The sequence below is a fragment of the Frankia sp. CcMO1 genome (assembly GCF_977945845.1).
The window spans coordinates 1-48,769 of record NZ_CDWTMG010000009.1; the positions used below are offsets into that span (position 1 = coordinate 1).

Genomic DNA, 48,769 nt, shown 5'->3' on the forward strand with positions numbered 1-48,769 from the left:
TAATGCGGTTGCTGTCTACGCACTGGACGGCGAGAAGCCAGCGGCGTACTTCAACAAGCAGAAGGCGAAGAAGATCTCGGGCCTCCTGGACGCGGGAGTCGTCCTGGACGCCGTAAGCATCAGAGGGACTCACGCCGGCGAGACGTGCGAAGCCATCACGGTCGTGGCCGCCGCGCCCGACCTGATGGAGCACCTGCTGTCTCCCCGACCTCGAGGACTGCCCCGACCGCGACAACTCGTGTGACCAGCGGCAATGCGAGCATCAGTCGCCAGGCGGCGACCTGAACCCGCGGATTCTGGTTCAGTAGTTCTCGGCGTAAATGGTGCCGCGCCGTCTTCCTGTCGGCCCGCCAAGCCGTCACGCTCTGACGGCCACCCGGTCGGCCGGAAGCCTGGTCTCTTCAACGGCGAGCGCGCGGTCCTGGGGGTCGAGGGTGAGATGGGTGTGGATCAGTAGGGGGATGCCTTCGGGGATGTCGAGGGTGGCTGCGTCGTCGGGGGTGGGCATGCTGGCGGTGATGGTGCCGGTCCATCGCAGGTCGTGGCCGGCGTCGGCCAACGCCTGGTAGAGGTCGGCGGGTGCGCGGAACGGGTTGTCCTGGAGGTCGGGGACGGTTTCGGCGGTGGCGAACGGGATGTAGACGCCGTGCATGACTTGGGTGCCGGAGCTGTGGAGGAGCTGGCGTTCGAGGACGAAGACTGGTTCGTCGGGGGCGAGCCCGAGCGTGGTGGCGTGGTGTCCGGCGGTGGTCCGGTAGCGCGATGCGGTCTCGACCTCGGCCCATCCGTTCTCGTCCCAGGTGTGGAAGCCGTCGGCGTCCTGCGTGACCGCGGGATCGAACCTGAGCATCCCGCCGTCCGCGTCGCTGCGCATGGTTGCTGGGGTGGCGCGGACGCGGGTCGGTCGGCCGTGTTCGGTGATGACCAGGCCTGAGGCGCGCAAGGCTGCGATGGCGTGGCGGACGGTGATGCGGGAGACGCCGTAGGTGGCGATCATCTCGGTTTCGCTGGGGACCGGGTCGCCGGGGGCGAGTTCGCCGGAGTCGATGCGGGCGCGGATGTCCATGGCGATCTGCTGGTAGCGCGGGAGCTGCTTGAGCAGGGTGCGCGTGGTGCGGTCCGGCGGTCCATCGACGCCGCGAGGCGCGGCCTCCGCTGAGCGGGCGCGTGTCGCGGTCTTGGTCGTGGTCTTGGTGGTGGTCTTGCGGGGTTTGCTGGTCTTGCGGGGTGCGGGGTCGGTCACGGGTCCGTCCCACCTCTCGTGTGGTGCTGGCCCCGGTCGCTGTCGGGGCTGGGGGAAGCGGTCGGCTGGTTGTCCTGCCGGCCTGTGGCGTTGTCTGCACGCTGAGGCTCGGCCTCAGGTTCTCGTGCACTCGTCATAATAAGTCCTTGACGGTGGTTCGTCCACCTGCTCTACTCCTCTCACGTACTCGTCATGACGAGTTGATGAGGCGTCGATGGAGGGAGAATCGGATGAGAGCTATCCCGGTTGATGTGGCGGCGTTCACGGGTTTCGCGTGCGTGATGCTGCCGGAGCCGAAGCTGGTGGACCTGGACACCGGGGAGGTCCGCAAGGACCGCCGGACCGGAGTGACGGTGTTCGTGGTCGGGGTCTGCGCGATGCGTGGGCGTGACTCCTCGGTGATTCAGGTGTCGGTGGTGGGCGAGCCGACGGGCCTGGTGCTCGGTGCGCCGGTCGAGCTCGCGGAGCTGGAGGCTGCGCCGTGGGAGCGCGATGGCCGCTCGGGCGTGGCTTGGCGGGCGGCGGCAGTCACGTCCCTCGGTGTGACCGCGTCAGGTCGACGAGGCGCGTCGGTGAGCCCTCCCGGCTCCGGTAGCACCGGTGGCACGGGCGGTTCGGGTGGGGCGGCGTCGACTCGGACGGGTGATGCCAGTTGAGGCCCCAGGTCGTCGTGCTGTGGCTCGTGGCCGCGTGGGTCGCGATCAAGGCCGCCGTGAGAATGGGCGGTTCGTTCTCCGACGGTGTCCGGGGTTGGGCGCTGAACCCGGCGGCCGGCGGGCTCGCCCTGGTCGTGCTGCTGGCGCTGCTCGGGGCGGTGGTCGTGGTGCCGGTGGTGGAGCGGCGGCTGCGCAGGTCGAGGCCGTGGACGTGGTGGCCGTGGTTCGGTGCGCCGATCACGCTGTGGTGGCTGCTGCTGACGTGGCGGGCCACATGTGAGGGGCTGAGCCTGTCGGTCCCGGCGCGCCGGTACAGCCGCTACGCGATCGTCCCGGGCTCGTCCGGACGCCGGGGCGGCAGACGTGGCGGTAGTGGTGGTGGTGGGCTGGTGGTGAAGGGCGAGCCGCTAAAGCTGCTCACCCCGCGGCGGGTCGGGCTGCGGTTCCACCGTGCGGGGCTGGCGGTGACGGTGCGGATGCACCCCTCGCAGGTGCCGGGTGACTACGAGCGGCGGGCGGAGGCGTTCGCTCACGCCTGGCGGGTGCATCGGGTCCGGGTGACCACACCGGAGCCCGGGTTCGTGACCCTGACCGCGATGGGCTTCGACCCCCTGCGCAACGCCCCACCCGCCCCGGACCCGAGTTCCGCGCCGGACGTCCCGGCCGGTGAAGGCGGAGCTCCGACCGCAGGCCCGACACCGGTGCCGACTCCTGTGCCGATGCTTGGGCGAGCGGTCGTGCCGGCGCTGGTGCCGACGCGGGATGTGCTGGTGGTGCCGGTCGGGGTTCGGGAGGACGGGCAGCCGTGGGTGGTGGATCTGCGGCGGCGTCCGCATCACCTGGTGACGGGGGCGACGCAGTCGGGTAAGTCGACGCTGACGGTCCGGCTGGTCGCGGAGCTGTCGGCGCGGCCGGTGGCGCTGGTCGGGATCGACGCCAAGGGCGGGATGGAGCTGTCCCCGTTCGGACCACGGCTCTCGGCCCTGGCGACCGACCGTGCCGAGGCTGCCGCCGCGCTGGAAGCTCTGTGCGCGGTGCTGAAGCTGCGGATGGTCACCTGCCGCGCGGCGGGTGCCCGGTCGATCTGGGAGCTTCCCGACGCGGCGCGGTTCGAGCCGGTGATCGTGATCGTGGACGAGATCGCGGAGCTGTTCCTCGCCGTGGACAAGGCGAGCAAGGAAGAGGCGACGCGGTGCGTCACGGCACTGGTGCGGCTCGGGCAGCTCGGCGCCGCGGTCGGGGTCCACCTGTGGGTGGCCGGCCAACGGTTCGGATCGGACCTGGGCACCGGAGCGACCCTCCTGCGGGCGCAACTGGCCGGGCGGATCTGCCACCGCGTCGCGGACAACCAAACCGCCGCCATGACCCTGGACGGGCTACCACCCGAAGCGGTCACCGAAGCCCAGCGGATCGCGACCGACCTGCCCGGGGTCGCGGTCGTCGGCGACGACTCCGGCGACTGGTTCCTGGCCCGATCCCGGCCCGAGTCCATGGCCCACGCCGCAGAGGCCGCCACCCGGCACCAGGCCCTGACCGTGCCCCTGCCAGAGGTCATCGCGGCCATCGACGCCGTCCGAGCCGGTCAGCACGGCGGCAACGGCGGACAGGGCGAGGACGGGCAGACCGGGACCGACGGCACGAGCGGTCCGGGAGGGGGTTGGTGATGGGGCTCTCCACCCTCGCGGTCCTGGTGTTCGGTGCCGCGACCTGGGTTGCCTGGCGGGTTGGGGCACTGCGGCTGCTGCCCGGCATGTGCGCGGCGCTGCTCGGGTTCTTTCTCGCCGATTCCGGTATGGCGCCTGCGATCCGGGACGCCGTCGGTGCGGTGTTCGCCTGGATCGCCACCTGGAACTTCTAAGCCAGAGAGGGGAGGGAAGATGCGCGGCTTTCAAGACGTGGACTGCCCGGCCTGCCGGGGATTCGGCGAGCGGACCGCTCGGCGCGACCGGCCTTGCGGTGAGCAGACAGCTCGCCGGCTGCGGTGCCGACGCTGCCGAGGCACCGGACTGCTCTAGACCGGCACTCGGCCAGTGAAGCAGCACGCAGGACGACTCGTGATCGGAGAGGCACATGCGGACGGCAGCAACACGAGAGGCAGCAATCCCAGTGGCAGCAACGGAATCGATGCCCGGTGAGAGCCGGGGGAACGGAGGGACCAGATGGCAGGTAACCGACGATCAGAGGGCGGGAAGAGCGCGCGGTCCGCCGCGAAGCGGGTCGCTGGCGGCCCGGCGCAACTGGTGCTGTGGCCGGGCACCGATCAGGTGATGGCGAGCCTGATCGAGGAAGTCAACGCACCCGACTTCGGCCGGCGCGAAGCGCAGCTCCGTCACGTCGGCGGCTGCACCCACCCGCTGCACCTGCGAGGCGCGACACGAGGGATCAACCCGGCGACCGGCGTCGTGGACTGGGAGTTCAGCAGCCGCGAAGCGCCCGGCGGGGTCCTGATGGTCCGCTGCGGCAACCGACGCGCACGAGTCTGCCCCTCCTGCGCCCGGCTCTACCAGGGCGACACGTTCCAGCTCGTACGCGCCGGGCTCGCGGGCGGCAAGGGCATCCCGGCCACGGTCAGCACCCACCCGCGCGTGTTCGCCACCCTCACCGCGCCCGGCTTCGGCGCCGTCCACACCCATATCCCCTGGACAGCCGGCCACAGCCCGAGCAGCAAGGGCGGAAGCGGGCAGGCGGCGGGTGGGCTGTGCGAGCCGAGGCAGACGCCGCCGTGCCCGCACGGTCGCCGGACGGCATGCTGGCTGCGGCACACGGAGGACGACCGCAGGCTCGGGTCGCCGCTGTGCGCCGACTGCTACGACTATCGCGGCGCCGTGGTCTGGCAGGCGTCGGTCGGGCCGCTGTGGTCACGGTTCCGGACCTACCTCCCCCGGAAGCTGGGCACCCTGGCCGGACGCAGCCGGGCAGAAGTGCAAGCCACGGTGCGGCTCTCGTTCGTCAAGATCGTGGAGTACCAGAAGCGCGGCCTGGTCCACCTCCACGCCGTCATCCGCGCCGACGGGATCGATAGCAATCCGAGCGGATCGGGCTCAGCGGTGCCCCCGCCGTCGTGGGTAACTCCGGAACTGCTGTGTGAGGCGGCGCTCTCGGCGGCGGATGCGGTGAGCGTCTGCGTAGAGGGCGGCGAGGCGGGATCGTGGGTGCTGGGCTGGGGAGTTCAGAAGGACGTGCACCCCATCGCGGGCGGGAACCCGGCAGACCAGGTGGCCGGGTACGTCGCGAAGTACGCCACCAAGGGGACCGAGGCCACCGGCTGGGACAGCCGCAGCGCCCGGACCGCTCCGCCCGAGGTCGCCGGCCCACAGGCCGCCCACGCGGTGGCGATGGTGCTGACCGCGATCGAACTGAGCGAGGTCCCGGAACTGGCTCATCTGCGGCTCGGGCGCTGGGCGAAAGAGCTGGCCTACCGGGGACACGTCTCCAGCAAGTCCCGCCGCTACTCCACCACCCTCGGCGCACTACGCCAAGCCCGCGCCAGACACCACGACCGCCCGGAGTGCGACTCATCCGGGGCTGGTTCCGGGGTTGAAAGCGGACGCGGTGAGCTGCGGGTGGAGTCGTCCTGGCGTGTGGTGGGCCACGGATTATCGCCGGGGGCGTCGATCCTGGCTCGCGGGATCGCTCGTGATGCTGAGATCAACAGCGCGGCGGCCCGCGAGGCGGGCGCCGCGCGCCCCCGGGCGGGCGGGTGGGACAGCGCGCGGCGAGATCCGGACGAAAGTGAGCGCGGCGACCGCCGGGAATCACACGTCTCGAACCACGATGGCGTCCGCGATCGATAGCGGGGCGACGGGAGCGGCCGGCACCGATCGCCTGCTGACGCTCGCGGAGCTGTGCGACTGGCTGAACATCACCGAACGCCACGCGCGGAAGCTGGTCGAGCGCGACGCCATCCCGTACCGCAAGGTCGGCCACCTGCTGCGCTTCTCACGACGCGAGGTAGAGACCTGGACACGACCCGTCCCTCGGCCGGTGGCAAAGGAGAATTACAGGATCGAAGCTGATTACAAAGCAGTGAATGACAATTTGGCGCATCGGTCGGCATCACCAAGAACTTCGGGGATTACAAAGCTTCCGAAATCTCTATTAGATTGACTGTCATTAATTGTGGCATTGGAGCGCTACCTTGGGTAAAATTTGACTTGAGGGATCGTCATTGGCCGGCGATCTCTGGAAATGGAGATGTCATGGGAACCAAAGCTGTGGACCTTCCACGTGGAATCACACGGAAGACTCGCAACGTCAACGGCACGCAGGAACCCGTCGTCACGACGGACGGCATGCCGGTGTACCGCGTGCGGGTGTGGGACCCCGTGCTGAAGCGACAGGTAGAGCGCACGATCGCGGGCCTGGAGGCGGCAGAGGAGCTGCTCGCGGAGTACACCGAGACCAAGCGCACCCGGCCCGGCCGGCTCCACGCGGAGCGCATCCGGTTCGTGGATGTCGCGGCGCGGTATGTCGTCGCCTACAAGACCAAGCGCGACGGCACGCCGCGTCCGAAGTCGTCGGTTGCGAAAGAGCGCAACGTGCTCAACGCATACCTGCTCCCGACACTCGGTCAGGCGTGGATCGGGGACCTTGACCTGCCCGATCTGAACGCCACGGTCCGGGACCTGAAACTACAGAACGGGAAGGCTGCGTCAGGAAACACCAAGAGCACGTCGGCGGCCGTTCTGCGACGACTCTTCGCCTGGGCGCGAGAGGAACGCATCATCACGACGAATCCTGCCTTGGAGCTGCGGACGGGATGGGGTGCCTCCACGCGTCGGCGCGTAGTCATCCCGAGCATCCCCCAGGTTCTCCGGCTCGCGGGTGCGCTCGACCAGTTCAAGCCCGGTCTCGGGGACGTCGCGATCGTGCTCGCGTTCACCGGCCTGCGCTGGGAAGAGGTCGTGGCCGTGCCCGTTGCGAACGTCGACCTTGACTCTCAGACCATGCGGATCGACCGAACGGCCAGCGAGTCCGGCGGCCGGCGAGACATCCGGGACGATCTCAAGACGCGCGCGGCTGAGAGAACCGTCGCCATCCCCGACATCGCAATGCCGGCCGTCCGGCACCTGGTCGACAAGGGCGCCACGGGGAGAGAGCACACGGACGGTCGAGCATACGGAAGGCTCGTGAACGGAGACAGGGGCGGCTACCTGGGGTATGCGACCTGGCGGAAGTACCTGGCGTTGGCCCACGGGCTCACGGCCGGCCACCCGGACGGCATGGTCCGCTACACGGCTCACGAGCTGCGGCACGTCTGTGCCTCACTCCTCATCGCGTCGGGTGCCTCCGACGTTCAGGTCGCGGCTCAGATGGGCCACAGCCGGATCGAGACCACGAAGAACATCTACGGCCACCTGTTCGCCGAGGACCGTGCCGCACTGCTGGACGCGCTGAACGCTGCCGTGAGCCGGTTGCACGTGGTCGAGGAGGAGGGCGAACCAGGAAGCGGCGTAAGGTCCAGACACAGCGGGAGCCCCGGAGATTGGCCCTCCGGGGCTCCCAGTCCGTTTGGCCCTACGGACTCTAGGGCCAGTTCTAGGGTCAAGATCCGCAAGGAACGGTGTTCTTGCAGGTCAGGTGGTGTGGGCCTAGGAGGACTTGAACCTCCGACCTCTTCCTTATCAGGGAAGCGCTCTAACCGACTGAGCTATAGGCCCGTGCGCTGCGCGCCGGTCGAGGGTACCCCAGCCCGTGTGGGCGCCCCAAACCGGATAGGGCGCCGTCCCAGCGTCCGGAGACCGCCGGGACGGAACCCCCTCGTCAGTCGTCGGAGAGGGTGATGTGCAACCCACCGACGAGGCCGGCGCTGAGGTTGTACAGGAATGCCCCCACCGTCGAGAGAGCGGTGATCAGCACGACGTTCACCACGCCGACCACGGTGCTCAGCGAGACGACGCGCCCGAATCCGGCGTACGCGTAGATGTCGAACCCGGCCTCCGACCCGCCGATGTCACCCAGCACGTCGTTGATCGAGTCGAACACACCCATGCCGTTGAGCACAGACCACAGCACGATGCTCGCCGTGACCATCGCGATCCCGAGCGCCACGGAGAGCAGGAACGACAGCTTAAGCACCGACCAGGGGTCGACGTTCGCCACCGTCAGGCGCGCCGTCCGCGGACCCGCAGCCTGACCACCCCCGCCCGGGGCGGACGCCGGACCCGCCGGACCCGCCGGCTGCGACATCGGCGCCTGCTGCGGTGGGACCGACGCCGTCGCGGCGTACGCCCCCGCGGGCGCTGAGGAGGACGCCTGCGCCGTGAACGCCGCCTGCTCCCTGCCGCCCGTGTGGACAGGGCCGCTCGCTGTCGGATATCCGGTCGTCACCGTTCCCCCCGGTGGATTCGTGACAAGAGGCTTCGCGACGGGCCGGTCGGCCGGCGACGCCTGCTTGGCCGTCGGCGCAGTCAGCGGCGGACCGGGCCTCGTCGATGAGCTCGACGAACTCGATGCCGTCGGATTCGGGGTGGTCGCCGGGATCGAGGCCGTGGGCGGGCTCGAAGAACTCGAAGACGGCGGGGGAGCCGAGGGAACGGTCGGTTTCGTGCTCGCGCCGCCCGCCGCGACCGCTCTAGCGGCTGCTGCCTCCGCCGCACCCACCGGAGCCTTTCCACCGCTTCTCGCCGCGCCGGCCGATGCCGGCGCAGAGCCCGCCGGCGCAGAGCCCGCCGGCGCAGAGCCCGCCGGCGCAGAGCCCGCCGGCGCAGAGCCCGCCGGCGCAGAGCTCGCAGGCGCGGAGCCCGTTCCGCGCGCATTCGCCGGCGACCCGTTCGCAGTACCACCCACGCCGGCCGTTCCCCCTGTCGGACTTCCTGTCGAACTACCCTTCGAACTACCTGTCGAACCTCGTGCCGATGCCGGATCCTCGTCGGGCCCGGCCGCCGAGGTGTCCGATTCAGCCGCCGATGTCGTCGCCGGCCCCGATCCAGCTTCGGGACTCGCCACGGCGGGTGGCCGCTCCGTCGTCACCGCGGGCGCCGAAACACCACGGCCGGGCTCAGCACCTGAGTCCCCGGAGCGCTCCTGGGCGCGCGAGGACTCCGGACGGGCCTGGTCGTCGGACGAGCTCACGCATCACCTCCGCGGTCGTGCGTCCCTGACGACGGTATGTCATTCGGACCGGTCCCGCCGCCGCTCCCGGCGGGCGGCCTCGAGTCCCCCTCTTGGTTGCCGGGCATGGTATCGCCAGGGGCGTCGCCCGCGGACGCGGACTCGTCACCGTCACTCTCCGCCATCGGACCGTTGCTGGGTTCGACGTCGGGCTCCTCGACCTCGAGGGTTCGCTCGGAGTTCCGCGCCACCGCGATGATCCGGTCGCCTCCGTCGGGCTTGGCGAAGACGACGCCCATGGTGTCCCGGCCCTTCGCGGGGACGCCGGTGACCTTGGACCGCACGACCTTCCCGCGCTCCAGGACGACGAGCACCTCGTCGTCCTCGCCCACGATCATCGCGCCGACGAGGTCACCTCGCTGGTCCGTGATCTTCGCGACCTTGATGCCGAGGCCGCCGCGACCCTGCACCCGGTATTGGGTGACCGGCGTCCGCTTGGCGTAGCCCGCCTCGGTGACCACGAACACGAACGCGTCGTCGACGTCCCGGACGACGTCCATCGAGAGGAGCTCGTCGCCCTCCCGGAACTTCATCCCGGTGACGCCGGACGTCGCGCGGCCCATCGGCCGCAGCGCCGTGTCGTCCGCCTTGAACCGCACCGACATCCCCTTGCGGGACACCAGGAGCAGGTCGTCGTCCTCACCCACCAGGCGGGCCGCGACGAGCTCGTCACCCTCGCGCAGGTTGATGGCGATGACGCCGCCGGCCCGGTTGGAGTCGTACTCCGACAGGCGGGTCTTCTTCACCAGCCCGTCCCTCGTGGCGAGGACCAGGAACGGCGCGTCCTCGTACGTGCGCAGGTACACGACCTGCGCGATCTCCTCACCCGGTTGGAAGGCGAGCAGGTTCGCGACGTGCTGGCCCTTCGCGTCACGCGTCCCCTCGGGCAGCTCGTACGCCTTGGCCCGGTACACGCGCCCCAGGTTCGTGAAGAACAGGACCCAGTTGTGCGTCGACGTCACGAAGAAGTGCTCGACGACGTCGTCGCTCCGCAGCTGGGCACCCCGGACGCCCTTGCCGCCGCGCCGCTGCGCGCGGTAAGCGTCGGAGCGGGTCCGCTTGGCGTACCCGTCCCGCGTGATCGTGACGACGACCTCTTCCTCGGGGATGAGATCCTCGATGTTCATGTCGCCGTCGAACGGCAGGATCCGGGTGCGGCGCTCGTCGCCGTACCGGTCCACGATCTCCGCGAGCTCGTCGGAGATGATCTGCCGCTGCCGCTCGGGGGAGGCGAGGATGTCCTTCAGGTCGGCGATGACCTCCTCGAGCCGCGCCAGCTCATCGATGATCTTCTGCCGCTCGAGGGCCGCGAGCCGGCGCAACTGCATCGCGAGAATCGCGTCGGCCTGGACCTCGTCGATGTCGAGCAGCCCGATCAGGCCTTCGCGCGCGTCCTCCACCGTCGGGGACCGGCGGATCAGCGCGATCACCTCGTCGAGCGCGTCGAGCGCCTTCACGTACCCGCGGTAGATGTGTGCCTGCCGCTCGGCCTCACGCAGGAGGTACTGCGTGCGCCGCACGACGACGTCGACCTGGTGGTCCACCCAGTAGCGGGCGAACTTGTCCAGGCTCAGGGTGCGCGGGACGCCGTCGACGAGCGCCAGCATGTTGGCGCCGAACGTGTCCTGGAGCTGCGTGTGCTTGTACAGGTTGTTGAGCACGACCTTTGCGACGGCGTCCCGGCGCAGCACGATGACGATCCGCAGGCCCGTCTTCCCGGACGTGTCGTCCTTCAGGTCCGCGATTCCCTGCACCCGCCCGCTGTCCACCAGCTCGGCGATCTTCACCTTCAGGTTGTCCGGGTTCACCTGGTAGGGCAGCTCGGTGATGACCAGGCAGGTGCGCCCCTGGACCTCCTCCACCTCGACGACGGCGCGCATGATGATCGCACCGCGGCCGGTGCGGTAGGCGTCCTCGATCGCCCGCGTCCCCATGATCAGGCCGCGGGTGGGGAAGTCGGGACCCTTGACCCGCCGCATCATCTCGGCGAGCAGTTCCTCGTCCTCGGCCTCCGGGTTGGCCAGCAGCCACTGCACGCCCTCGGCGACCTCGCGCAGGTTGTGCGGCGGGATGTTCGTGGCCATGCCGACGGCAATCCCGGCCGACCCGTTGACGAGCAGGTTCGGGAACCTGCTCGGCAGGATCACCGGCTCCTGCGACCGGCCGTCGTAGTTGGGCGCGAAGTCGACGGTCTCCTTGTCGATGTCGCGGACCATCTCCATGGCCAGCGGCGCGAGCCGTGATTCCGTGTTGTGACTGACGAAACCATCCGTCACGAATGAGTGATCGTCGGATTCGACCCTCACCGACCATACGGGCCGGACGCCGGCATCCTCGATCGACGTCACCGTGGCGTAGTAGAACCGCCCATCCACCAGAGGCAGTACGACGTCCGCCACCTCGGGATCGAGCCTGTCGAGAATTCCCTCGCCATCACGCTCCCACCGCTCGATGCGGTCCACGTCGTGGCGCTGGAGCCAGTCTCGGTCGCTCCACGTGCCACCACGTTGGCCACGCAAGTAGTCCGCGACGAAGGGCACCAGATCTCGTGACATCGCCGTGGAGCGGGCCGGCATGCGCGCCAGGAGCGCCGCTAGCTTCCCGGCCTTGTCGCCAATGAAGCCGACGCGAGCCGCGAATCGCCGAGCCTCCCGGCGATTGCTCAACACGACTTTGAACTCTCCGGAAGCGTGACGCGTGATCGTGGCGACGACACCGAGGTCAAGGAGCAACTGCTGAACCTCGCGTGCGAGGGTGAAGCTCCGGCTCGAGTAGCTCACCTGGATCGAGTTGCGAGGGAGGCCGCTGACGCTTCCGTCGCCGGTGAAGAGGGCGCGCAGGAACTGCGCTTTGATGGCCGGAACTCCACGCCAGACGAATTCCGGCACGCGCTTGCCGGCACTGCGCTGGCCACACGTCTCACCGATGCCGGACGCGAGCAAGGCCGTGACGTCCTGAACGTCGATCTCGTGCAGTACGGAACCTGACTTGATCCGGCGCCTCGAGACGGAGCGAGGTCCGCCGACGACGCTAGAGAACCAGCCCTCGCTCACCCAAGCCCCCGCGAGCAGGGCAGCGTCCAACTCCCGACGGGTGGGCACCTCCCAACACACCGGACCGGGCCGGGACATGACGACCGTCGTCCCGGCCTGGACCTCGCTGAGCAACTGCCACAGCAAGGTCGGGACCCCGCCCAACGACACCAGCGTGAGCACCGGATGGTTCTCGGTGCCCGTGAGCTCGAAGCCCTCGCGCGTCGCCATCCGGAGAGTGCGGTGTTCTCCGGAGTGGAAGACCTTGGACGCCGTCACCGGGTGGCCACTGCGGTCCAGAAGCTTCAGGTCTACGTCGGTCGTGGTGTTTTCGGTGGCGCCCGGGACCAGGTCCGCGATGCGCGGTGAGCTCCCATCGGCGAGACGGACACGCGTCTCACCCACGACGCAGTACCTCATCGCGGCCGGCGGGTCGTTTCCGGGGGAGCCGAAGTTCCCCTGCCCATCGACGAGGGGGTAACGCAGCGCCCAGGGCTGCGCCAGCCGCACGAGGGTGTCGTAGATCGACGAGTCACCGTGCGGGTGGTACTGGCCCATCACGTCGCCGACGACTCGGCTGCACTTCGAGAACCCGCGGTCGGGCCGGTACCCGCCGTCGTACATCGCGTACAGCACGCGCCGGTGGACTGGCTTCAGCCCGTCCCGGACGTCGGGCAGCGCGCGACCGACGATCACGCTCATCGCGTAGTCGAGATACGACCGCTGCATCTCCAGTTGCAGGTCGATCGGCTCGATACGCGACGACGGCGTGGATGGCGGCTGCTCGCTCACGTCAGTCCTTCGTTCGTCCATCGGAAGCAGGATCGCGATCCGGGCTCACCCGAGCCGCGGACCGCGTGGTTCTGGCGGATCACACGTCCAGGAAGCGGACGTCCTTGGCGTTGCGCTGGATGAAGGAGCGGCGGGACTCGACGTCCTCGCCCATCAGCACGGCGAAGACCTCGTCGGCCGCGGCGGCGTCCTCGAGGGTCACCTGGAGCAGGAGCCGTTGTCCCGGGTCCATGGTGGTCTCGGTCAGCTCTTCGGGGTTCATCTCACCGAGGCCCTTGTACCGCTGGATGCCGTCCTCCTTGGGCAGCTTCTTCCCCTGCGCAAGGCCGGCAGTGACCGTCGCGTCGCGCTCACGGTCCGAGTAGGCGTAGTCCGGTTCGGTCTTGCTCCACCGGATCTTGTAGAGCGGGGGCGAAGCCAGGTAGACGTGCCCGTGGTCGACGAGCGGCCGCATGAAGCGGAACAGCAGGGTGAGCAGCAGGGTGCGGATGTGCTGCCCGTCGACGTCGGCGTCCGCCATCAGAATGATCTTGTGATAGCGCAGCTTCTCGAGATCGAAGTCCTCGCCGACACCGGTACCGAAGGCGCTGATGAGCGCCTGGACCTCCTGGTTGGCCAGGGCCTTGTCGATTCTCGCCTTCTCGACGTTCAGGATCTTGCCGCGGATCGGGAGGATCGCCTGGGTCCGCGGGTCGCGGCCGAACTTCGCCGAGCCGCCCGCGGAGTCGCCCTCCACGATGAAGATCTCGCACTCGTCGGGGTTGGTCGACTGGCAGTCCGACAGCTTGCCGGGCAACCCGCCGCCACCGAGCAGCCCCTTGCGGCGCGTCGCCTCCCGCGCCTTGCGCGCGGCCATGCGCGCGGCTGCCGCCTGGATCGACTTGAGGATGACCTCCTTGCCCTCGCGGGGATGCCGGTCGAACCAGTCCAGGAGCTGCTGGCGGACGACGCGCTGCACGAACGCCTTCGCCTCGGTGTTGCCGAGCTTCGTCTTCGTCTGGCCTTCGAACTGGGGCTCGCCCAGCTTCACCGATACGACGGCGGTCAGGCCCTCACGGATGTCGTCGCCGGTGAGGTTCTCGTCGCGCTCCTTCAGGATGCCCTTGTCGCGCGCGTACTCGTTCACCAACGTCGTGAGCGCGGCCCGGAAGCCCTCCTCGTGCGTGCCGCCCTCGTGCGTGTTGATCGTGTTCGCGTACGTGTGGACGCTCTCGGAGTACGCCGACGTCCACTGCATCGCGACCTCGACCGACAGCTTGCGCTCGGGATCCTCCGACTCGAAGTCGATGACGTCGGGGTGCACCGGGTCGGACTTCTTGGAGCTGTTGAGGTGCTTGACGTAGTCGACCAGGCCACCGTCGTACCGGAACGACACCGCGGGCGCCGTGCCGTCCTCGTCGGCATGGTCCGGCCGCTCGTCGACCAGCGTGATCTGCAGGCCCTTGTTGAGGAAGGCGTACTGCTGGAACCGCGAGCGCAGCGTCTCGAAGTCGAAGACGACGGTCTCGAAGATGTCGGCGCTGGGCCAGAACGTGACCGTGGTGCCGGTGGTCGTCGTCGCCTCGCCCTTCGCGAGCGGCGCCTCCGGCACGCCGACGCGGTACTTCTGCCGCCACACGTGCTCCTGCCTGCGGACCTCCACCTCGAGCCGCTCCGACAGCGCGTTGACGACGGAAACGCCCACGCCGTGCAGGCCGCCGGAGACCGAGTAGCCGCCGCCGCCGAACTTGCCACCCGCGTGCAGCACCGTCAGCACGACCTCGACCGCCGGCCGCTGCTCCGACTCGACGATGTCGACCGGGATGCCGCGGCCGTCGTCGACGCACCGCAGGCCGCCGTCGGCGAGCAACGTGACCTCGATCGAGGAGCAGTACCCCGCGAGCGCCTCGTCCACCGAGTTGTCCACGACCTCGTACACGAGGTGGTGCAGGCCCCGTTCGCCGGTGGACCCGATATACATGCCGGGCCGTTTGCGAACCGCCTCGAGTCCTTCGAGGACCGTGATCGCGCTGGCGTTGTAACTCCCTGACTCGAGCGGCGCCTCGGAAGGCTCGGGCGTCGCCGGCGAGGGAATCGCTGTCGGGGCTGTCGTCTGGTCGGCCACGGGCGAATGGGCTCCTGAGGTCTCACGACGCCGGCGAAGTACCGGCGAGGTCACGACCCCAGGCCGGTCACGCCACGGAGCCGCAGAACTGGGATCCATTCTAGCCGTCCCCGGCCCCTGGGCCGCGCTTGCGAGGGCGCGTAAGGCTCATCTACCGCATCAGCACGTCCCGGGCTGAATCCCTGTACCTGGAACGCCCCTTCACCGCGCCAGGACGGCGTTCAGCCGCATGATGCGAACAGCGTCCCGGCAGCCCGTGTCGTCACCTTTGTCTGCCCCGAAGCCCGGTGTCCGAAGGGTCCGGGTGTCCGAAGGGTTGTGACGTCCGAACGGGTGATGTGGTCGGCCCTTCAACCGTACGTGTCCCGCGGGCCCCGGGAGCCCGGGGCGATCCGCGGACCGCGCTTCCACGACGGCGCGGCAGGGCCGCGGACGACGATCCGCTCCACGGTTCCCTCGCCGACCTCCTCGCCGAGGCGCCGCATCACGGTCGGGAGCAGCAGCCGCACCTGCGTGGCCCACGCCGACGAGTCCGCCTCGACGGTCAGGACGCCGTCGGTGAAGCTGATCGGGCGGCAGTGCGTGGCCACGTCGGACCCGACGACGGCGTCCCACCGCCCCAGCACCCCGCCGACGGCGACCGGCGTCGACCAGCCGCGCTCGTTCACCAGGCGCGCGATCGTCGTGGACACCGTCTGCGGGTCGCGGGCGTCGGGACCAGCGCCCGACCGCCGGTCTCCCGTGGCGCGCCGCCAGCCACGACGACCGGAGCCGCCGGGCGCGCCGGGCACCGGAGCCCCCGGCCGGTCGCCACGCGCGGCCGCCGCCACACGCACACGGTTGAGAGCTGCGCGAACGGCGTCCGCCCCGCTCTCATCGGCGGCGGTCTGAGCGGCGGTCTGAGCGGCGGTGTCGGCGGCAGGAGCCGCGGCAGCGCCGTCAGCGTCATGAGCGCCGTCAGCGGACACGGCGCACCTGGCTCGCCATGACGTCGACCCGGGCCCCGTCCAGTTCCTCCGGGACGTCGGCCGCCACCGCCGCCGTCACGAACACCTGCTCGGCGGCGGCGACCAGGCATGCCAGCCGCTCCCGGCGGCGTGCGTCGAGCTCGGCGAACACGTCGTCGAGGATAAGGACCGGTTCCGACTCCCGGCCGCCGTCCGCGCGCAGCAGCTCGTAGCTCGCCAGCCGCAGGGCGAGCGCGAACGACCAGGACTCGCCGTGGCTGGCGTACCCGCGGGCGGGAAGCCCGCCGAGGGTGAGGATGACGTCGTCCCGGTGCGGCCCGATCAGGCTCACGCCGCGTTCCAGCTCGGTGGCGCGGGACCGTGCCATCGCCTCGAGCAGGCGTGCCTGCAGCAGCTCGCGGTCGGCAGGCGCGTCGGCGGTGACGTCGTCGCCGAGCACGCAGCGGTATCCGACGGCGGCCCCGCCGGAGCCGTCGCTCACCGAGTCGTACGCCGACCCGACCAGCGGCGCCAGCTCGCGGATCAGCCGCAGCCGGCCGGCCAGCAGTTCGGCACCGGCGGTCGCCAGGTGGGAGTCCCAGACGTCGAGGGTACGGACGTCGCCGCGGCCGGCCTTGATCGTCGACCCGGCGGTCTTGAGCAGGGCGTTCCGTTGCCGCAGCACCCGTTCGAAATCGGTGCGCACCCCGGCGAAGCGCGGCGCGCGGGCGACGAGCAGGTCGTCGATGAAGCGACGGCGGCCGTCCGGGTCACCCTTGACGATCGCGAGGTCCTCGGGGGCGAACAACACGGTCCGCAGCACGCCGAGCGCCTCGCGCGGGCGTGGCAGCGCGGCGCGGTTGACCCGCACGCGGTTGCTCCCGCCGGGGACGATCTCGAGCTCCACGAGCGTCGACCGCTGACCCCGGGCAACGGCGCAGCGGACGACGGCGCGCCCGGCACCACTTCTCACCAGCGGCGCGTCGGTGGCGACCCGGTGACTGCTGTGCCCCGCAACGTAGCCGAGCGCTTCGACGAGATTGGTCTTGCCCTGTCCGTTGGGCCCGACGAGAGCCGTCGCACCCGCGTCGAAGGAGAGGTCGAGGACCTCGTACGAGCGGAAGTCCGCGAGGGACAAGTGGGTCACATGCACAGCAGAGAGATTCTTGTGCCTCTGAGGTTATGGATGGAACGAATGTCCTGAGAAACGTTATCAAGCTGAAGCGCGGCAGAGTGATGATTCGCCGACCGGTTCTTGCGGTCTCTCACTGCGTGGAGCCGGTTCCCGAGGAGGGTCCGGCCTTCGCCGCGTCGACTTCCCGGACCGCATGCCCACCGAACTGCTGGCGAAGCGCGGCGACCGCCTTCATCGCGGGGGAGTCCTCCTGCCGGGACGCGAACCTGGCGAAGAGGGCGGCCGAGATCACCGGCATCGGCACCGAGTTGTCGATGGCCTCCGCCAGCGTCCAGCGCCCCTCGCCCGAGTCTTCGACGTATCCGCTGAGCCGCTCGAAGTCCGGATCCTCGGCGAGCGCCTTGACCAGCAGGTCGAGCAGCCACGAACGCACCACGGTGCCGCGGGACCAGGCGCGGAAGCAGCCGACCACGTCGGTGACGATGTCCTTGGCCTCAAGCAGCTCGTAGCCCTCGGCGTACGCCTGCATGAGTCCGTACTCGATGCCGTTGTGGACCATCTTGGCGTAGTGGCCGGCACCGACGTCGCCCGCGTGCACGAACCCCTCGGCGCGCGGCCCGGCGGGGCGCAGCGCGTCGAAGATCGGCATTGCGCGCTCGACCTGCGCGGCGTCGCCGCCCACCATGAGGCCGTAGCCCTTCTCCAGGCCCCACACGCCGCCGGATACGCCGCAGTCCAGGTAGTTGATCTGGCGATCGGCGAGGAGTTTCGCGTTGACCTGATCCTCGATGTAGCGGGAGTTGCCCCCCTCGATGACCAGGTCGCCGGGATCCAGGTGTTTCGCCAGCTCCTCCACGACGGCGCGCGTCGGCGCGCCGTGCGGGACCATGATCCAGACGATCCGCGGCGTCGGCAGTGCCGCCACCAGGTCGAGGAGGCCGGGGACGTCGCTGAGGCCCGGGTCGCGGTCGAAGCCGGTGACCTCGAGGCCGGCCCCCCGCAGCCGATTCATCATGTTGCCGCCCATGCGGCCGAGGCCCACCATTCCGATGTGCACTGGCGGTGCTCCCTCCTCAGCGGGGCCCGGGCGTCATCCACCCCGGGCATCACAAGGCGTGCCGGGTGATGAGGTGGTGACGCTGGGACCGTACGGCGGCGAAGGTCAGCCGTCGACTCGAACCGGCATGATCAGGTAGCGGTACGAGTCGTCGTCCGAACCCTCGGGCGACGCCTGTCCCGAGATGACGGCGGGCTTGCGGGACTGCGTGAACGACATCCTGGCCAGTGGCTGCGTGATCGCGCCGAGGCCGTCGAGCAGGAACTGCGGGTTGAAGGCGATGGAGATCTCTTCACCCACGAGCGTGCACTCCACGGCCTCCGACGCCTGTGCATCCTCGCCCTGACCCGCCTCGAGCGTCAGCGTGCCCTCGGTGAAGCTCAGGCGAACGGGCGTGTTGCGCTCCGCCACGAGCGCCACGCGCCGGACGGCGTCGATCAGCGCCTGGGCGTCGACGAGCGCGTGCGTCGGCGACGTGTCGGGGAAGAGCGCGCGGACCTTCGGGTAGTCGCCGTCCACGAGCAGGGACGTCGTCCGGCGGCCGCCCGCTTCGAAGCCGATCATCTCTGTGCTGCCGCCGGTGGTGAGGGCGACGGTGACGTCGCCGGCGGGACCGAGCGCCTTGGCGACCTCCGACATCGTGCGCGCACGCACGAGCGCCACCGTGCTCTCGCCCGGCGACGCGGGGCGCCAGGGGAGCGTGCGCATGGCCAGCCGGTACCGGTCCGTGGCCAGAAGGGTCAGGCGGTCGCCCTCGACCTCGACGCGGATGCCGGTGAGGATCGGCAGCGTCTCGTCACGGCTGGCCGCGATGCTCACCTGGCCGACGGCCTCGCTGAAGACGTCGCCGGCGACGATGCCCGATGCGTCGGGCATCTCCGGCAGCGAGGGGTACTCGTCGACAGGCATCGTCAGCAGCGTGAAACGCCCTGAGCCGCAGGTGAGCGACACGCGCGAGGCGTCGGTCGCGACGTCGACCGGCTTGGCCGGGAGAGCCCGCGAGATGTCGGCGAGAAGCCGGCCGGACACGAGCACCGTGCCGGCGTCCGCGACCTCGGCGGGGACCTCGACGCGCGCGGACACTTCGTAGTCGAAGCTCGACAGGCGCAGCACGCCGGAGCTGTCGGCCTCGAGCAGCAAGCCGGCGAGGACCGGGACGGGTGGGCGGCTCGGTAGTGCGCGGGCAGCCCAGGTGACGGCGTCGGCGAGGGCATCGCGCTCGACCCGGAACTTCACGGATCACCGTCCTTGCGTCGCTGTAGTTCCCGCGGGCCTGCGGTAGCCCCCGACAGTACGCGAGTCGGAGGCTCGCGGTGAACCGGACCCGGCAGGCTCGATGGGTTGGTCCTTGGGTGGGGTCGGTGGGGTCGGTCGGGAAGCTGTGGGTGGAGGACTAATCCTCGAGAGAACTATCCAGGGTTAGTCATCACGCTTGTTGATGCTGTGGACATCTCCCGTCCCCGCACGTCAGACGGGAAGGGGGCCGTTGACATCCTGTCGAGGACACGCCGATGGAGCCGGGACGGTCCGTGGACGGCCGGGAAGTCGTCGCAGGGAACCGCTCGCGTCACACACGGGAGGAGGCGACCGTTCCACATTTCATCCCCAGTGATGGTGGGGGTGGTCCACCGTCCGTCCACCGGGCGTTCGCCGTCGTGCTTCCGGTCTCTAGCGTTTCCGGGCGCGGTGGGGACGTCCTGTGGACGATCTGCGGGATGCCTTGGGGATGCCTTGGGGATGCCTTGGGGATGCCTTGGGGATGCCCAGGGGATGGCGAACGAATGACCAGGTCAGGTCCGGTTGGTGTTGGTAAGTCGGTGTGACTACGGATTGGGGACAGCGCCCCGATGTGGTTCTCGCGGGGGCTTAATGACCGTCCACAGGGTTTTCCCCACCTGTGCACCATGAGTTGTCATTGGACACAGACAGCCGCCGATAGCGGACATAGCGGGAGTGGACTGCGTCGGTGCCGGGGCGCTCGGACACACTTCTCCACACCACTGTCCACAGCGGGGGATAGCGGTGTGCCACGGCGAGGCACCCAGGCGCCGGATGGGCGCGAGGGTGTGGGTCCGCCGGAGGGGTCGAGTCCCCGGAGCTCAGGCCCGAGCGGTCTGTTTGATGCGGTTCGTGAGCTCCGTGACCTGGTTGTAGATGGAACGACGTTCGGCCATCAGGGTGCGGATCTTCCGGTCCGCATGGATGACCGTGGTGTGGTCACGGCCGCCGAACTGTTGACCGATCTTCGGCAGCGACAGGTCGGTGAGCTCGCGGCACAGGTACATGGCGATCTGGCGGGCGTTCACGAGCGTCCGGGAGCGTGACGATCCGCAGAGATCCTCGATCGTCAGACTGAAGTACGCCGCCGTCTGCGCCATGATCACAGCAGAGGTGATCTCAGGCGTGTCGTCGGCAGGGATCAGGTCCTTGAGGACGATCTCGGCGAGCGACAGGTCCACCTGCTGCCGGTTGAGGCTGGCGAACGCCGTCACCCGGATCAGCGCGCCCTCGAGCTCGCGGATGTTCGTCGAGATCTTGCTGGCGATGTACTCCAGGACGTCGTCGCGGACCTCCAGCCGCTCGCCGATCGCCTTCTTGCGGAGGATCGCGATGCGGGTCTCGAGGTCGGGCGGCTGGACGTCGGTGATCAGGCCCCATTCGAACCGGGACCGCATCCGCTCCTCGAAGCCCGCGAGCTGCTTGGGCGGGAGATCGGAGGTGATCACCACCTGCTTGTTCGTGTTATGGAGCGTGTTGAAGGTGTGGAAGAACTCCTCCTGCGTCTGGACCTTGCCCTGCAGGAACTGGATGTCATCGATCAGCAGCACGTCCACGTCGCGGTACCGGCGCTGGAAGGCGCTGGCCTTGTCGTCGCGGATGCTGTTGATGAAGTCGTTCGTGAACTCCTCCGAGTTCACGTAGCGCACCTTCACTCCGGGATACAGGTTCTCCACGTAGTGGCCGATCGCGTGCAGCAGGTGCGTCTTGCCGAGCCCTGACTCCCCGTAGATGAACAGCGGGTTGTACGCCTTCGCCGGCGCCTCGGCGACAGCGACCGCCGCCGCGTGGGCGAAGCGGTTGCTCGCGCCGATGACGAACGTCTCGAACGTGTACTTCGGGTTCAGCCGGGCGGGAGCTGCTGCGGGACGGGTCGGCGTCCGCGTGGGGCTCGTGGGAACACCAGCCTCGGGCGTCGTCGGCGCCCCGGCGGCTCGAGCGGCGGGCCACGGCCAGGCGGACGGGTTGCCGAGTCCGACGCCGCCGGGACGTTCGTAGGCGCGGATGTCGATGACCTCGTCGCCCGCGCCCCCGGGTTCGGGGAGGCCGTCGGTGCCGGGTGCCGGTCCGGGGGCACCGGCGCCCTGGGCCGGGACGGACGCCTGGAGCGAGCCCGCGGCCGGGTCGGTGTGATCGGCGAAGCGGTCGGCCCGGTCCGCTCGGTCGCCGCCGGTCCACGGCGCTGGACTAGCCCCGGGGAGGCCGAACGGCGTCCCGGTGCCGGCGGGCGTGGTGCCGGCGGGCGTGGCGGCCGCGGCCGACGGTGCCGATGACTGTGCGGACGACGGCGCCGGCCGGGTGTCCGTGGCGAGCTGTGGATCGACCGTCACGGCGAGGCGGACCGGATGCCCGAGTTGCTCGGACAAAAGGTGCGTGATCGTCTCCCGCATGCGCTGCTCGAGGACCTCCTTGGTGAGGTCGTTGGGCGCGGCCAGCAGAGCCGTGTCGTCGAGCAGGCCGACGGGTTTCACGAGGCGGACGAACGCGCGCTGCTGCGGAGTGACGCCGGCGGCGTCGAGCGCTTCGAGCGCCCGCTGCCAGACGGCCGGAAAGCCTCCTTCAGGTGTCGTCACATCGCTCACCTCCGGATCCCCGCTCCCCCAAGTCGGTCCACACCGTTGTCCACATGCTGTGTACGACGGACGTGCGCGCCTTCACCCAGCGTCGTCCCTTTCCCCCGGCCGTTCAGGCGACATCCCGGTCTGACTCGCGAGATCGCCTGGAGCAGCACCAGTTGCCTCCAACCCCCCGGTGGTGGCTCGGCGTGTCGCGGGGGCCGAGGAGTTGCAGGAGAGGACCATAGCCTGTTCGACCCTGGTCTGGCTTCCGGAGATGCCCGGCGGATCGGCACACGACACGGAGTTCTACACAGGTGGGCGACGGGTGTGGGCAACGGGTGATCCGGCCGATTTGGTGACCGGATGCGGGTCCGTTCCTGCGCCGGAAGATCGTGCCGACGACGTGTCGACGAACGGAGCGGACGGCCTGGCGAGGCCTCGGCCGGGAGGGCACGGTTTGACCGGCGCGCACGCCCCCCCGTACCGTGTGATGGCTTGACAGCGGCCGCTGTCGCATGCCTGCGATGACATGCGTGGGTGAGTGATGGTGGCTGGTGTCGATGGGGCCCGGAGGCACGGTCGGCGCGGGGTGGTCCGCGGCCTGCCGTGCTGCCGTGCTGGTCCCCGCATCGAATCGGGCCCGATGATTCTGGAGTTCTGACGTGAGCAAGCGGACGTTCCAGCCGAACAATCGGCGCCGCGCCAAGACGCACGGTTTTCGGCTGCGCATGCGCACTCGTGCCGGTCGCGCGATCATTTCGGCGCGGCGCCGCAAGGGCCGCACCGAACTCTCGGCCTGAGCCGTCGTCGTTCGCGGTCCGCGGGGTGCTGCCCGACCGGCACCGGATGCGCCGTCACAGCGACTTCGAGGAAGCCGTGCGCCGAGGCCGGCGTGCTGGCCGCGTGTCGTTGGTGGTGCATTTGAAGCAGACCGGCGCGGCGGATCCCGCTCGTGTCGGGTTCGTGGTGTCGCGGGGAGTAGGGCCGGCAGTGGTGCGCAACCGGGTCAAGCGGCGGTTGCGGCACGTGACGCGCGGACGGCTCGACGATCTCCCGGCCGGGTCGCTGGTCGTGGTTCGCGCGAACCCGGCTGCGGCAGGAAGGACGACGGCGCAACTGGCGGGTGACCTCGACCGGGTGCTTGCCACGCTGTTGCGTGAAGGGGAGGGCAGGCGATGACCGGCTCGCGGAAAGAGTCGAGTGGGGCCATGGGACATCGCCTGTGTCGCGCCGCTCGTCGCGTCGCCCGCTGGCCGCGGATGATCCCGGTGCTCATACTGCGCGGATACCGCCTCGTCGTGTCTCCCCTGTACGGGCAGACCTGCCGCTTCTACCCGTCGTGCTCCGCCTACGCGCTGGAGTCGTACGAGCGCCACGGCGTGTTCCGGGGGACCTTCCTGAGCGTTCGTCGGCTGTCGCGGTGCCACCCATGGAACCCCGGCGGCGTCGACCCCGTTCCTCCGTCGGGCGGCCGACGCGCAGGGACAAGCCGGGGAGGCTGTCCCGGCGAACCTGATCACGACGTGTCGTCGTCACTGCGACACGTCGCCTGAGCCGGCGAGGAGCCCATGTCCGAAATCCTGTATCCACTCGAGTTCGCCGTCGCGTGGATCATGGTTGCGTTCCACAGCGTCTTCAGCAAGCTCGGTCTGCCGGAGGATTCGGGCTGGACGTGGGCTCTGTCGATCATCGGTCTGGTCGTCGTCATCCGGATCATCCTGATCCCGCTGTTCGTCAGGCAGATCAAGGCGTCCCGTGGACTTCAGCTGATCCAACCCGAGATCAAGAAGATCCAGGAGAAGTACAAGGGCAAGACGGATCAGGCGTCCCGGCAGGCGATGACCCAGGAGATGATGTCGCTCTACCGGGAGCGTGGCACCAACCCGTTCGCTTCGTGCCTGCCCATAGTCCTCCAGGCGCCGATCTTCTTCGCCCTCTTCCGCGTGCTCAACGGCCTGGCCGGGATCGCGAACGGGAGCAAGGACACCATCGGCCCGATGAGCCGGGAGCTGGCCAGCCAGGCCGAGAAGTCCACACTCTTCGGCGCCCAGCTGTCCGATACGTTCCTGCGGACCGACAACCTGTCGACACAGATCCTCACGGTCGTTCTGATCATTCTGATGTCAGCGAGCACCTTCACCACTCAGCGGCAGCTGATGATGAAGAACATGCCGGCGTCGGCGCTGGACAACCCGTTCGCGCAGCAGCAGAAGATCCTCCTGTACGTCCTGCCGTTGGTGTTCGCCGTGTCGGGCGTGAACTTCCCGATCGGCGTGCTGCTGTACTGGCTGACGACGAACATGTGGTCGATGGGTCAGCAGTTCTACGTGATCAGGCGGATGCCGGCGCCGGGTTCGCCGGCGGAGAAGGCACTGCTGGAGCGGCGCGCGAAGCGTGGCAAGGGGGGGTCCGGCGAGGAGCAGGGTGGGACCGACGTTCCGAACGGGTCCGGGGCGGGGGGTGCTCCCGGGTCGGCGAACGGGAAGGGTTCGTCGTCCGACTCGGCGCCGGAGGGTCCAAAACGCGTCCAGCCCAAGAGGCAACCGCGTAGCAAGCGATCCGGGCCGCGGCCGTCGCGCCCCGGAAAGCCATGAACCGAATGTCTATGCGCGAGAGTGACGGGCAATTGACGATGAGCGATCAGTCCCCAACTGATGTCGATGTGGTGACCGACCCGGTGGATCCGGTGGATTCGGCGGGCGACGGCACATCGGAGGGTGCGCTGGGAGACCAGGAGGCATCCGAGACTCCGGCTTCGGCGAGCGAAAAGCGCTCGGGGGGTGTGCGCGATCTCGAGGAAGAGGGCGAGGTCGCTGCCGACTACCTCGAGGAGCTGCTCGACATCGCGGATCTGGACGGCGACATCGACATCGACGTGGAGAACGGGCGCGCGTCGGTTGCCATCGTGAGCGAACCCGGTGGGGAGCGGGCGCTCCGGCGGCTCGTCGGTTCTCAAGGCGAGGTGCTCGAGGCCCTGCAGGAGCTGACCCGGCTGGCCGTGCAGGCGAGCACCGGTGAGCGGAGTCGGTTGATGCTCGACGTCGCGGGCTACCGGCAGGCTCGACGCAAGACCCTCTCGGAGGCGGCGACGCGGGCGTGCCAGGAGGTCCAGCGTTCTGGTGAGGCGCTGCGCATGGAGCCGATGACGGCCTTCGAGCGAAAGATCGTTCACGACGTCGTGGCGGCGGCCGGCCTGGAGAGTGAGTCCGAGGGTGTGGATCCCGACCGGCGAGTCGTGATCCGCGCCGCGCGCTCCTAGAGCCGAGACACGACTCGATGACCGGTGCCGGGTCCGAGGCCGGCTGGGTTCCACGTGAAACAGACGTCCCGGCGATCGAGCGGTACTTCGGGGAGCACCGTGCTCTCACCCAGAGGTACGCGGAGATCCTGAGCATCTCCGGGGTGGAACGCGGATTGATCGGTCCCCGCGAGGTTCCGCGGTTGTGGAAACGGCACCTCCTGAACTGTGCCGCGATCGTGGAGCTTCTCGAGCCGGACGTTCGGCTCGTGGACGTTGGCTCCGGCGCGGGACTGCCCGGGCTGGTGGTTGGGATCGCGCGGCCGGACATCTCGGTGATGTTGCTGGAGCCGCTGCTCCGCCGGGTGGCGTGGCTCGACGAGGTCGTCGACGAGCTCGGGCTGAAGAACGTGGTCGTGCATCGAGGCAGGGCCGAAGATGCCGATCCCTTCCTGCGCTCGGAGCTGTTCGACGTCGCGACGGCTCGGGCAGTGGCCCCATTGAGCCAGCTGGTGAAGTGGGCACTCCCGCTCGTATCCCCGGGGGGTCAGCTCCTTGCCATGAAGGGCGCGACCGCGGCGGTGGAGGTGGCCGACGCCGTCAACGTGATCACTGCGCGCGGCGGGTCCGAATGGGAGATCACCACGTGTGGCGATGGTGTTCTCGAGTCACCGACAACGGTGGTGCGGATCGTGAAGGGGGACGGGGGGCGAGCCGGCGGGGGGAGCGATTCGTCGAAGCGCCGGGGTGGCCGGTCCCGGAGGGGTCGTCCGCGCTAGGTGAGTGAGTCCGAGGTGCCTCGACTCGATTGCGCGCCCGGAGCATGACGTTGAGTGGTGCAGGACTGTTTCACGTGGAACCTCGCGATGACTCGATGACCGCGAGGTGCCACATGTCCAGTACGTCCACAGATTCGTCCACATACCCACAACCCTGCTGCTCCACCTGACGGGCGCACTGTCGCGCAACCGGCCTCATGTCGGGTCGGGGCCGATGGGTGGAGACGGCGCCTTTGCGCGCGGATCTTCTCGTGGCCACTTCTCGTGGCCTTGATCCAGAGAAGCAGGCTCGGGCCGCGAAGTCGCTCGGTCGATCGCATTGACATGCGAGGCACGTTCCCCGTGGGGCTCTCCCCCCGAGAGTTGGCGATCGGCCTGAGCCGGTCCCGGAGACGCCCATGTCGTGCGGGCACCTCCTGTACCGACGCGCTGATCGTCTTTCGGATCATGGAGAGACGAGAGTGCACGACGTGTGTGGATTCACGTGAAACATCAGGGGACGAGACGCGCGCCTCCCAGGTGATTCACATGCATGCTGGTCTGCGCGGCAATGTCTCCGGGTCGGAACGGGCGGTGCGCGTGGTCACTGGAGCGCGACCCGATAACGACACCCGAGTGGGGCAATGACGTCGGTGGCCGTGAGGCGGAGAACTACGGCGGGCCCCCGGGGGCCGAGCGCGCAAGATGCACGCCGCCCCTGCGCCGGGAATTCAGGTCGGCGCGCATCGCGCGGCCGGCCCGTAGCGCGCGCCGAGGCCGGTCCAAGCGCACACGATCGCTGGTGCCTCGGACGGGGGGCCGGACGAGCGCAGGGCTTGGTGCGATGGCGGTTCACCGCTGTCGGACCGGGTCAGTTCTGGGGTGTGCGACCTTGCCCATCCGCGCTTGGGAAGGGTTGGCCTGGCCGGTGCTGCCGATCGACGTGTACTTCCGGCTGCCGTGGGAAGTTCTGGAACACGCGCTCGGGACCACTGCGAGCGGCACGGGAACGACCCTGACCGGGCTGCTGATCCATCACTCCGATCGCGGCGGCCGGTGCACCGCGATCAGCTACGACGATCGGCTCGCTCCCTGGCGTGCACCGACGACGAGTTGCAATACGCCTCGTCCTAGAGGTTCCGCGGATCGGGGGTGCGGGCCGGGCGTGGCCCCGGCATCCCGGTTGGGTGGTGGTGGTGTCGTCGGCGTCCGCGGCTCCAGCACTGTGCCAGATCGCGGTGTTCAGGGTGAGCAGGCGCTGGATGACGCGGGTCCATGGTCCGCGAGGGATGCGTCCACCCTGGCGTCTGGGCCGAGTTGGCCTTTGATCGTCCAGATGATCGCCTTGACGCGTTGGCGCAGCCAGTTCGGGAAACGCCCGGGGGTGGCTTCTCGCCCTTGCGGGTGGGTCGGCTCAGGGTCAGGTCCAGGTCCGGGTCTGCGAGGAAGTGCTCGAAGTCGAGGCCTGCGAAGCCCCTTGTCGGCCACGATGGCGGTGCCGGGCTGGGGTCGGTTGGGCGGTGACCTAGTCGCGTTCACCGACCAGTTTCGGGGTGGCCAGACTGAACCCGGTCACGGTGCCGTGGGCGGTGCCGATGAACATCAGCTTGGCCCCAGAAGAACCGGGAGTTGGAGCCTGTTTTGGAATTCCGCGCCGTAGCGAGGAGCCGCCCGGTGGGGTGCTCCTCGCTACGGCGCGGAATTCCAAAACAGGCTCTGAGAGGCGCAGTAGCCGTGGCCGGTGTCGCCGGTCCGCTCCGACCGGTTGGTGGTGAGCACCGACTGCCCGCGCGGCACCAGCGTGGCGTCCATCGGCCGCAGCAACGCACCGCTGCCAGAGCGTGCTCGGCCAGCAAGTGCAGCGCCGCCTCCATCAGCGGCACGAGATGCTTGAGCCGCTGGTTGTACTGCGACTGCCCAGCATCCGCGGGAACAGATGCTCCACCCCGGGTCGGCTGGGCGCGCAACCAGTGCCACTCGTCTTCATGGCGCGCCGCACTTGCGCCACGGCCTGGCACCAGCTCGGCATCGGTGGCAACCGGCGGGCGGTCGATCCGTGACTGTGGAGGCGCCGGCCAGGGGAGGTCAGGGCGTGTGTAGACGCGCCCGAGACTGGCCCTCTCCACGGACACCGTCGACACGCCTCGCACCGCACCCCATGGACCGACAGCAACTCCCCGGTCAACGATCTAGTCCCGCGACTGGCGGAGCCACCGCTGCCAGCATGACGAGATGGAAGTGATGTTGGAAAGCTGGGTGCCGGCGATGCCCAGATGAATGCCGGTGAGGCCGACGGCGTGGTTGGTGACCCGATGCCGACACGGCTTGGCTCAATCCCCGCCGCGAACGGTGCGGGTTTGAGCGGCGCCGTCGTTCCGGCAGCGATGTGATGGCGACCCGTGCGCAGGCTCGGGGTTCGCAGCTCCAGGTCACCCGCGGGCGCTGACTGCGTTCACCCACGGTCGCTGGTTGGTGAACAAGGCACCTTCGGTTGCGTTCGTTGCAGGGACGGCGCCGAGAAGTGCGCAATAGCGACACCCACCCCTCGAGGGGGAGGACGGTGCGTCGGTCCCCCGGTCCCCCTTGTGAGTACCCCCGAGGCAGGTCACCGACCGCCGCCCCCCCTGGTCCGGTATTGGTAGGCGGGTTGCGCGGCCGTGGATGGATTCACGTGAAACACCAGGGCGAACAGTGCGCCATGCCTGGTTGATCAGCCTTCTGTCCCTTGGGAGGGATGCACTCCGGGCCGTGAGGTCAGGATCGGTGTCCGGGGTGGAGCGGATCGGCCGATTGGATCCAGACCCGAGGTGTACCGGGTCATGACGTTGGCGACTGGCACGCGGCACTTGTTATGTGGCCGCCAGACGACGAAGTCGTCGTGGCCGGCGTGGCTCCTGGCGTTGCCGGTGAGCACCTCCCGGATGGTGAAGTGCGTGGCTGGCGAACCCGGCCGCGGCCCGCAGGGCACGGTCACCAGGTGGACCGGCGTCCGCAACGGACTGCGACTCAGATGGCTGGAGCGATCGGTCATCACTCCTCGCCATCAGTCGGGTAGGGGGCCATTGTGCGCGCTTACGCGAGAGGCCCAACTGCGTCGCCACATGCGCCACCGGCCGACGATGCCGCACGCCACGTGGCACCAGCAGCAAACCGGCCATGAGGAGTCGGCCGAGCACCAGTGTGGAATACGAGACCTTTCGCAACCCCTCACGAGCAGCGCCCGGAAGGGCGGGTGAAAATGGGCTTCGAGCAGCGTCAGAAGAAGGGTGGTCCTGGGTGCTGGGTGCGAGCCGAGTTGGGGGTGCGACCTCGTACCGCCTCATCGGCTCATAGAGGGGATTCGCGCCGAGCCGCTGCGCCGAGGCTGGACTCGGATCGCCTCACTGACCGGTTGTGGGTTCGCCGTGCAGCCCGAACGCGACGTCGTGCACCCGCTGGGCTGTCACCGGCCACGGATTGCGGGCCGGATCGTGTTCGACGAGCTCGTCCGGGTCCTGGTGCTGGGGGTCTCCTACGAGCGGATCGCCGCCGGGGTCTCCAACAGACTCGAGCAATCATGCCTGGATGACCACCGCCGTGACCACGACCACGTCGTCGGTCCCGACCTGCGCGACGTGGCCGTGGCCGTGCTTCGTCAATGCCCGCGGTGGTGAATCGGCCGGGAAATCGCCGGTGGGCCGAGGGAGCAGGGCACCGCGCGCTCATTGCTGCTCGGCGCATGCGCGGTCCCGCTGGGTTGCTTAGTCGCGCCGGTCAACGGCCATGACTTCCCCACTTCAGCGCGCGACGCTGTAGACCTCGGCCCGGTTCGAGCACCACCTCGGGCGCGGCATCGGCATCGGCTGCCGGCGCAGATCACCGTGCATCCAGACGCCTGCTCCGACTCCAGCAAGAGCTGCGATCTGATCGACTAGCTCGGTCGCCAGGCGGTGATCAGCCCAAGGAAGCCCAGTGAAAGCCGGCCGCCGCCGGCTGGTCGGTCGGGTGCACGAGCTCCTGGCGCAACCGAGGATTGAAGAAGCTCCTCAACCGCACTGAAGGCCGCACTCAAGTGATCGGCGCCCCGATCGCCCTCGGTGTCGCCGTGGTCATCACCCGACGCCCCTGACCTTGCCCGCGCGATCTCTGGGCCGAGGGTCCTGTGAGTCGCATTTGGATTCGCGTGAAACATGAGCGCAGCGAATCATCCACAGACCTTTCCACATGGGAAGGCATGAGTGCTCTGAACAGGCATCCTGTGCCCGGTGGCTGTGGATAGAGAGACTCCCGACGGCTGCGGACCTCGTTTCACGTGAAACGGGAACCGGCCCAGGCAGGCTTGATTGGCGGTCGAGTCTGAGGGGTGGGGAGAGCTTCCAGGCCAGCAAGACAGGAGGCAACCGAATAGGTCCTCTGTTCCGGGTGCTTGACGTGGGCAGGTCGTGGCGGTTCAGGTTGTCGGCGTGCCGATCGTGGCGTCGGGTTTGTGATCATGTTTCGATCCTGGCGTGTCGCAGTCGCCGATCCCGCCACCGCCCTCGTACGAGGAGTTGGCTGCGGAGAACGCGCAGTTGAAGGTCGTTCTGGGCAGGCGTTGGCACGGATCGCCGAGTTGGAGGCCGAGCTGGGCACGACGTCGAAGAACTCGAGCAAGCCACCGTCCTCGGACGGGTTGGCCAGGCCTGCACCCAAGTCGCTGCGAGGCAAGAGCGGTTGCGGACCGGGCCGTCCGAAGGGCCAGCCCGGGGTGACGTTGCGGCAGGTCGAGATCCCCGATCACGAGATCACCCACGAGCCGCCCGCGTGCTGCGGCTGCGGCGCCGGCCTTGCGGGTGCGCCGATGGTCGGGGCGGAGCGCCGGTAGGTGTTCGACCTGCCGCCGGTGCGGATCGAGGTCGCCGAGCATCGGCTGGTCTCGCGGGCCTGTTCGTCTGGGACGGTCACCAAGGCCGATGCCCCGCACAGGGTGAACGCGCCGGTGCAGTACGGGTCCCGGCTGGGCGGGATCGGGGTGTACCTGTTCCACGGCCAGTTCCTATCCAAGTCCCGCACCGTCCAAGCGTTGGCCGACCTGTTCGGGGTGGTGGTGGCGGCCGCCACCGTGGTGGGCTGGACCACCCGGATCGCCAAGCAGGTCACCGGCACGAGCCTGGCGGTGATCCGGGACCGGATCGTGGCTTCGCCGCTGGCGCACTTCGACGAGACCGGGTTCCGCACCGCCGGGAAGCTGCACTGGATGCACTCGGCCTCCACCAGACCGACGTGCTGCTGTGCGTGCACGTCAAGCGCGGGACCACGGGGATGGACGCCGCAGGGGTGCTGCCGGTGTTCACCGGGGTCGCGGTCCACGACGCGTGGGCCCCGTACGACACCTACAAGAAGGTCACCCACGCGTTGTGCAACGCGCACGCGGTTCGGGAGCTGGTCTGCGTCGTCGATACCGCACCCGCGCCGGTCGCAGGCCTGGCCGGCCAGGCCATCGACGCGATGGTGGAACTGAAGGAACTCGTGGACCAGGCCGGCGAGCACGGCCAGGAGCTCGACCCTCAGGCCGTCGGCGAACAACAGCATCTGCTGTGCAGCGCGGTGGTGCTGGGCCAGACCGCGACCGCGGCCCGGGCCACGAAACTGGACCGCAAGTACCACGCCCTGTTCACCCGCCTGTTCACCCGGTGGGACGACTACCAGCGACACGTCCACGACCCATCCGTGCCCTGGGATAACAACCCGGCCGAGCAGACGATCAGGATGCTGAAACTGCGGATCAAGGTCTCCGGCTGCCTGCGGACCCTCACCGGCGCCCAGGAATTCGCGGCAATCCGCTCCTACACCCCCACCGCCGGCCGCCTCGGGGTGCGTCGCTGCTCAGGAGCTGGCACCCGGCAAATGCGGGGGGCCGGGTGCGCCGTTGGGAGGGGGCGTCGCACTCGATGGCATGGCGCTCGGCAGGGGCCCCGTTCGAGTAGCGACGAGGAACTCGACCGCGGGAGCGAGGAGGAGGTCCGTTCTCCCGGAGGTGGTCGAGATCTGGCTCGAGGGGGCCCAGGGTCGGGTGGACGGGATCCCTTGCAGAATGCCCGGGGAATATTGCTCCGCTGCGCTCTGGCGCCTCAGAGCGAACGCCGGGAGCAGTCGCCACCGCCAGCCGAACCACCAGCGGCCAACCCGATGCAGGTCGAGGTGATCAGCTTCCCGCCTACGGGCCCGGCTGCAATGGACGAAGACCGCGCAGGTTCCGACGGGTGCCTCCGGTCACGTTGGCGGAGCTGCCCTCGTCCAAGATCGCCGGTAGCACGTTGTTCTCGAGGCGCGCACTCGTTCGCGAGCGATCCGTAGCTGGGAGATCACGCGCAGGGAGGCGCGTCGTTGACGCGGGGCCGGTACAAGGCGCCCGCATAGCCACGGCGGGTCGAGACTCTCCTCTTCCCCCACGAGGTGCTTGTCCTGCGCTGCCATCTCTGCCGTGGACACACTGCGGGCCTGTCCGGCGCCCCCCTGCGCGAGGAACGGTGGTCCGTCCATTGGGATGTCGCAGGTATCGGATCCGGATCAGCGTAGGTGTTCGACAAGCAGGTCTAGGTGCTGGGTATGAGCGGATCGCGGCCTCGAGTTGCTCGGTGACCACGATCCGAGCTCGGTGCGATGAGTGAGGTGGGGCCGCCGTGCTTCAGCAGCGGGAGCAGCTGTGCCTGGAGGCATGCGACCTCATCGCCGGGCTGGACCTGGCCGATGTGAGCGTGGAGGGGTGCAGCGTGATCAGCACCAAGAAGCACCCCAGCGAGTCAGGGCCCGCTGGGTGGTTCGCACAACTCCTCCGGCAGAACCGCGGCTTCGAGAATCTGCGTGCCAGCACCGAACGAGGCAGGGGAGTGATCAAGGCGTTCATCGTCTTGGCCAACGACGTAGTCGTCATCGGACCCAATCTCCGAACAGCCTGGGTCGGCCGGTGCCGGGACACCTCGACCAGCTCGCCAGTCCTGACCCATCCGTCGAACCCGAGGTGGGAAACACAAGCCCGAACCGGCGACTACCGGCAGACCTCGGATCTCGGACCCGGTGACGCGCTGAGGACGGGTGACCCTCGGCGGGCACGCACGACGCGCGCAAGCAGGGCACCGATCAGGGGCGGTGTAGACGTTCCACCGCTCCCGACCCATTGCGCGGGGGAGAGGTGGGGTCCTGGGCAGCGGAGGTGTCGGCGCTACTTCGAAGGGCGATTGCAGGGGCGCGTGGACGCCGGTGGAACCGCACGAGCTGGCGCAGCCGTGCTCACTCCTTTGGTGCCGGACTAGAGGCTTCTGGTGTCTTGCGCGTCTCGGCGCGGAGTTGGCATGAGCTGTGTGCCGACCAGGTCCCGACGGCGTCGATGACCCTTCGATGAACGGGAGTCGATCTCGCTTCGCGACGCAGATTGGGACCTTCGGCAGGGAGTACGCCGTGGACTCTGGAGCGCGTCGCCGGAACAGCCGAGGGTCGGAGCGGGGCCAGATGCGGGCGCAGGACGCATGAGAGATGGCGGGGCGCAGTTTCACGTGAAACAGGGAGGCGGCAATGGAAGCGAGAACCTCCGCAGTGCTGGGCGCAGCTTCCGGTCTCAGGATGATGCGACGGCCACGCCGTACCGCGGTCGTCGCGCCGGGTGAATTCTCGGACCAACGCCCGACGGAGCGGACTCTTCGACCCGTGACTCGCCCGGCTGGCGACAGGGAGGCCTCTGCTCCTGGGAGCGGGCGGCGTTCGCGGTTGTGCGCCGACTGGGTTGGTGTCGATAGGCGTCATCGGCAGAGCGGCGGCACCTGGGGAGATGGGCGCCGATCTCGGCCGCGCCCGGCTGCTCGCATCACTTCGGTCGAAGGTCACCTTCGAGCTTTCCCCTCAGGGGTGTCGTGGCGGCGGCCGGTCGGGGGAACCCAACTGCCGGCCGCATGAATTCGTGTGGGCACTCTTCGATTCGGGACATTGCGCGACGTTCGCATGGAACCTGCCGGAGCATCTGCGTGGCCCGAGTCAGCGGGGCGCCGTCGACGCAGTCGGCGACCGTCCGGCTTGAATTGCGCGACGCCGGCGGGCCAGGGGTCGGCGGTGCTGGGCTCCCCTTGAAGTGGTCAGAGATCGGCGCGGGTCATTGGGATGCCTGGAACTCGTAGACCGACACATTGGCGGGACCGACGCTTCGGACTCGTGCAGCGACGGGCAGCACGGCGAGAGGGTTGCGGCTCGCGGGGTCGACGGGATCCGCTGTCTCACCCATTTCCCTTTCCACGTTCCATGTCGGAAGTCGGGTCAACGCTGTGGCGTGCCGGAGGAGATGCTGCGGGTGCGCGTGGCGGCGATGAGATGAGCCGCGCGTGGGCGTGGTTGGTTGGCCGGCGCAGCGCAGCCACGTGATGCTCTCCGCAAGACCGCTGAGGGCTGGGCCGCCACCTGCCTCCGCGGGGTTGCCCTGGCGGGGAGTGAGAACGTCGACCGCCGCTCGCTCGTCTCAGACCGCCGACTCAGCGCGTCAGGAAGGGACCCGATGGAGCAGAGTCCTCCGTCGCAACTCCAGAGTCGGAGAGTAGGGACAACTCGTATTCGAGGCGAGGGCAGCATCGGCGGCAGGTTGATCCGGCTGGGACCGCGGTGCGCGGGGCTCCGTGCGGCCGCTGGCCTGCCAGTGTCCTTGGGGCGTCGGCGATGCGTGGCCCTGGTGAGCGGGAGGACTGGTCCGGAAGCGTCGAGTACCACCCTGGATGACTTCGGAGATGTTTCACGTGGAACCTGCCGATGGGCTTGGCGACGCGATGCGGGTGAGTTGGTCGCGACGCAGGTGAAGGGGATGGAGGGCGATCGGTGATCGAGAGTCCGTCGGCGCAGAGTGGAGAACGTGGTCGATCGAGACTGACGCCTCGGTAGCGACTCCCCGAGACTGAACCCTTGCGCTCCAGCTGAAGCCGCGCACCCACGTGACGTTTCGCGTGGAGCGCGCCGGAACCGTGGGAGGCTGGCTGTCGGGGAGACGACCGGGCCTGAGAAGTGGAGGCTCGGCCGTCGATCAGCGGTCGAAGACCACGCGCGGAGCGGTGGTGAACGCGGTCGACCAGGGCCGAAGTTTCGGCCGCCAACCCCCTGGCCGGGCTGGGTCGCGAAGTGGCTGCGCGCGATGTGGCCGGACGAGCCGGCCACGACTGAGCCTGGCGAGCGCCGTGGGCGCGGCGAGATGAGCCGCGCGGCGGTGTGGTCGGGTTGAAGGGCGCGGGCCGTGGGAGTCGGAGGAGTGGACTTGCGCAGGGGGTGGGCAACATCCTGAGGATCGGTATGTGCTGGCCGGGTCGACGCCATTGCTGGCCGGATTGCTGCCGCCGGGCGAGCCTCTCCTGGGCCCACGTGGGGCCTACGCGGATGTGTGATGTTCCATGTGAAGTAGCCATTGAGTCTGGACGTACCCCGACGCCGGCAGCAGCGGTCCGTGGTTCGGAAGGAGCGTCGAGGTAGCGGGGAAGATCGGTCGGGAGAGGGTGCTCGATTCGGGCCGACTCTCGCGTCGTGTGGCGACTTGGCTGAGCTGCACCGCGGACGCTGTAGAAGCAGCGGACATGTTGCTGCCGACTGATGTTCCACGTGAAACTCGCCCGGTTGGGGCGGCCCGATGCCGCGCGAGGCTGCCTTGATCCTGGAGAGTCAACACCGGGTCCGCGCGGCCATTCGGTCATCGCCGATGCGCGCTCAGCGCCAAGGGCGCTGTGGCGGAATTCCCAATCTGTGGGCCGGGAGCATCGAGTGACGTGGAGGTGGTCACCTGAGCTCGGTCGGCGTCGCCGACTGGAAGGCTGCCGCCGCGTAGGCCCCCCGCACCTGTCGCTGCGGTGGCGCGGCCACGTGCCGTTCCACGTGGAAGCCGCAATGAGGTCTGGGCAGCCCGAGGCCGGACACGCAGCCAACGACTCGTAGGGAGGAGGGGTTCCGCGGGCGCTCGGCGGCCGAAGCAATTCCGGCTCATTGCAGAGCGGGGTGCGGACGCGGATGCGGATGATTGGCGATGCGCCGCGTCGGTGAGCCGGAACGGCGAACCGCGGGGTCGGTGCTCCGTGGCGTTGATACTCGGAGGTGTGACCGGGTCGCCGGGTTGCTACCGGATGGGTGCGAACCCGCAAAGTCCTTGCGCCCCGGTGTCGCGCCACCCGGCCAGGTGATGTTTCACGTGGAACTGCCAGAGGTCTGGGGCGGACTTGGGGGCAGGAGTCGAGTCTGTGGGCGGTAGTCGGAGAACCACCCGCGCAGAGCGGAGTTGAACGCGGTCGATCGGAGCTGACTCGTCGGTCGGCAACTACCCGGGCAGTGGACGAGGTTGAGGCGCGAGCGGCATGCCATGGCCGACGGCTGAGTTGGCTGACGTGATGTTGGAGGCGCCTGGAGGTGGGGCTCGGTGGAGGGGGCGGGCGTGGTGACCGTTGCCGTGTTCTCGAGCGCATGGCGCCCCGGCCCGGATGGTGGCACGTGCGCAGCGTGGAAGCCAGTGCTGTCGCGGCCGACTGAGTTGGGCGGGTGAGACGCACTCGTGCCACGAAGGCAGTCAGGTGCCCGAGAGGTTCCGCGGAAAGGGAGCACGCCCGACTCCACACCCCTGTCCGCGGAACCTCCTATGCCGGGTGCGATTGGCTAGTGGTGCGTGGCGGCCGCGAGTCGTAAGAGGGGGCTTGCGCCCCCCCGTCGCGCACCGTTCTGCATGGCGATCGCCCGCCGAGCTCGTCGTGTCCAGACTGATCCACAGCCAAGGTGGGACGGAGGCCTCAAGCCGACGTGGCTGCCCCGCTCGGAGCCGCGCCATGTGATGTTTCACGTGAATCCGTTGGCCGGGCTTGAGCGCGGGGCCCCTGCCGCGCGGGGCAGGACGACCGGGGCGTCGGTGGTCGGCCTGCGCATCCGTGACGTGCCTGATCCACTGCTGAAAGTCACAGACAAGGTCGACATGTGGAAAATCGGGGTAAGAAATGCGACACGCCGGCGCTCTGGGGCCGCCGTTGGGCGGCTCGACGGTGGAGACGGGGCATTCTGTAACCACGCGTCGTTGGATCGGGCCAAGTCCTGTGGATTAGCCACTTGGCACTCAGGAAGAACGCGAGATGATAGCCCGGGCGATCGACGGGAAGGGATCTTGGTGAGCGGATTGGGCTGGCCTTCAGACGCATTGAAGCGCATGGCCGGTGGCTTGGGATGGCCTCGGAACGGCAAGGAGCCATCTCGCGGTCGTCGGGGCGCGGAGACCCGTCGCACACCGGAACTGGAACCACCTCGGGCCTGGACAGCTCCCAGCAGCACGACAAGCAGTCCGGACCCCACCGTCGACGCCACGGCGACAGCCCACGACGACGGAAGGCCCTCCATGCCAGACACAGCACAGGCGGACGGAACGCACGTGGACCCCGCTCCCGCCCCCCGGCCCGGTGTCGCAGGCGGCACGGTCACTCGGGGGATCGCCTTCGGTGGGAGTGCCGAGACGTCGGGTGAGCCCGCGCGTATCGGCGTCCTGACACAGGAACCGCCCCCACAGAATCGCCCCCCCGCGAACCCGGCCGCGAACCCGGCCGGCAACCCGGCCGCCCCCGGCCTCAACCCCGGCAACGGTGCGAGCCAGGGCACCTCGGAACCGGAGCTCGAACCCGAGGTTGTCGATCTGACCGAAGGCGACTCCTCCAAGAACGGCGGCGTTGTGGAAGCCCGTGACGCGGCAGGCACCTCGACCCAGGAGCCGGACCGGTACCGCGACACGGCCGGGCAGGGTGCGGCTCCGGGCTCGGGCTCGGGCTCGGGCTCGGGCTCGGGCTCGGAGTCGGGCTCGGGCGAGGAGGCCGAGCCCGACGCGCCTGGAATCTCGGTCACCGTGACGCGTCCGTGGGTGGACCCGGCCGCCACGCCGCCGGCCATTCCGACGCTCCCGGGCGACGGCCCCAACCCGTTCGTGGAGTCCATCTCCGTCCTGGACGACTCCACGCCGCTCGCCCTCGAGGTCGCCGAGGACACCCGGCGCCGGATCGAGCTCGCCGGCCGGCGGTTCCCGCGGCCCAAGGACACGCGTGTGGTCACCGTGTCGAACCAGAAGGGCGGCGTCGGCAAGACGACGACGACGGTCAACTTGGCAGCCGCGCTCGCCCGTGCCGGCCTTCGCGTCCTCGTCATCGACATCGACCCGCAGGGCAACGCCTCCACCGCACTCGGCATCGAGCACCACTCCGAGGTGGACAGCGTGTACGACGTCTTAGTCGACAGCATGCCGCTGGCGGACATCGTCCAGCCGTGCCCCGACGTCAAGAACCTGTGGTGTGCACCCGCGACGATCGACCTCGCCGGAGCGGAGATCGAACTGGTCTCGCTCGTCGCGCGCGAATCGCGGCTTCAGCGGGCCGTGGCGGCGTTCCTGGAGGAGCGCAACAAGGACGAGTCCGAGCGGCTCGACTACATCCTCATCGACTGCCCGCCGAGCCTCGGCCTCCTGACCGTCAACGCGTTCGTCGCGGCACGGGAGGTCCTGATCCCGATTCAGTGCGAGTACTACGCGCTGGAGGGCCTGTCCCAGTTGCTGCGCAACATCGAGCTCATCAAGGGACACCTCAACCCGGTGCTGCGTGTCTCCACGATTCTCTTGACCATGTACGACGGGCGTACCCGCCTCTCGTCACAGGTCGCGGACGAAGTCCGGGCACACTTTCCGACCGAGGTGCTGCGCACGACCGTCCCGCGGTCGGTTCGCATCTCGGAAGCGCCCAGCCATGGGCAGACGGTGATGACGTACGACCCGGCGTCGAGTGGGGCACTGTCCTACCTCGAGGCCGCTCGAGAACTTGCCGAGCAGGTCCTGGGGACCGGCGCGGAGCAGGACGACTGACGGGCCTGCATCCCGAGGAAAGGGAATGAGCGAAGGTGAGTGAGAAGCGGCGGGGCCTCGGACGGGGCCTCGGGGCGCTGATCCCGGCGGCGCCCCCAACCGAGAAGCCCGCCGGAGACCGGCCGGTCGACGTCTTCTTTCCTGATCGTGAAGAGCCGGGAAAGGACGGCGACGGTAGCTCCGGCGATTCCGCGTCCTCGACCGAGCCCGACAAGTCGACCGAAGCCAGGGCCGGTGATGACGGCGAGGCGGCGGGCACGGACTCCGCGACGTCCGACGGCGCGCAGAGCTCGGACACGGGCGCGGCGAAGAAGGACAACGCGCGCCGGGCGACCGCCGCGGCCAGAACGGCCATCCCTCCGCTGACGACGTCCGCTTCGTCGGCGAGCGGCGGCGGTGTCGCCGCGGCCGCAGCCGGCCCCGAGCTCGTTCCCGTCCCCGGTGCCCGCTTCGCCGAGATCCCGACCGGGTCGATCACACCGAACCCGAAGCAGCCGCGCCAGGTCTTCGACGAAGAGGCGCTGGCCGAGCTGGTGCACTCGGTCCGCGAGATCGGCGTCCTGCAGCCGATCGTCGTGCGCCCCCTGCCCGACGGTTCCGATGGTCAGCCGCGCTACGAGCTGATCATGGGCGAGCGCCGCTGGCGCGCCGTCAAGGAAGCGGGGATGGACCGGATCCCGGCCATCATCCGCGACACGTCAGACGACGACCTGCTGCGCGATGCGCTGCTCGAGAACCTGCACCGCAGCGAGCTCAACCCGCTCGAAGAGGCCGCCGCGTACCAGCAGCTGCTCGATGACTTCGGATGCACTCACGAGGAGCTCGCCACCCGGATCGGCCGGTCGCGGCCCCAGATCAGCAACACGATCCGGCTGCTTCGCCTGCCCCCGGCCGTGCAACGTCGCGTCGCGGCGGGTGTGCTCTCGGCCGGCCACGCCCGGGCACTGCTCGGGCTGGAGAACGGCGACGCGATGGACAAGCTGGCACAGCGCATCGTCAACGAGGGGATGTCGGTCCGGGCGACGGAGGAGGCGGTTGCGCTCAGCGATGCCGACAGCCCGGCACCGTCGCGGCGCAAGCCACGTCCAGGCGGCAATCACGGTGAGCTGGATGACCTGGCCGGGCGCCTCGCGGACCGGCTCGACACCCGTGTCAACATCTCGCTGGGGCGGAACAAGGGGAAGCTCAGCGTCGAGTTCGCGAGCGTCGAGGATCTGAACCGGATTCTAGAGATTCTGGTCCCCGACGAGCGCGGCGCGTTCAGGGCGAGTTGACCGGCGGTCGTTCGTCCGACACCGCCGCGTCCTCGACCAGACGCCGGTAGAGGTCGGCCGGGCGCAGTCCGGCGGCCTCCACCGCTTGGGGGAGCAGCGACGTCTCCATCATCCCGGGCGCCACGTTGACCTCGAGGAACCACGGCTGGCCGTCCGTGTCGACGATGAGGTCCGTGCGCGAGAGGTGTCGCAACCCGAACGCCCGGTGCGCGGTGAGCGCCATCTCCTGGACGGCGTCCATGGCGGTCGGCGTAAGGCGGGCGGGGCAGAAGAACTCGGTGGTCCCCGCGTTGTAGCGCGCGTCGTAGTCGTACAGCCCGCCATCCGGAACGATCTCCACCGGCGGCAGCGTACGTGGCCCGGCGGGTGTGTCGACCACACTCACCGCCACCTCCACGCCGCCGACGTATCGCTCGACCAGCGCGACGTCGCCGTACGCGAAGCAGTCCACCATCGCGCGGGGCAGCGCGTCGGCAGCGCGGACGGCGGACGCACCCAGTGCTGAGCCGCTCCGCGTGGGCTTCACGACCAGCGGCAGTCCCAGCCGGTCGATGATCGCGGCCAGGATCCGTGGCGCCCCCAGCTCGCGGAACGCACCGTGGGGGAGGGCGACGAAGGGCGGCGTCGGCAACCCGGCGTCCCGCGCGACGCCCTTCGCCACCGGCTTGTCCCAGGCGATGCGGCACGCGTCGGGACGGGACCCGACGTACGGCACACCGACCAGATCGAGAACGTCGCGGACCGCACCGTCCTCGCCGCTGGCGCCGTGAAGCAGCGGCCAGACCACGTCGACGTTGCCGGACCGTACCGTGTCGAGCAGGTGCTCGTCGGCATCACTCACCTGCACCTGGCAGCCTGCGTCGCGCAGGGCGTCCGCAACCCGGCGTCCCGAGCGCAGAGAGATGTCGCGCTCGTGTGACAACCCGCCGGCCAGGATGAGGACCCGTGGACTGAACATCACGTGAGGTCCGGGCCGGGAGACTGCACCGTGCGCGCTCCGTCGCCCCCCGTGAACGACGTCGGGCCGAACGTGGACTGCACCTCCAACTCCGCCTCGACGACGCCCGCGAGCCGCCGGACGCCCTCGCGGATCCGCTCGGGCGGCGGATAGCAGTAGGACAGCCGAAGGTGATCCCGCCCTTGGTCGTCCGCGAAGAACGCCGTCCCGGGGACATACGCGACCCGCTGGGTCACCGCCCGCGGGAGCATCGCCTTCGCGTCGAGACCCGTGGGCAGGCGGACCCACACGTAGAACCCACCCTTCGGCACCGTCCAGTGCGCCTGGGGGAGCAGGTCCGCGAGGGCGTGGAGCGTGGCGTCTCGCCGCTCCCGGTACAGGTCCCGGAAGACGCCGACCTGATGCTTCCAGTCGTGGCCGGTCAGGTAGCTGCACACGGCCCGCTGGCTGAACGCGCTCGGACACAAGATCGCAGCTTCGCTCGCGAGGACCAGCCGCTCCCGGACGGCGTGCGGCGCGACCGCCCAGCCGACCCGGAGCCCGGGCGCGAACGTCTTCGAGAAGGAACCGAGGTGGATGACACCCTCGTGGTCATGTGAGTGCAGCGACGGGTGGGGGTCGCCGTCGAACCCGAGCAGGCCGTACGGGTCGTCCTCGACGACCAGCACGCCGAACCGCCGTGCGATCTCCACGATCTGCGGGCGGCGGGCGGCCGACAGGGTCACGCCGGCGGGGTTGTGATGGTTGGGCACCGTGTAGAGCAGCTTGACCCGGCGGCCCTCCCGGCGGAGCCGGACGAGCGTGTCGCTCAAAGCCTCCGGGACCAGGCCCTGGTCGTCCATCGGCACGTGGACGACGTCGGCCTGGTAGGCGCGGAAGACGCCGAGCGCTCCCACGTAGCTGGGTGCCTCGGCCACGATGACGTCGCCGGGATCGACGAAGATCCGGGTGACGAGGTCGATCGCCTGCTGGGAGCCGGTCGTGACGACGACGTCGTCGGGGTGCGCGTCGACGCGTTGGGGCGCCATCACGTCGAGGATGCGTTCGCGTAGCTCGGGATCGCCCTGCCCGGACCCGTACTGCAGCGCTACCTCGCCGCGCTCGGCGACGAGCCGGGCGAGGGCATCGCCCACGACATCGAGGGGCAATGCCGACAAGTACGGCATTCCGCCCGCGAGCGAGACGACCTCGGGCCGGCTGGCGACGGCGAAGAGCGCGCGGATCTCGGACGCCGTCATACCCCGCGTCCGTGCGGCATATGAATCGATCCAGCGGTCCAGCCGAGACCCGAACTGCATGCCGCACCTCTTCCTTGATCACGGCCCGTAACCGTGAGAAGCAAAAAACTAACTGCCCGTCGTATTCACCGGTGACGAGGACCCCCGTAACATTTCATCGGAGCACGTCGGTCGCCGCCAGTACATTCTGGCCGCATTCGTTCGTACATCCGTTTGCCGCAGGGAGTCTCGCATGCGCCTCGCACGGCTTGCCGTAGCGGGCCTTGGCGTCGGCATGCTTGCCGGTTTTTGCGCGGCGCTCCTGCGTGGACGGCTGCCGGCGGCGCCGGTCGAACCGGCCGCCGCGCCCGCGACGGGTGTCCCGGCCACGGACGCCGACGACGTGACCGACCGCGGGACGGTAGACGTGACCGCTCTCGATGCCGACGGCGATGTGCCTGGACGGGTGATTTGATGGGACGCCGCCTGGCGCCGCTCACGCTCGACAACCTCGGGGATCTGCCCGAGCCGTGCCGCAAATGCGTCGTCTGGGAGCTGGATCCCGTCGCCGCCCGGCGGGCCCGTGAAGCCGGTGACACGGCGTTCGAGAAGGAGGCGTGGGTCTCGGCGACACTCCTCGAGTGGGGGTCGTGCGGCCGGGTCGCCTACGTCGACGAGCAGCCGGCCGGGTTCGTCATGTACGCGCCGCCGGCGTTCGTCCCGCGGTCGCTGGCGTTCCCGACGTCGCCCGTGACCGGCGACGCCGTCCTGCTGATGACGGCCCGGGTGCTGCCGCAGTTCGCCGGTGGCGGGCTGGCTCGCATGCTCGTCCAGGCCACGGCGAAGGACCTCACGCGGCGCGGCCTGCGCGCCATCGAGGCGTTCGGACTCGCGGCCGGCGCGGGGCTGGCGGATCGCGAGGAGCCGGGGAGCAACTGCCTGGTGCCCGCGGACATGCTGCTGTCGGTGGGCTTCAAGACCGTCCGGCCGCATCACCGGTTCCCGCGGCTGCGGCTGGAACTGAAGACGGCGCTGTCCTGGCGCGAGGACGTCGAGCTCGCGCTCGAGCGGATCCTCGGCACCGTGCGCGCGCCGGCGCTGACCGCGACGCGCTCCCTGGACCACTAGTGGTCTGTCGATCATCTCGGATTGCATGATCGGCGGGGATTGCATGATCGGCGGGGGTTAGGTGCGGCCGGCGTGGGCTAGGACGTCCTTCAGGCGCAGGGTGCCGGTCGCGGCGTCGTCGTCACCCAGGTAGAGCCGCTGAACGGCGACGACGGTCGCCTCGGCCACGGTGTCGCGGAACGCAGCGTCCGCGAGCCGCGCGGCGTCGTCCTCGCTGCTCAGGTACCCGAGCCCGACGAGCACGGCCGGCATCGGCGTCACCCGCACGATGTCGTACGAGCACGGATGGGTGCGGCAGTCGAGCATGCCGGTGCGGGCCACGACCTCGCGTTGCACGAGGGTCGCCAGCCGGTGGCCGACGGCGGACCGCTGGCCCACGCGCCGGCCCCCCCAGTAGTACGTCGCGAAGCCGGACGCCTGTCCGGAGCTGTGCGCCTCGCAGTGGAACGACAGCAGCAGGTCAGCCCCCACGGCCTCGGCCAGCTCGACCCGCGCGGCGAGATCCGGCTGTGCCGATCGACCCCGGGTCAGGACGGCGGTCACGCCGGTCGCCGCGAGCCGGCCCTCGACCCTGCGGGCGACGTCGTAGGCGACGTCGGCCTCGACGAGCCCGTGACCGGTCACACCCCGCCCGTTCCCACCGTGAGACGGGTCCAGGACGACGACCTTCCCGGCGAGGCTCTTGCCGGCCATCGCGACGGCGGACTCGGTGCGCAGGGCCCAGGGGTCGCCACCACCCACGGAACGGGACAGGGCCCGCAGGGCGCGCAGCGTGGCCGGCCCGCAGATCGCGTCGTCCCGCAGGCCCAGCCCGCGCTGCAATTCGCGCAGCGATCCCTCGGTGAGCGGTCCGAAGATCCCGTCCACCGGCCCCACATGGACGCCGAGCACGACCAGTCGTTCCTGCAGGGCGGCGACGTCCTCCCCGCGCATGGGGTGGCCGGGCGTGTGCATCAGGATGCGGTCACCCAGCCGCCACCGGGCGGCGTCGAGCACCATCGCCGTCTGCCGCCCGACCACGCCGTCCGCGAGCAGCCCGCGGCTCTGCTGGAACGCGCGCACGTGCCGCTCGAGATCCTCGTCGAACAGCAGCGGATCGGCCGCGCCCGGGCCCGCGGCCGCCGCGTCGCGGTCCGCGCCGATCGCCCGGGTCAGAAGGTCCCGCAGCGCTCTCACCAGCGGACCGTGGTCCCCGCGCCGGAGTGGCTGGGCGGCACCCGTCAGGGGCACCACGCCTGGATCAGCTGAGCCAGTCCGACAGCTCGCGGAGGAGGAACGGCTTGGGCTTCGCACCGATGATCGACTTCACCAGCTCGCCCTTGGCGTACACGTTGAGCGTGGGGATCGACGTCACGCCGTACGCGGCGACCACCTTCGGGTTCTCGTCCGTGTTGATCTTTACGACGGACAGCTGCTCCGAGTGCTCGGTCGCGATCTCCTCGAGGATCGGAGCCACCTGACGGCACGGTCCGCACCACGGGGCCCAGAAATCGACCAGGACGATCTTCTCGGCCTTCAGGACCGCGGTGTCGAAGGTGTCGTCGGTTACGGCTTGGGTGGCCGACATGTCATCTCCTGATTTCTGACCGATGGTTCGATGCCGGCAGCATCCTGCTGCGGGCGAGTCTGCGGGCGGGTGCGCTTCATGAAGGCCGGCGCCGGTCAGGACTGGGCGGCGCCGTGCACACCGGCCGCGCTCGCGACGACGTCGTCGGCGATGCCGGTGGTGACGTCCGCCAGAGCGGCCAGGTAGCGCTCGGCGTCCAGTGCCGCGGAACAGCCGGTGCCGGCCGCCGTGATGGCCTGACGGTACTCGTGGTCGACGACGTCACCGCAGGCGAACACGCCGGGAAGGTTCGTGCGCGTCGTGCGACCCTCGACATCGATGTAGCCGGCCTCGTCGAGCGCCACCTGACCGCGCACCAGCTCGGTGCGCGGCAGGTGCCCGATCGCGACGAACACGCCGGTGACCGGCAGCTGCGATTCCCCACCGTCGACGGTGCTGCGCAGGCGGACGCCGGTCACCTTGGTGTCGCCGTCGATCCCCACCACCTCGGAGTTCCACACGAACTTCAGTTTGGGGTCCGCGAACGCCCGCTGCTGCATGATCTTCGAGGCGCGCAGGCTGTCGCGGCGGTGGATGACATGCACGGTGCGGGCGAACCGGCTGAGGAATGTCGCCTCCTCCAGCGCCGAGTCGCCGCCGCCGACGACGGCGATGTCCTGCTCCCGGAAGAAGAAGCCGTCACACGTGGCACACCAGCTCACGCCGTGCCCGGACAGGCGCTTCTCGTCCGGCAGGCCGAGCTCCTTGTACGCCGAGCCGGTCGCGAGGATGACCGCGCGGGCGCGGTGCGTGGACCCGCTCCCGGTCACGACCTCCTTCACGTCCCCGGTCAGCCGCGCCTCGACGACGTCGTCCGTCACCAGTTCCGCGCCGAATCGCTCGGCCTGCGCCCGCAGCTTGTCCATCAGGTCCGGACCCTGGATGCCCTCGGGGAAGCCGGGGAAGTTCTCGACGTCGGTGGTGTTCATCAGCGCGCCGCCCGCGGTCACCGCGCCCTCGAACACCAGGGGGTTGAGGGACGCCCGTGCCGCGTACAAGGCGGCCGTGTAGCCGGCGGGGCCCGAGCCGGTGATGATCAGATCGCGGACCTCGCTCACGCTGTCTCCTTGTCGGTGCCGTCGTGCTTTGCCGCCTGATGTCTACCGCATTTGGTGAACCGCGGCGGACATCACGCTGTTCCCGTCAGGGTGCGATGGTCGCGTACTTCAGAGTGCCATCCGCACCGGGCCGGCAGTCGCGCGCCACGACCCAGACGTCGAACCTTCCGTTCGCGCCGCGCAGGACCAGCACGGCCGACTCGCGGCCCTGGTAGGTGGCGAGATCCACCGTGACCGGCTGCGCGGCCGGCACGCCGAGTGCCGCCAGGCACTCCGCGAGTGCCGACGGGTCCCGCAGGGACTGATTGCCCTTGAGGGCACCCGTGCCCGCGCTGGAGGAGGGATTCGAGCTCTCGCCCGCGTTCGCGTCGAGGCGTCCCTGCGGTGCCGCCGCCCGCTGCGGTGCCCGGGACGCCGCGATCAGCTGCCTGGCCTGGCCGTCGAACGCGGCCTCGGTGTAGTTCGTGCCCGTCTGGACCACGACCGCCGCGGACGAGAGGTTCTCGGGCGCGGCCGGCGCCGAGCCCCCACTGTCGGCGTTCGATCCGGCGGAGGAGGTGGCCGCATCCTGACCCAGCGGCCCGTCCTGGACCATCCGCACCGCGATGCCGCCGCCGCCCACCACGACGACCGCCGCCGCGGCGAGGAGTGCACCCCGGCGCCAGCGCCCGAACCGCTCGTCGGAGCGCTGCTCCGCCAGCGCCGTCCGCCGCTCCCGGACCGGGCCGCCGCCCGTGCGACGCAACCGCGTCACCCGCTGCTCGGTGTCCTGCGGCGGCCGGCGCCGGGCGGCCACCGCCTCCCAGGCCGCGATGGGCTTCTGCGCCGCCGCGTTCCACCGGGCCTCGACCTCGGGGTCGTCGTCCGCGTCCAGCATCAGATCGAGGCCCTCGGCACCGGACCGGAGCTGGGCCAGGACGGAGTCCAGGCGGGTGGCGACGTCGGAGGGGATCGGCCCGGGGTCGTCGGCGCGGAGCAGGTCCCGCACGCCCTCCGCCTCGGCCAGCAGGCCGGCGCAGGCGGAGCAGCGGTTGACGTGGGCACGCACCCGCGCGGCGAGGTCTTCCGGCAGCACCTGCGCCGCGAGGTCGGCGAGGAGGTCGTGGTCGGGATGCCGCGGTCCAGGGACAGGCACGGTCGCCCTCACCGCCTCTCCGCGTCCGTCGTCGTTGCGCGCGCCGGGCCGGACCCGCGCGGTTGCCGCTCAGATCCGACGCGCGCGGGGTCGTTGCGGTTCCCGTCGCCGATGGTGACGCCGGTCGCCTCCCGCAGCATGGCGGCGAGCGCGGTGCGGGCCCGGGCGCAGCGGGACTTGACCGTGCCCTCGGCCACGCCGAGCAGCTCGGCGACCTCGGCGACGGGGAGATCCTCGATGTCGACGAGGACGATGGCGAGCCGCTGTGCCGTGGGCAGCCGGGCCAGCGCGGCGGCCACGTCGAGGCGGGCCTCGGTGGCGGCGTGGTCGTCGCGCCGGCTCACGATCTCGCGGTCCTCGAGCGGGACCGTCGGCCGCACCTGGCGACGGCGGACCCTGTCAATGCAGGCATTGACGACGATCCGGTGCAGCCAGGTCGTCACGGCCGCGTCGCCCCGGAAGCGCGCCGCGCCGCGGAAGGCCGCGATCAAGGCGTCCTGGACGGCGTCGGCCGCCTCCTCGCGATCACCCAGCGTGCGCAGCGCTACGGCCCACATCCGGTCACGGTGCCGCTGGATCAGGGTGCCGAAGGCGTTCGGATCACCCGCGAGGTGGGCCGCGAGAAGCTGCCGATCGTCCGGCTCGCTCCCGGGGTCCCGGTGATCCAGGCTCGGCGGCGGCCCGGGGTCGGTCACTGCACCCGCACCTCGGAGACCTCGATCCGGAACTTGCCGGCGTCGGAGGGCAGCTCGGTGAACCAGAGCATGACGTACCGGGCGCGAACCTCAGAGGTGGGGGTGAGCGTCACCGTGCCGCCGGCCATCGCCGACGTCGCCACGACATCCGCTTCGAGGACGTCGGGCGAGTTCGATGCCCGTAGCTCGACGCGGCCGCCGCCACCCTTCATGTCGAAGGACACGCTGCGTATCGGAGCGGCCACGCGCAAGCGCAGGGAGAGGCCGACGCCGTCCTTCAGGCCACCGAAGAGTGCGCTGCGGTAGCTGTCGGAGCGCCAGGTGGTGGTCGGGATGCCGTCCACGGCCTTGGGCGACCCGGCGGTGTCCTCGTCGCCGTCGCCCTGGGGGTCGAGCGCGCGGATCGCCGCGATCACCGGAACCACGCCGGACACGCTGGCGGACGCCGTCGGCGTCGGCGACGGCGACGGCGAACCGGCGGGGCTGGGCGTCGCCGGTGCCGAAGCGCTGGCCGAGGGGGTGAACTGGGAGTTCGGGAAAGCGTCTTCAGGTGTGCCGAAAACGTCGCGGATCGAGAGCACCGCCAGGGCGAGCCCGACGACGATCATGACGGACAGTGCCACGATGACGAACCGGGTCTGCTCCCGCGGCGGCTGCTCCGGCGGGATGACCAGCGGGAAGGGGCCGGCCGTCTCGGTGTGCTCGTACGCGGCGTCCGCGGGCGTCCAGCGGTCGGCCCAGGGCAGCAGCTGCTCGCCGGTGTCGCGCCGGGAACCCGGGCCGTTCGCCGGCCCCCGCTTGCCGCCGCCGATCCGCGGTGGCGGCCCCTGGCCGGGCGTGCGGACCACCGGCCGCTGCACGGGTTGCGGACCGCTGGTGGCGGGGGCGGGCCGGGCGGACGGTGGAGCGGCGCTCGTCGAGGGCCGGACGGTCACCTCCTTCGGGG

At 69.7% G+C, this 48,769-nt stretch carries 35 protein-coding genes, 1 tRNA gene and 3 pseudogenes; 21 read left to right on the forward strand and 18 right to left on the reverse strand.

What is annotated here, in order from left to right; translation table 11 throughout:
- A partial coding sequence (locus AC08OU_RS02575; RefSeq protein WP_476604225.1) for a hypothetical protein occupies positions 1-244 on the forward strand: 244 nt, incomplete at its 5' end.
- 114 nt (positions 245-358) lie between these two features.
- On the opposite strand, the gene AC08OU_RS02580 is transcribed toward AC08OU_RS02575, so the two are convergent.
- Positions 359-1,243: a GntR family transcriptional regulator gene (locus AC08OU_RS02580; RefSeq protein WP_476604226.1), complete on the reverse strand. Its 885-nt coding sequence runs from the start codon at positions 1,241-1,243 to the stop codon at positions 359-361.
- Positions 1,244-1,473: 230 nt separating this feature from the next.
- Between AC08OU_RS02580 and AC08OU_RS02585 the strand changes: the two genes are divergently transcribed.
- From AC08OU_RS02585 to AC08OU_RS02610, 6 genes and pseudogenes are all read left to right on the forward strand, one after another.
- Positions 1,474-1,899: an SCO3933 family regulatory protein gene (locus AC08OU_RS02585; RefSeq protein ID WP_476604227.1), complete on the forward strand. Its 426-nt coding sequence runs from the start codon at positions 1,474-1,476 to the stop codon at positions 1,897-1,899.
- Positions 1,896-3,563 (forward strand): FtsK/SpoIIIE domain-containing protein, encoded by a 1,668-nt coding sequence (locus AC08OU_RS02590; RefSeq protein ID WP_476604228.1) that lies wholly within the window; start codon positions 1,896-1,898, stop codon positions 3,561-3,563. Before AC08OU_RS02585 ends, AC08OU_RS02590 begins: the two co-directional genes overlap by 4 nt.
- Positions 3,563-3,757, forward strand: a complete 195-nt coding sequence (locus tag AC08OU_RS02595; RefSeq protein ID WP_476604229.1) for a hypothetical protein — start codon at positions 3,563-3,565, stop codon at positions 3,755-3,757. Before AC08OU_RS02590 ends, AC08OU_RS02595 begins: the two co-directional genes overlap by 1 nt.
- Positions 3,758-4,058: 301 nt before the next feature.
- Positions 4,059-5,693, forward strand: coding sequence for a replication initiator (locus tag AC08OU_RS02600; RefSeq protein WP_476604230.1), 1,635 nt, complete (start codon positions 4,059-4,061; stop codon positions 5,691-5,693).
- Complete coding sequence (locus AC08OU_RS02605) at positions 5,674-6,006, forward strand: helix-turn-helix domain-containing protein (protein ID WP_476604231.1); 333 nt, start codon at positions 5,674-5,676, stop codon at positions 6,004-6,006. Before AC08OU_RS02600 ends, AC08OU_RS02605 begins: the two co-directional genes overlap by 20 nt.
- A 185-nt stretch (positions 6,007-6,191) precedes the next feature.
- Positions 6,192-7,205 (forward strand): annotated as a pseudogene (locus AC08OU_RS02610) (tyrosine-type recombinase/integrase); the annotation flags it as partial.
- A gap of 280 nt (positions 7,206-7,485) precedes the next feature.
- Here the strand turns inward: AC08OU_RS02610 and AC08OU_RS02615 are convergent.
- From AC08OU_RS02615 to dnaA, 9 genes are all read right to left on the reverse strand, one after another.
- Positions 7,486-7,559 (reverse strand) — tRNA-Ile (locus tag AC08OU_RS02615).
- A gap of 103 nt (positions 7,560-7,662) precedes the next feature.
- Positions 7,663-8,088 (reverse strand): DUF3566 domain-containing protein, encoded by a 426-nt coding sequence (locus AC08OU_RS02620; RefSeq protein WP_476604232.1) that lies wholly within the window; start codon positions 8,086-8,088, stop codon positions 7,663-7,665.
- An 881-nt stretch (positions 8,089-8,969) separates the two neighbouring features.
- Positions 8,970-12,836 carry an intein-containing DNA gyrase subunit A gene (gyrA, locus tag AC08OU_RS02625; protein WP_476604233.1) on the reverse strand — a complete coding sequence of 1,289 codons (3,867 nt, stop codon included), beginning with the start codon at positions 12,834-12,836 and terminating at the stop codon, positions 8,970-8,972.
- Positions 12,837-12,915: 79 nt separating this feature from the next.
- Positions 12,916-14,940 carry a DNA topoisomerase (ATP-hydrolyzing) subunit B gene (gyrB, locus tag AC08OU_RS02630; protein ID WP_476604234.1) on the reverse strand — a complete coding sequence of 675 codons (2,025 nt, stop codon included), beginning with the start codon at positions 14,938-14,940 and terminating at the stop codon, positions 12,916-12,918.
- A 350-nt stretch (positions 14,941-15,290) separates the two neighbouring features.
- Positions 15,291-15,908, reverse strand: coding sequence for a DciA family protein (locus AC08OU_RS02635; protein ID WP_476604235.1), 618 nt, complete (start codon positions 15,906-15,908; stop codon positions 15,291-15,293).
- A complete protein-coding gene (gene recF / locus AC08OU_RS02640; protein WP_476604236.1) occupies positions 15,898-17,040 on the reverse strand; it encodes a DNA replication/repair protein RecF in 1,143 nt (380 codons plus the stop codon). Before recF ends, AC08OU_RS02635 begins: the two co-directional genes overlap by 11 nt.
- A gap of 112 nt (positions 17,041-17,152) precedes the next feature.
- Positions 17,153-18,067, reverse strand: a complete 915-nt coding sequence (gene gnd, locus AC08OU_RS02645) for a phosphogluconate dehydrogenase (NAD(+)-dependent, decarboxylating) (protein ID WP_476604257.1) — start codon at positions 18,065-18,067, stop codon at positions 17,153-17,155.
- A gap of 117 nt (positions 18,068-18,184) precedes the next feature.
- Positions 18,185-19,315 (reverse strand): DNA polymerase III subunit beta, encoded by a 1,131-nt coding sequence (gene dnaN, locus AC08OU_RS02650; protein WP_476604237.1) that lies wholly within the window; start codon positions 19,313-19,315, stop codon positions 18,185-18,187.
- An 863-nt stretch (positions 19,316-20,178) separates the two neighbouring features.
- Positions 20,179-21,930 carry a chromosomal replication initiator protein DnaA gene (gene dnaA, locus AC08OU_RS02655; RefSeq protein ID WP_476604238.1) on the reverse strand — a complete coding sequence of 584 codons (1,752 nt, stop codon included), beginning with the start codon at positions 21,928-21,930 and terminating at the stop codon, positions 20,179-20,181.
- Positions 21,931-22,577: 647 nt separating this feature from the next.
- Here dnaA and rpmH point away from each other — a divergent pair.
- The 12 genes and pseudogenes from rpmH (at position 22,578) to AC08OU_RS02715 (ending at position 40,026) form a co-directional block, all read left to right on the forward strand.
- Positions 22,578-22,715 carry a 50S ribosomal protein L34 gene (gene rpmH, locus AC08OU_RS02660; RefSeq protein ID WP_476604239.1) on the forward strand — a complete coding sequence of 46 codons (138 nt, stop codon included), beginning with the start codon at positions 22,578-22,580 and terminating at the stop codon, positions 22,713-22,715.
- A 25-nt stretch (positions 22,716-22,740) separates the two neighbouring features.
- A complete protein-coding gene (rnpA, locus tag AC08OU_RS02665; RefSeq protein WP_476604240.1) occupies positions 22,741-23,094 on the forward strand; it encodes a ribonuclease P protein component in 354 nt (117 codons plus the stop codon).
- 80 nt (positions 23,095-23,174) lie between these two features.
- Positions 23,175-23,468, forward strand: a complete 294-nt coding sequence (gene yidD / locus AC08OU_RS02670) for a membrane protein insertion efficiency factor YidD (protein WP_476604258.1) — start codon at positions 23,175-23,177, stop codon at positions 23,466-23,468.
- A 15-nt stretch (positions 23,469-23,483) separates the two neighbouring features.
- Positions 23,484-24,509 (forward strand): membrane protein insertase YidC, encoded by a 1,026-nt coding sequence (yidC, locus tag AC08OU_RS02675; protein ID WP_476604241.1) that lies wholly within the window; start codon positions 23,484-23,486, stop codon positions 24,507-24,509.
- Positions 24,510-24,547: 38 nt separating this feature from the next.
- Entirely contained in the window at positions 24,548-25,174 is a 627-nt protein-coding gene (locus AC08OU_RS02680; protein ID WP_476604242.1) for a Jag family protein, read from the forward strand.
- Positions 25,175-25,191: 17 nt separating this feature from the next.
- Positions 25,192-25,932 (forward strand): 16S rRNA (guanine(527)-N(7))-methyltransferase RsmG, encoded by a 741-nt coding sequence (gene rsmG, locus AC08OU_RS02685; protein WP_476604243.1) that lies wholly within the window; start codon positions 25,192-25,194, stop codon positions 25,930-25,932.
- 3,383 nt (positions 25,933-29,315) lie between these two features.
- On the forward strand, positions 29,316-29,564 hold the full coding sequence (locus tag AC08OU_RS02690) for a hypothetical protein (protein ID WP_476604244.1): 249 nt from the start codon (positions 29,316-29,318) through the stop codon (positions 29,562-29,564).
- Positions 29,565-30,382: 818 nt separating this feature from the next.
- Positions 30,383-30,754, forward strand: a complete 372-nt coding sequence (locus tag AC08OU_RS02695) for a DUF6444 domain-containing protein (protein ID WP_476604245.1) — start codon at positions 30,383-30,385, stop codon at positions 30,752-30,754.
- A 147-nt stretch (positions 30,755-30,901) separates the two neighbouring features.
- Positions 30,902-31,087 (forward strand): annotated as a pseudogene (locus AC08OU_RS02700) (hypothetical protein); the annotation flags it as partial.
- Between the two features lie 77 nt (positions 31,088-31,164).
- Positions 31,165-32,226, forward strand: coding sequence for an IS66 family transposase (locus tag AC08OU_RS02705; RefSeq protein ID WP_476604246.1), 1,062 nt, complete (start codon positions 31,165-31,167; stop codon positions 32,224-32,226).
- 5,026 nt (positions 32,227-37,252) lie between these two features.
- Entirely contained in the window at positions 37,253-38,752 is a 1,500-nt protein-coding gene (locus AC08OU_RS02710; RefSeq protein ID WP_476604247.1) for a ParA family protein, read from the forward strand.
- Positions 38,753-38,787: 35 nt separating this feature from the next.
- On the forward strand, positions 38,788-40,026 hold the full coding sequence (locus AC08OU_RS02715; RefSeq protein WP_476604248.1) for a ParB/RepB/Spo0J family partition protein: 1,239 nt from the start codon (positions 38,788-38,790) through the stop codon (positions 40,024-40,026).
- Here AC08OU_RS02715 and AC08OU_RS02720 read toward each other — a convergent pair.
- Positions 40,013-40,984, reverse strand: a complete 972-nt coding sequence (locus AC08OU_RS02720) for a D-alanine--D-alanine ligase family protein (RefSeq protein ID WP_476604259.1) — start codon at positions 40,982-40,984, stop codon at positions 40,013-40,015. The two genes, AC08OU_RS02715 and AC08OU_RS02720, sit on opposite strands and share 14 nt — an antisense overlap.
- Positions 40,984-42,222, reverse strand: a complete 1,239-nt coding sequence (locus AC08OU_RS02725; protein ID WP_476604249.1) for an aminotransferase-like domain-containing protein — start codon at positions 42,220-42,222, stop codon at positions 40,984-40,986. Before AC08OU_RS02725 ends, AC08OU_RS02720 begins: the two co-directional genes overlap by 1 nt.
- Positions 42,223-42,454: 232 nt before the next feature.
- On the opposite strand from AC08OU_RS02725, the gene AC08OU_RS02730 reads away from it, so the two are divergent.
- Together AC08OU_RS02730 and AC08OU_RS02735 are read left to right on the forward strand one after the other, a co-directional pair.
- On the forward strand, positions 42,455-42,676 hold the full coding sequence (locus AC08OU_RS02730) for a hypothetical protein (protein WP_476604250.1): 222 nt from the start codon (positions 42,455-42,457) through the stop codon (positions 42,674-42,676).
- Positions 42,676-43,329 (forward strand): GNAT family N-acetyltransferase, encoded by a 654-nt coding sequence (locus AC08OU_RS02735; RefSeq protein ID WP_476604251.1) that lies wholly within the window; start codon positions 42,676-42,678, stop codon positions 43,327-43,329. The genes AC08OU_RS02730 and AC08OU_RS02735 overlap by 1 nt, the downstream gene beginning before the upstream one ends.
- Positions 43,330-43,386: 57 nt before the next feature.
- On the opposite strand, the gene AC08OU_RS02740 is transcribed toward AC08OU_RS02735, so the two are convergent.
- From AC08OU_RS02740 to AC08OU_RS02765, 6 genes and pseudogenes are all read right to left on the reverse strand, one after another.
- Complete coding sequence (locus AC08OU_RS02740; protein WP_476604252.1) at positions 43,387-44,505, reverse strand: N-acetylmuramoyl-L-alanine amidase; 1,119 nt, start codon at positions 44,503-44,505, stop codon at positions 43,387-43,389.
- Positions 44,506-44,569: 64 nt separating this feature from the next.
- Positions 44,570-44,896: a thioredoxin gene (trxA, locus tag AC08OU_RS02745; protein WP_476604253.1), complete on the reverse strand. Its 327-nt coding sequence runs from the start codon at positions 44,894-44,896 to the stop codon at positions 44,570-44,572.
- Between the two features lie 95 nt (positions 44,897-44,991).
- Positions 44,992-45,993, reverse strand: coding sequence for a thioredoxin-disulfide reductase (gene trxB / locus AC08OU_RS02750; RefSeq protein WP_476604254.1), 1,002 nt, complete (start codon positions 45,991-45,993; stop codon positions 44,992-44,994).
- An 85-nt stretch (positions 45,994-46,078) separates the two neighbouring features.
- Positions 46,079-47,128, reverse strand: a complete 1,050-nt coding sequence (locus tag AC08OU_RS02755; RefSeq protein ID WP_476604255.1) for a cupin domain-containing protein — start codon at positions 47,126-47,128, stop codon at positions 46,079-46,081.
- 8 nt (positions 47,129-47,136) lie between these two features.
- Positions 47,137-47,823 (reverse strand): RNA polymerase sigma factor SigM, encoded by a 687-nt coding sequence (gene sigM / locus AC08OU_RS02760; protein WP_476604256.1) that lies wholly within the window; start codon positions 47,821-47,823, stop codon positions 47,137-47,139.
- A pseudogene (locus tag AC08OU_RS02765) lies at positions 47,820-48,769 on the reverse strand (hypothetical protein); the annotation flags it as partial. The pseudogene AC08OU_RS02765 and the gene sigM, both read right to left, overlap by 4 nt.

Excerpts from the sequence above, each read along its gene's own strand:
- trxA (WP_476604253.1), bottom strand. The coding sequence starts at position 44,896 with ATGTCGGCCACCCAAGCCGTAACCGACGACACCTTCGACACCGCGGTC.
- AC08OU_RS02600 (WP_476604230.1), top strand. The coding sequence starts at position 4,059 with ATGGCAGGTAACCGACGATCAGAGGGCGGGAAGAGCGCGCGGTCCGCC.
- AC08OU_RS02710 (WP_476604247.1), top strand. The coding sequence starts at position 37,253 with ATGCCAGACACAGCACAGGCGGACGGAACGCACGTGGACCCCGCTCCC.
- yidD (WP_476604258.1), top strand. The coding sequence starts at position 23,175 with ATGATCCCGGTGCTCATACTGCGCGGATACCGCCTCGTCGTGTCTCCC.
- gnd (WP_476604257.1), bottom strand. The coding sequence starts at position 18,067 with ATGGTGGGCCTCGGCCGCATGGGCGGCAACATGATGAATCGGCTGCGG.
- AC08OU_RS02730 (WP_476604250.1), top strand. The coding sequence starts at position 42,455 with ATGCGCCTCGCACGGCTTGCCGTAGCGGGCCTTGGCGTCGGCATGCTT.
- AC08OU_RS02585 (WP_476604227.1), top strand. The coding sequence starts at position 1,474 with ATGAGAGCTATCCCGGTTGATGTGGCGGCGTTCACGGGTTTCGCGTGC.
- AC08OU_RS02720 (WP_476604259.1), bottom strand. The coding sequence starts at position 40,984 with ATGTTCAGTCCACGGGTCCTCATCCTGGCCGGCGGGTTGTCACACGAG.
- AC08OU_RS02695 (WP_476604245.1), top strand. The coding sequence starts at position 30,383 with ATGTTTCGATCCTGGCGTGTCGCAGTCGCCGATCCCGCCACCGCCCTC.
- AC08OU_RS02735 (WP_476604251.1), top strand. The coding sequence starts at position 42,676 with ATGGGACGCCGCCTGGCGCCGCTCACGCTCGACAACCTCGGGGATCTG.
- yidC (WP_476604241.1), top strand. The coding sequence starts at position 23,484 with ATGTCCGAAATCCTGTATCCACTCGAGTTCGCCGTCGCGTGGATCATG.
- AC08OU_RS02680 (WP_476604242.1), top strand. The coding sequence starts at position 24,548 with ATGAGCGATCAGTCCCCAACTGATGTCGATGTGGTGACCGACCCGGTG.
- AC08OU_RS02620 (WP_476604232.1), bottom strand. The coding sequence starts at position 8,088 with ATGTCGCAGCCGGCGGGTCCGGCGGGTCCGGCGTCCGCCCCGGGCGGG.
- AC08OU_RS02725 (WP_476604249.1), bottom strand. The coding sequence starts at position 42,222 with ATGACGGCGTCCGAGATCCGCGCGCTCTTCGCCGTCGCCAGCCGGCCC.
- rsmG (WP_476604243.1), top strand. The coding sequence starts at position 25,192 with ATGACCGGTGCCGGGTCCGAGGCCGGCTGGGTTCCACGTGAAACAGAC.
- AC08OU_RS02595 (WP_476604229.1), top strand. The coding sequence starts at position 3,563 with ATGGGGCTCTCCACCCTCGCGGTCCTGGTGTTCGGTGCCGCGACCTGG.
- AC08OU_RS02605 (WP_476604231.1), top strand. The coding sequence starts at position 5,674 with ATGGCGTCCGCGATCGATAGCGGGGCGACGGGAGCGGCCGGCACCGAT.